The sequence below is a fragment of the Arthrospira sp. PCC 9901 genome, from assembly GCF_059013425.1.
This window is the reverse complement of sequence record NZ_CP102296.1, coordinates 3,422,442-3,480,112: the sequence shown is the minus strand read 5'-3', so window position 1 is coordinate 3,480,112 and position 57,671 is coordinate 3,422,442. Positions and strand designations below refer to the sequence as shown.

Here is a 57,671-nt window from a genome sequence, read left to right as displayed (position 1 = left end):
TAATCAAATCATGAAAAATCAATCATCTAAACGTCACAAGGGCAAGGTAAATGTTCATAACTGTAATGGTGTACTCAGAATTGGACTGCCCCGGCATTTATTTCCAGGACAACGGAAATATATTTACCTGGGGTTGCAAGACACTCCCGATCACAGAAAATTGGCCGAAGCCAAGGCAAAAGACATTGAAAGTGATATCGTTTATGAGCGCTTTGATTACACGCTGAAAAAATACAAACAGCAGCCACCACCAAATCAGGATGAAGTGAAAATTACAACCCTTCAAGACCTGTATTATGAATATATTAATACGCGCAAAAAAACAGTCAGACCGGGGACTTGGAGTAATAACTATATGGTGGCGTTGAGGCACATACAAAGGTCGCCGTTCTGCAATGGGGACATATCAATGATAATTGGTCAGGATGTATTTGATTGGGCTATTCAGAACCTGACAATTGACACCACATCCCGGTTGATGACGCAACTTAATGCTTGTTTTAATTGGGCGATCGAAAAAAGGCTAGTGAGCGAACCCTCACCATTTAAAGATTTAAGCGCTAAGGCTGATCGGTTAAAAAAAGCAAGTGATTCTGACGAGATTAACCCTTTTACGGCTAACGAACGCGATCGCATTATCCAGGGTTTTGATTCGGATCCACTTCACAGCCATTTTAGTTTGTATGTCCGTTTCTGTTTCTTTACTGGGTGTCGCCCATCGGAGGCGATCGCTCTACGATGGTCAGACGTTGCTGCCGATCTAAGTCAAATCACTTTTAGTAGTGTGATTGTTCGCGGGGAAGGGGGACGCAAGCGCTGCGACGGCCTCAAGAGTCAAACGCGCCGCGATTTTCCCTGCAATGAACAAGTCCAAACTATTCTCGGAGAGGCGCGATCGCAAAACCATTCAGAAATAGTTTTCCCCAGCATCACGGGCAAGCCGATCCAAGACGGTGATTTTGGCAAAAAACACTGGCACCCAGTCCTCAAACAATCGGGGATAAAGCAGCGGAAACCCTACCAAATGAGACACACTTTTATCACCCTCTGTCTTGATGCCGGGATTGATGCTAAGGACGTTGCGGCTTGGGTCGGCAACTCACCCCAAGTTATTTACCAAAACTATGCGGGCCGAAACCGGGGGCTTTCTATTCCCAAACTTTAGGACAATTTGGCTATAATTTGGCTATAAATTTTTAGCCTACAGACACAAGAAACCGCCACAATCATTTACGGATAAGGGTAATGGGTATTGATACCGTCCCGACTTGAAATCGAGTGAGCCGAAAGGTTCCGTGGGTTCAAATCCCACCCTCTCCGTTGTTTCAGCCCCCCACAAGACAGGTCAATCCTTTTGTTTAAGGCTTTGTGCTACCTCTTGCAAAAGGGCGATCGCCTGTTGGAGTTTATCCAGAATTTCCGAATCTTTCGGGGTTTCTGTGTTGGGTGGTTTCGGTGTGTTGGGTGGTTTGGGCGGATCAATAACCGGAGCCTGACCGCCGCCCAATTGGGTAACATAGCCCAATAAATCGCGATCGCGTCTTAGCCAACCCTCCAAAAATATCTGTTGGCTAGGGTTAGTCTTAACCCGTTGGTAGCGATAGTCAATGCGACCCTGACAGTATCTTTGGGCAGTTTCCAGGTTATTATTTTGTTCGAGAACCCCTTGGCTTTTCGGTCCAAAGCGACCATCTACAGTCAATCCTCCCAGAGTTTCTTGTAAAAACTCAATACTGCCGCGAACACTGAAATTAACCGCCGTATCAAACTGAACCACCGCCAAAGGTAACACCATTAAATCAGCCTTCGACGGTAGCCAGTACATCGTATAATAAACCTCCTCCACCTCTGGCTGAGTAATTTGCTTAACCGATTTCGACCCCTGACCCTTATTTTTTAAATAGGTGTCGTAGGTCGCCTGGGTGATGCCATAATTAACCACACCTCCCAGGTCTTCCGGGTGTCCAACGCCGCCCTCCCATTTCAGGGTAAATTTGAGGGCAATTTGAAAATTCTCATCAGATGCTGTCATAATTACTCGCCAATGCGTGAAGTTTAACTGCGCTGAACTTCGGCAAAAATTTCCGCCAAAATTTCCTCAGCACCCTGTTGTTTAAGTTGGTGGGCTAATTGAATCCCCAACTGTTCCGCGTCACTAGCCTGTCCGGTCACTGTATCCTTAATTAGGCGTTTTCCGTCCAAACTAGCCACCATTCCGGTTAAAGTTAGGCGATCGCCTTCCACCATAGTATTAACACCAATGGGAACCTGACAACCCCCTTCTAATTCCCGTAAAAATGCCCGTTCACTGTGACATCTTTGGGCTGTGGCGGTATGTTCTAAGGCTTTAACCACCTCTAAAATTTCCGTATCTCCCTCTCGGCATTCAATACCCAGAGCCCCCTGTCCCACCGCGTGCAGAGAGATTTCAGCCGGAATGACTTGGTGAATGCGATCGGCCATTCCCAACCGTTTCAGTCCAGCCACTGCTAAAATTATCGCATCATACTGACCCTCATCCAATTTTTGCAGGCGCGTGTTCAGGTTCCCGCGAATATCCTTAAATTCCAAATGGGGGAAATTGTGGCGTAGTTGTGCCAGACGACGCAGGGAAGACGTACCGACCACCGCACCGGGGAGCAGAGTGTCTAGTTGCTTGTCGCGATGGTTTTCGTGGACTACCAAAGCATCTGCGGGGTCTTCCCGTTCAGTCACACAGCCCAGCATTAGACCTTCTGGGAGGTTTGTTGGTAAATCTTTAAGGGAATGCACCGCCATATCAGTATCATGGTTAAGCATCCCCACTTCTAGTTCCTTGGTGAATAGTCCCTTATCCCCAATTTTGGCTAGGGCTACATCTAGGATTTTATCCCCCTGGGTGGACATGGTATGAACTTCAAACTTGATATCAGGAAAGCGCTTTTGTAGTTCTTCCTGAACCCAGTAAGTTTGAACTAGGGCGAGTTGGCTTTTGCGTGAAGCAATGCGAATGGTGCGGGTTTGGGCAGATACAGATGTTGTCATCGAAACTCCTTGAGTCTGAAACCCCGTCCTGATTAGAACGGTTTAATGTTTAAATTGATGGTCCTCTCCACAGCACCCTTTTGGGGGAATGTTAACTTAGCCAGTCTTGTCCTGGCTGGTTAGACTTAGTGGCTGACATCAATTGTGCGATCGCTCTTTATAAATATTAGTTCGGTTAGTTGCACTCGATCTAGCCTACCCCATCGGGGACACAATCACAATGGATAATCGACAATCAAGGCTCCCCCTACCTCCTACTCCCTCTGGGAGAGGGAGAGGGCTGGGGTAGTCGGAGAGGGCGATAATGTAGGGGCGGGCTGGAGCTAGTTCCTCCCCTGGGGGCCAGAAGATTAATCACCCCGCCCTCTCCCGAGAGATTATTACGCACCCAACGCGCTAAGATTTGGTTAATAACTCTGACAAAAATAGATTTATGTCTTACTATATTTCACCTAGATTTCTTGATAAGGTGTCTGTCCATATCACCAAAAACTTTTTAGATATTCCCCGGATTAAAGTTCCCCTAATTTTAGGAATACACGGACGCAAGGGAGAAGGCAAAACTTTCCAATGTGAACTGATATTTAAGAAAATGGGAATTGAACCCGTGATGATTTCTGGGGGAGAGTTAGAAAGTCCTGATGCCGGAGATCCCTCCCGACTGCTACGGCTACGGTATCGGGAAGCGGCAGAACAGGTGCGAGTCAAAGGTCAAATGTGCGCCATTTTTATTAATGATTTTGATGCCGGGGCTGGCAGGTTTGACTCCGGAACTCAATACACCGTCAATACTCAATTAGTTAATGCTACACTAATGAATATTGCCGATAATCCTACGAATGTGCAATTACCCGGAAGTTATGATGAAACCCCATTACATCGGATTCCGATTATTATAACGGGAAATGATTTCTCCACCCTCTACGCCCCTTTAATTCGTGATGGCCGGATGGATAAGTTTTATTGGGAACCTAGCCGGGACGATCGCATTGCTATTGTGCGAGGAATTTTTGCTGATGATTCACTCTCGGATAGTCAGATTATCAAATTGGTTGATGAGTTTACCGGACAGGCGATTGATTTCTTTAGTGCTATGCGATCGCGTATTTATGACGAACAAATCCGCGAGTTTATCTATCATCAAGGCTTGGATAAAATCTCGCGTCGCCTAGTTAATAGTGTCGAAAAATCCCCCCAAATTCCTAAGCCTGATTTTAGTCTTTATCACCTAGTCGAGTCTGGGCGTGCTATGGTACAAGAACAGCAGCAAATCCCGAAACTCCGATTGGTGGAAGAATATAACCAATTCCGCACGGTTAATCAGCAGATTAACCATAATCCTCAACCCATTAATCAACCACACCTCCCCTATAACCCGGTCATGCCTCCCCATGCTTTTGATGATTTAGGACCATCTAATTGGCAGGGAGATAGTAGCAGTTCAACTACTTTTATTGACGGTCAAACTGTCAGCAGTAAACTGAGTTTAGATGTTTTGGAACAGGTGCAAAAAATCCGGTCAGGGGGTTATCAAATTGGTTTGGAGTACGCTGATCAGCGTCGCTTTAAGACGGGTTCCTGGAAAAGTTGTGCTATCATTGATGGCGGTATCCCCGAGGTGATCGCTTCTGTGGAAAATTGCCTAAGTCAACACCCAAACGACTATGTACGACTGTTAGGTATTGACCCCAAACAGCGGCGGCGTGTGGTGGAAACCATCATTCAGCGTCCCTAAAACTATAAAATAGGGGTGAAATGTCCGCCGGGACACACCCCTAATTAGGGCGTTATAAGTCACAATAACAACTACAACCCCTAGTTAGGGTAGGTTCAATTCGAGCATTTTCTGGGATGCGATCGCTATGGCATCTTCACGGGTGGATATTTGACCCTCAGCCTTAGCAATTTGTATCTCTTGGAGTAGATCCCCTAATAAGGGACTGGGAGAGAGTCCCAATTTTGCCATTAAGAGTTTCCCGCTAATGACGGGTTGGGGGTGAGCGATCGCATCATCGGGATTCAGATAATGGTTAATTAGGGTAGTAAACTCCTGTAGTGATGCTCCGGCGGCTATGGACAGGACTACTAAGGCGGGGAAAAATTCCCCCACATTAGCAAATAGAAAATATTGTTGGCGTATGGATAGATCGGCTATGGGGGTAGGTTGTAGTTGCTGAAAGGTTCCCAGTAAAGCCAGAACTCCCCGGATCTCAACTCGGCTATATTTGAGGGTAATTAACTCGGCTTCGGCTTGGTCCCGATCCTCACTGGTCATGGTGGCTAATTTGGCGATCGCGAGTTGGGACATTTTAATGGTTTCCCGCACCGACTCCCTCAAGGGTTTGGCTAATGGTGGATAGGTTTGTGAGACGACGGCGGCGGCGTGATCAAGATTTTTGAGGCGATCGCATCTATCTCCCAAACTGCTAAACCAGGGGGAGATCAGACCGATTTTCCAGGCTTCAATTAATTTCGGCACTCCCAAGGGGGTATTGAGTAGGTATCCTAACTCAGTGCGGATACGTTCTGCTGCTACCCGTGGTAATAAACTGGCTAAATCGGCGATCGTCTGTTTGGTTTCCGGTTCAATCACAAACCCTAATTGTGCCGCCTGTCGATATCCCCGCAGCAACCGCAGGGGATCATCGGCTAAATTTTCCCGACTGATCATCCGCATCAGTCCCTGTTTTAAGTCTTGTTGTCCTTGATAAGGGTCGAAAAAAGTTTTGGTTATGGGATGATAGGCGATCGCATTAATTGTAAAATCCCGCCGCCCTAGATCTACCTCTAAACTTCCTCCCTCAGCTTGAGCAAAATCTACTGTTACCCCTGGGAATACTACCCTAGCAATTTGTCGCTCCGCATCTAATAACACAAATCCGGCTTTATACTGGGAGGCGATGGTTTTGGCTGTGTTGACTGCTTCCGACAACACCACAAAATCTAAATCCAAATCACCCACGGCGCGACTCAATAAGGCATCCCGCACCGCACCCCCGACTAAATAAGCTGATTCGGGTAGATTTTCTAAACCAAACGGCCAGTTTTCGGGAGATAATGGGGATGTAATAGCAGCAGACATATAGCAAGCAATACCTATCTATAGAGGAATCCGCGATCGCAAATAGTCAATCAAATTACCAAAGTCCACCCAGTTCAAGTGTTCAGATAACGATAACTTTCCCAGGTAACTTTCTTGATGTTGCCGAAAGGGACTATTTTTGACAAAGCTCAGGATTTTGGTTAATACTATACAACACCATGAGACCAAAAATATTTTGAGGGGAAATGAATCACACTATACCGCCAGAATTAGAATTAAGTAATCCTCTTGGTTGTCTCCAATGTCCTGATAGTCCGCTGTCTCTGGATTCTGCTTTTTATGTGGAGCGTCCCCCCATCGAAATTAGAGCCTATCAGCAAATCACCCAACCTGGTAGTGTTATGCGAATTAAAGCACCTCGAAAAATGGGTAAAAGTTCGTTAATGATCAGGTTGATTAACCACGCCAACAGTTTAGGATATAGTACCGTCTTAATTGACTTTCAGCAAGCGGATTTAGGGATTTTTGAAAGTTCGACCAAATTTTGGCGTTGGTTATGTAGTAATGTCACCAGACAGTTAGGACTAGCCTATAATATTAATGATTATTGGCATGAAGACTTCGGCGAAAAAGTGAGCTGCACGATGTATTTTGAAGAATACTTAATTCCCCAAATTAACCGACCTTTATTATTGGTTTTCAATGAGGTTAATTTGCTGTTTGAGTATCCAAAAATCTTCATGAATTTTCTGCCATTATTGCGATTTTGGCATGAGCAATCTGCACAGTCAACAATTTGGCAGAAATTGCGCCTGGTTTTGGTTCATTCCACAGAAGTTTATGTTTCTTTAGGGATTAATCAATCTCCCTTTAATGTAGGTTTATTGATTAATTTACCTGAGTTTACGCCTCAGCAAGTGGGAGAACTAGCCGACAGATACCAACTCACTTTAACCGAAAATCAGTTACACAAATTAACCTGGTTGGTCGGTGGACATCCCTATTTAATTCATCTAGCTTTTCATCATTTATATTATCAGCAACCAAAATTTGATGATTTTTTTCATCGAGCTTCTACCGATGCAGGTATTTATCAAAATTATCTGAAAAAAGTCTGGATATTAATTCAAAAAAAGCCAGAATTAGTGGAGATTATGCAGCAGTTAATCACCGCAAAAGACTCCTTAAAAATTGAGCCAATGCCAGCCTATTATTTAGAGAGTATAGGGCTAATTAAAAGCCTAGGAAATAATTATATTTTGGCTTGTGATTTGTATCGTGTTTACTTTAGATCTAAACCGATATACCCCAAAGTGCCTAGTTCTATTTATATAGAACAATTGGAACGTGATAACCAATATTTATCAAATTTAGTTTATGTTGATGAACTCACTAAGGTGGCTAATCGCTCACAATTCCAGAAGGCTTTTAAAATGGAATGGGAATGTATGGCTATCAAACATAATCCCCTGGCATTAATTGTCTGTGATATAGATTACTTTAAACTATATAACGATACTTTTGGTCATCTAGCCGGAGACGTATGTTTACAAAAAGTAGCCCAAGCTATTCAACAGAATTTACAACGTCCCAATGATTTATTAGCTAGATATGGTGGAGAAGAGTTTGTGGTGCTTCTACCCCAAACTGATGGGAAGGGAGCCATGTTTGTGGCGGCAAAAATTTGCCTCGCGGTCAAAGAATTAGCTATAGCTTCTGGAGTGCCTAAATCCGTAGATTATCAGCATCCGGTAGTAACGATAAGTATAGGAATTGCCAGCATAATTCCTAGCAGTGATTATCATCCAGAGACTCTGTTTATGGCAGCAGATCAAGCACTGTATGAATCCAAAAAAGCTGGACGCGATCGCTATACTATGAGTTCAGAATTTAACTTTAAATACTAACCCCATCCCCATGAAATTCCCAGAAATTGGCATCAGGTTCGAGATCGGGTAAAATTGTACTAAGGGGGGTTAAGCCAGTATCATCCCCCAGTCTGAGTCAGAAACAGCCGTAACAGTCATCTGTGGGCGCAAAAGTGCCTGAGATAGTGCCTAGACCAGGATAACAGTAGGCGAGACTAATAGCACCATCAGCAAGAATCGATTAATATAAGCTAAATTAGCAGAAAGGGAAATCAAGTAGTCAATCCTTTTGAAAATATACAGAGGGTTTTGAATATGTGTATTTGTGTTAACTGTTACTATGTCGATCGCTGTATCACCTACCACGCCGTAGAAACACAGCATCAGGAACGCCATGTTAGCGACAATCCCACCTTTGACCCCGTTGAACCCAGCATCAACGTTAATATCCGCACCACAGAAGATAGCATCGAGATGGAATGGGATGTAGTTGGCTGTGAAAGTTTTAAACAAGAAACCGGAAAATGGTCAAAATTGCGACCAGGAGAGCCAATCCCCACCTAATCACCAGCGGACAGCCATTAACCATCGGGGGTCAATAGTCACCCCCATCTTTAATTTTTTTTAACATCCTCAGATTATGAGTTACTGTTTTAATCCCCACTGTCCAAATCCCCAAAACCCAGGTGAGGGGGAGTCGTGCCAACACTGTGGCGCTTCTGTCAAACTATCGCCACCAATGGCGGGGTCAGCCCATAGCCGTTATGCTGCGCTGGAACTCCTGGGACAAGGGGGATTCGGTCGCACATTTTTAGCGGTTGATCAACTGACACCCAACCATCCACAGGTCGCGATTAAACAGTTTTTTCCCCAGGGAAATAATGCCAAGCGATCGGCGGATTTATTTCGTCAGGAAGCCGAGCAACTGGAGATTTTAGGGGAACATTCCCAAATCCCTAACCGGGTAGCTTATTTTGAGTCGGAACCCTATCAATATTTGGTTCAGGAGTTTATAGAGGGTCATAACCTGGCTCAAGAATTGATGCTCAAGGGTCCGTTTACGGAAAATCAAATTTATCAGGTTCTCCATGAATTATTGCCTGTGTTGCAGTTTATTCACAGCCATAAGGTGATTCATCGAGACATTAAACCGGAAAATATTATCCGTCGCCGCTGTAGCAGTAAAGGCTCGGAAAATAGCTTGGTTTTGGTGGATTTTGGGGCGGCTAAATTGGTGACAGGGGGGCTATTACCTCAAACGGGAACTCTGATTGGTTCGGCTGCTTATACGGCTCCTGAACAGTTGATGGGAAAGGCTGTATTTGCTAGTGATATTTATAGTTTGGGGGTGACTTGTATTCATTTGTTGACGGGTGTTACCCCTTTTGATTTGTTTGATAGTCATGAGGGGAATTGGGGCTGGCGTAGTTATTTAAAAAGTCCTGTTAGTGACGAATTAGGTGATATTTTAGATAGAATGTTAGCTGGGGCGACTAGCAAGCGTTTTCATTCGGCGGCGGCGTTACTGCTGAAATTGCAACCTACTCCTAAATATATTGAGGCTATGCCGGGTTTAAGGCCAGAACCGGAAACTGGTTTTGTGGCGATCGCCACTAATCCAACCACTATTAAACAGCCAATAAAGCCTAGTACACTCCCCCAGGAAGAACCACAAATCACGGACGTTCTGCAAAAGGCTCTACAATCCTATCAAGTCAAGGTGCAAGTTAATCGGATTAGTAAGTCCAAGTTAACTATTGTCATTAATCGTGCCGACAAACAACAGGTGGATTATCCCCAAATAGCTAAGGCGATCGCCACTGAATTAACTCAATTAAACCTCAAGAATATTGTCCGGGTTAAGTTATTAGGCAGAGTCCAAAATCGCGGGGTTCCTGAATGGCAAATGGTACTTAAATTAGACCCAAAAGCCAGACGCAAAAATCAGCGCCTGCGGTTTAAGCAGTATTGCCATAAGTTAATTAGCAGTGAAAATTGGCGCAAAAGAAGCCAAAGCAAACAGTTCTGGATGGACACATTAACTATGGCTATGGTTGCCTATATTTTTAGCAACAACTTTATAGTGTTTACCCCATTTTTATCACTGCTAATTGCTCCAATATTTATCATGTTAAAAAACTGGATAAAACCATATCATGAGGTTGACGAAAAGCAAGTTTTTGCCATGGTTGTCGGGTTATTCTTGGTGCTAGAGTTCCTGCCATTCAGATGGGTTCGTAACGACCTTTTTGGTATCATTATTGCTGGGATGTTTCTATCTATACCACTGTTTTCAAATCGGAATAATTACTAATTTATAATTGATAGTTAATGCTGCCCAAAGGCGTTGATTAACTTCTGGAAAGGCAATGGGCAAGACGATCGCCTCGCCCATCACTTGGACGCGCGCCCCTAATTGGTAGAGGACAAAATAATTAATAATTAATAATTAATAATTAATCCTGCCCCGTTGATTAATTTCTGGAAAGGCAATGGGCAATGGGCGATCGCCTCGCCCATCACTTGGACGCGCGTCCCTAATTGCTAGAGGACAAAATTTGCTGAATTTCCTCTAATGGTAAACCCAAAATTTGGGCGATCGCTTCCGCACTATTTCCTAAATTAGCCAAACGCAGAACAATATTTATCCTTTCCCGTTGCAGACCTTCTTGCAGCCCTTGTTGGAGACCGTCAGCAAATGCTTCTTGATAGAATCGGGTTTGTTTTAAATCGGTGAGTCCTAACATTTGGGCAATCTCCTCGCGACTTATTTGGGGCAGTTTGTAAACAACAATGGTTTCGATGATGTCAATGATATCCCGTTGAATTGATTCTGGGGGAAGGGTTTGTTCGGCTTGTTCGATCAGGTTTATGGCTGATGCGATCGCATCGGATTCTGATTCGAGTACCAGTTTGATTATACCAACTCCCAAACGGTTTTGGGCTTCTAACTCGTCGATATAAACACGAGTTACCCTGCCTGAGTTCAGGAGTTCCCGGAATTGGTGGGGCTGTTCCCGTTCAATGCTCCGGTTGGGATAGATAACCACCACTTGCCACGGGTGGGGCGGTTGGTATTGTCGCAAGTACAGGAACAGTTCCGCGAAAATGCGATAATATAAGTCCTCGTCCGGTTGGAATTGCACCTCGGCTAGGTAGAAGGGCCGATCGCCTTCTGGGGTCGTTGGCAGAAATACTCCGTCGAGGCGGAAGGCTAGTTGTTTCACTTCCACAGAGGTGAATTGATAGCGATCGCTTTCTTCCGGTGGACGGTTCAGCAGCTCAAAAAAACTGCGGGGGTACTGTTGGAAAATTCGGTAGAATATACTATCTGTTTTCACAGGGGATAATCCCTCGATAATTGGCGTTCCACTGCCTTGATTTGCCCTAGTCTCCTTGGCAGTTGGGCTTTGATTATAGCCTACTCCTTAACCTGGCAGCACCTCTCATAAATGCCTATTTCAGTGCGATCGCTCTATCACCCGTGGCGACCTTCAGGACAGCTACCCATAAGACAATCATCATGTTTTCTCTGTGATTGTATGTATAAGGTGTCAGGCTCCGACTGCTAACACCTTGCCCCTTTCCCCTCAGCATCAGCAGCCGATATCTACCTTAAAAAGAACCGCCATCACCTATCAGAATTAATGGCGACCAATAAAAGGGATGTATGCCTTCTTGGGCGAAGGTTAATTTCGCCTGCCGTAAGGCTTCGGCTTTCGTCATTCCCTGCTTGACATTCTCATAAAATTCTGTCATAATTAAGAGGGTTGTATTATCCTCCGCATTCCAGAGGCTGGCTATCACGGCATCGGCTCCCGCCCGTTCAAATAAGTAGGCGATCGCTGCCAATACGCCGCCCTCTGATTCGGTTTCCATCCCGGTTTGAAAACCACCACTTAAAACTACCAAGTTGATTTGGTTTAATCCTAACAATCCTATATCCGCAATATTGAAGGTTTCTCCATGGGCAAATAATATCTGATTTGCCCCTAAACCTAGCCCCGGACATCCGTTGGCTTGAAAGCAGATTGGGTTGGCTAAATGGAGGATATTAAACCGGGGAGAATCGTTCTGAAAACGGTCGCGGGTCGCTTCTTCCCTCACCCAATATTCCCCTGAGAAAATTTCCGTAACTTGGCGGGCTTCCTGTTCCGCACCGGGGGTATCAAAGGGGCTGGGTTGGGGGTTGCCAAAGGCTAAAACACGGGGGGATGAGGTGGTGTTGCTGCGTAATTGGCGACGGGCGGAAATCCTCGTCAGGTAGTGGATGGGGTACTTTTCAATTAGGTGTTGGTTCCTTTGATTATCATACAGAGTTTCAAAGGGGATATAACGCAGTTTTCCGGGGGCAATAATCGCGAGTTTTTCGGGAGAATGGGCGGCAATATCTGCCTCTATGGGACGAATTAGATAATCATACAGGAGTTCTTGATTTCTATCGAAATTTTCGGAGTTGTGGTTTTCGAGTTGGGCGCGATATTCGGTGAGGATGCCATCAAATTCGCTGGGGTTAATCGGGGTTTTTTTCACGATCGCTTTTTGGTCGCGGCTGACGATAAACAGGGCGATCGCATCGGGAACTTCGCTGATATTTGTTAACAATACCGGTTGAATAACTAGGGTTCCGGGGGCGATATTTTCCCGGAGAGTTTCCAGGTATTGGGGGGTGGTTTCAAAGAGTTCCGCAACTTCGGGATATTGGCGGGCGATATCCTCGGCGATTTGGCTATTTCCGGCTTGTAATTCGTTGATTTTTTGGGATAGTTCCGGTGTCCAGTTGTCGTCAACTTCGGCGTAAAGTAATTTTAGGCGTTCATGGTTTTCATTCCATTGGTCAATCAGTTTCTGGGCGGGTGGATTAATAACTTGGGCATCGATAAGGTGGCTATAGTCGGCGAGGTCGAAGGTGGTGGCGAGGTGATGCCATTTAAAGGCTTGGTCGGGTCGGTTTTCGTCGATGAGAAGATCCACCAGAGCCACCGATATCGCTCGGTTATTTTGTAGGAATTGTTGGCGGTTTTCCTGTGCTAACCCTGCTCGTATTTCTAGGGTGATTTTTAGGGCTTTTTCCAAGTTGTCGATCGCTTTCTGGGGTTCACCAATATCACGGTAAACTAAACCGATATTATACAGGGTAGCCGCTTCCCTGGCGCGATCGCTCACTTCCCGCATAATGGGTAATGCTTGCTGGAAGTATGTTAACGCTTCCTGGGGTTGACCTATTTGGCGGTAAACTGCACCGATACCATTCAAAGTATTTGCTTCCCCACGACGATCGCTCACTTCCCGCATAATGGGTAATGCTTGCTGGAAGTATGTTAACGCTTCCTGGGGTTGACCTATTTGGCGGTAAACTGCACCGATACCATTCAAAGTATTTGCTTCCCCACGACGATCGCTCACTTCCCGCGTGATAGATAATGCTTGCTGGAAGTATATTAACCCTTCCTGGGGTAGACCGATATCGCGGTAAACTTCACCGATATTACTGAGGGTAGCGGCTTCCCTGGCGCGATCGCTTATTTCCCGCGTGATAGATAATGCTTGCTGGAAGTATGTTAACCCTTCCCGGGGTTGACCAATATTGCGGTAAACTGCACCGATATTAGTGAGAGTCGCCGCTTCCCCGGCGCGATCGCTCACTTCCCGCCTCATTGGTAATGCTTGCTGGAAGTATGTTAAGGCTTCCTGGAGTTGACCGATAGCGTGGTAAACTGCACCGATATTAGTGAGAGTCGCCGCTTCCCCACGGAGATCGCTAACTTCCCGCCTAATGGGTAATGCTTGCTGGAAGTATATTAAGGCTTCCTGGGGTTGACCGATAGCGCGGTAAACTGCACCGATATTATTGAGGGTAGTGGCTTGCTGTCTGCGATCGCTTATTTCCCGCGTGATAAATAATGCTTGTTGGAAGTATGTTAAGGCTTCCTGGGGTTGACCGATATCGTGGTAAACTCCACCGATACTATTGAGAGTAGTGGCTTCCCTGGGGCGATCGCTAACTTCCCGCGTGATAAATAATGCTTCCTGTAAGTATGTTAACGCTTCCTGGGGTTGACCGATCCGATTATAGTTTAAACCCAGACCAAAATTGGCTACTGCTTCCCCTTCTCGATTTTGGATACTTTGGGCAATAGCTAGGGCTTGTTTAAGTGTTTCTATGGCTTGTAAATGTTGCCCTTGCTGAGTTTGCTGAAATGCCTGTTGTATCAGTTCTTGCAACTGTTCCGCCTGACTCTGGGAGGTTTGGGCATAACTGCGCTGTGTCAGAATTGGCAATATCGCAGGAGTCGCCGCCAGCATCGCCACCCCCAACAGAGAACCAATCATTAATCTTTTCATTGCACTACCTAATCTAAGTTTATTCAGCTTAACTTAAAAGTTGATGTGGGGTGGAACCTTACCTGCCAATTTTAGAGTAATTGTCAACTGTTGGGTTGACCGGATTTCTCACCCCACCCTCAGCAGGGGATATTCACCTTAAAAAGAACTGCCATCACCAATCAGAATTAAAGGAGACCAATAAAAGGGATGTATGCCTTCTTGGGCGAAGGTTAATTTCGCCTGTCGTAAAGCCTCAACTTTGGTCATTCCCTGGTTGACATTCTCATAAAATTGAGTCATAATTAAGAGAGTTTTATTATCCTCGGCATTCCAGAGGCTGGCAATCACCGCATCCGCCCCCGCCCGTTCAAATAAGTAGGCAACCGCTGCAAATTCCCGGCCGTCTGATTCGGCTTCCATGGCAGTTTGACAAGCACTTAAAACCACCAAATTAGTTTGGTTTAATCCCAACAAGGCGGCATCAGCAATATTGAAGTTTTCACCATTAGCAAATAAGATATTATTTGCCTCTAAACCTAGCCCCGGACATCCATTGAGGGCAAAGCAGCCGTGGGTCGCCAAATGGAGGACATTAAACCGGGCAGAATCGTTGTAAAAACGATCGCGGGTCGCTTGTTCCCTCAGCCAATATTCCCCTGATAAAATTTCCGTAACTTGGCGGGCTTCCTGTTCCGCTCCGGGGAGTTCTTGGGCGGTGGGGGTAGGGTTGCCAAAGGCTAAAACATTGGTGGATAATCGGGGGTTGGTGGGGATGTTACGGGTGGCGGAAATGCGGGTGAGGTAGTGGATGGGGTATTTTTCAAGTAGGTATTGGTCCCTTTGATTATCATAGAGGGTTTCAAAGGGAATATAACGGAGTTTTCCAGTGGCAATAATGGCGATTTGTTCGGGAGAATAGGCAGCAATATCCGCCTCTACCGGACGAATGAGATAATCATACAGTAGTTCTTGATTGCGCTCGAAGTCGTCGCGGTTGTGGTTTTGGATTTGGGTGCGATATTCGGTGAGGATGGCATCAAATTCGCTGGGGTTAATGGCAATGGTGCGGACGAGGGTGGCTTGGTCGCGGCTGACTAAAAAAATGCCGATTTTATTCTCGATGTTAGTAATATTAGTTAACAAAACTGGTTGAATAACTAGGGTTCCGGGGGCGATGTTGGCTTTGAGAGTTTCGATGTCTTGGGGGGTGGTTTCAAAGAGTTCGGAAACTTCTGGATATTGGCGGGAGATATCCTCAGCTAGTTGGCTGTTTTCGGTTTGTAATTGGTTGATTTGTTGGGAGAGTTGGGGTGTCCAGTTGTCGTCAATTTGGGCGTAAAGGAATTGTAGGCGTTGATGGTTTTGATTCCACTGGTCAATCATTTTTTGGGCTTGTGGATTACTAACTTTTGCCTCGATAAGGCGGGTATAGTCGGCGAGGTCGAAGGTGGTGGCGAGGTTATACCATTTAAAGGCTTGGTCGGGTTGGTTTTGGTCAATGAGGAGATCGACGAGGCCGACGGGAGTTCCTCGGTTACTTTCTAGGAATGATTCGCGGTTTTCCTGTTGCAAACCTGCACGGATTTCTAGGGTAATTTGTACGGATTTTTCCAAGTTTTCGATGGCGGTCTGAGGTTGACCGATTTCGCGGTAAACTGCACCGATATTAGTGAGGGTAGCTGCTTCCCCACTGCGATCGCTCACTTCCCGCGTGATAGATAATGCTTGCAGGTAGTATGTTAAGGCTTCCTGGGGTTGACCGATATCGCTGTAAACTCCACCGATATTATTGAGAGTAGCTGCTTCCCCACGGCGATCGCTGACTTCCCGCCTAATGGGTAATGCTTGCTGGTAGTATGTTAAGGCTTCCTGGGGTTGACCGATAGCGCTGTAAACTCCACCGATATTATGGAGGGTAGTGGCTTCCCCACGGCGATCGCTGACTTCCTGCCTAATGGGTAATGCTTGCTGCAAGTATTTTAAGGCTTGCTGGGGTTGACCTATTTCGCGGTAAACTGCACCGATACTATTGAGGGTATTGGCTTCCCCGGCGCGATCGCTGACTTCCTGCCTAATGGGTAATGCTTGCTGCAAGTATTTTAAGGCTTGCTGGGGTTGACCTATTTCGCGGTAAACTGCACCAATACTATTGAGGGTATTGGCTTCCCCGGCGCGATCGCTGACTTCCTGCCTAATGGGTAATGCTTGCTGCAAGTATTTTAAGGCTTGCTGGGGTTGACCTATTTCGCGGTAAACTGCACCAATACTATTGAGGGTATTGGCTTCCCCACGACGATCGCTGACTTCCCGGCTAATGGGTAATGCTTGCTGGTAGTATGTTAAGGCTTCCTGGGGTTGACCGATAGCGCTGTAAACTGCACCGATATTATGGAGGGTAGTGGCTTCACCACTGCGATCGCTGACTTCCCGCCTAATGGGTAATGCTTGCTGTAAGTATGTTAAGGCTTGCTGAGGTTGACCTATTTCGCCGTAAACTCCACCGATATTAGTGAGAGTAGTGGCTTCACCACTGCGATCGCGCATTTCCCGCCTAATGGGTAATGCTTGCTGGTAGTATGTTAAGGCTTCCTGGGGTTGACCGATAGCGCTGTAAACTGCACCGATATTATGGAGGGTAGTGGCTTCACCACTGCGATCGCGCATTTCCCGCCTAATGGGTAATGCTTGCTGGTAGTATGTTAAGGCTTCCTGGGGTTGACCGATAGCGCTGTAAACTGCACCGATATTATGGAGGGTAGTGGCTTCACCACTGCGATCGCGCATTTCCCGCCTAATGGGTAATGCTTGCTGGAAGTATGTTAACGCTTCCTGAGGTTGACCGATATCGCCGTAAACTGCACCGATACTATTGAGGGTATTGGCTTCACCACTGCGATCGCTAACTTCCCGCGTGATAGATAATGCTTGCTGTAAGTATGTTAACGCTTCCTGGGGTTGACCGATATCGCCGTAAACTGCACCGATACTATTGAGGGTATTGGCTTCACCACTGCGATCGCTCACTTCCTGCGTGATAGATAATGCTTGCAGGTAGTATGTTAAGGCTTCCTGGGGTTTACCGATATGGCTGTAAACTAAACCGATACTATTGAGGGTATTGGCTTCCCCGGCGCGATCGCTAACTTCCCGCCTAATGGGTAATGCTTGCAGGTAGTATGTTAAGGCTTCCTGGGGTTGACCAATTTTGCTGTAAACTGCACCGATATTACTGAGAGTAGTGGCTTCACCGCTGCGATCGCTGACTTCCCGCCTAATGGGTAATGCTTGCAGGTAGTATGTTAAGGCTTCCTGGGGTTGACCTATATCGCTGTAAACTGCACCGATATTATTGAGGGTTGCTGCTTCACCACCGCGATCCCTCACTTCCCGCGTGATAGATAATGCTTGCAGGTAGTATGTTAAGGCTTCCTGGGGTTGACCTATATCGCTGTAAACTAAACCCATATTATTGAGAGTAGCTGCTTCCCCACGGCGATCTCTGACTTCCCGGCTAATGGGTAATGCTTGCTGGTAGTATGTTAAGGCTTCCCGGGGTTGACCGATCCGATTATAGTTTAAACCTAGACCAAAATTGGCTACTGCTTCCCCTTCTCGATTTTGGATACTTTGGGCAATAGCTAGGGCTTGTTTAAGTGTTTCTATGGCTTGTAAAGGTTGCCCTTGCTGAGTTTGCTGAAATGCCTGTTGCATCAGTTCTTGCAACTGTTCCGCCTGAGAACTGGAGGTTTGGGCATAACTGCGCTGTGCCAGAATTGGCAATATCGCGGGAGTCGCCACTAGCATTGTTACTCCCAATAGAGAACCAATGATTAATCTTTTCATAGCACCACCTAATATTAATTGGAAATGGATGTTGGGTTGCACTGCGTTACACCCAACCTACCTACGGAAAGCTAATTCCCGCAACGCATTCTTGTACTTATCAGCGATCGCCTGATAAGCAGCGATCGCCTGACCCGATTCCGCCTGATGAGTTTCCGAAGCATCATCTTTAAGTTCGGCTACCATTTTCTTGAATTCGTCAAACACTTTATTCAAATCTTCTAGCTTTTCTTCAACTTTATTCAACTGTGAAGATGCAACCAACTCCTGGCTTTCCCACCAGGAATCATCACGGACTTGCACCAGGTTTTGGGAAGTTCCCGGTTGACGGTTTGACAATTTTTCTGGCGGGGAAACGGAAACCAGCTTGACCAGGGGTTGATTATCTTTGGTAATAAAAACCTCTTGTCCGCTTAGGGCTTTTTCCACCAATTCCGATAAATTTAGGTGGGCATCGGATAAATCAATGTGATACATATTTGCGCCTCCTATTGATGCAATTAATAAAGCAGCGATCGCCATCAAGTTCAGTTCAAATTATCATCCCAGTTCCCCTAACTATTCGGAAGGGGATAGCAATTTCGCCGTGATAATTAACTCGGCATTCTGGGGGTCAAATTCTATGGCAGTCACCATATAACGACTATAAATTATGTGCCTCATACTCCTGGGAATGCCCGGTTGATCATCTACTGCGATAACGGCTTCTGGTGCGATCGCCAAAAGGCCTTTATCCGCATCTTCCCAAACTAATCCATCCACCCGCACCCGGAAGCGTCGGGGGTTTCCCAGAATGTGATCATCGTTGCCGCCAGCCGTCACTATCGGACTGTCGGAAGTCGGCCACCAAATATCCTCCCCAAATTGTACGCGGGCAACATTGGCGATCGCTTCTTGACGGCGACTCTCACCTCGTGTTACAATGAGATAATCGGCATTAATTTCAACCAGTTAACCGGAGCGTTGACCGCCATCAACCAGAATCACCGTCGCGGAGAATGGCAAGGAAAACGGAATCGGTCGATTTTGTGCTTGGTTTTGGGCTACAATTACCGGGAGGGCGATCGCTGGTTGAATGTCACCGGTGGCGATCGTCAGACCAGCTAGGGATAGGCAAATCATCAGTTGAGGAGTTCTCATCGTAGGTGTCCGTTCAAATCTAATCTCATATTAATATCTTCAAGCTGACTCCGCTATTTTTCGGAAACTTCCCGACCCTCAGCGGCAGATATCCACCTTAAAAAGAACTGCCATCACCAATCAGAATTAAAGGAGACCAATAAAAGGGATGTATGCCTTCTTGGGCGAAGGTTAATTTCGCCTGTCGTAAAGCCTCAACTTTGGTCATTCCCTGGTTGACATTCTCATAAAATTGAGTCATAATTAAGAGAGTTTTATTATCCTCGGCATTCCAGAGGCTGGCAATCACCGCATCCGCCCCCGCCCGTTCAAATAAGTAGGCAACCGCTGCAAATTCGCGGCCGTCTGATTCGGCTTCCATGGCGGTTTGACAAGCACTTAAAACCACCAAATTAGTTTGGTTTAATCCCAACAATGCCGCCTGGGCAATATTGAAGTTTTCACCATTAGCAAATAAGATATTATTTGCCTCTAAACCTAGCCCCGGACATCCATTGAGGGCAAAGCAGCCGTGGGTCGCCAAATGGAGGACATTAAACCGGGCAGAATCGTTATAAAAACGATCGCGGGTCGCTTGTTCCCTCAGCCAATATTCCCCTGATAAAATTTCCGTAACTTGGCGGGCTTCCTGTTCGGCTCCGGGGAGTTCTTGGGCGGTGGGGGTGGGGTTGCCAAAGGCTAAAACATTGGTGGATAATCGGGGATTGTTGGGGATGTTACGGGTGGCGGAAATGCGGGTGAGGTAGTGGATGGGGTATTTTTCAAGTAGGTATTGGTCCCTTTGATTATCATAGAGGGTTTCAAAGGGGATATAACGGAGTTTTCCGGTGGCAATAATGGCGATTTGTTCGGGAGAATAGGCAGCAATATCCGCCTCTACCGGACGAATGAGATAATCATACAGTAGTTCTTGATTGCGCTCGAAGTCCTCGCGGTTTTGGTTTTGGATTTGGGTACGATATTCGGTGAGGATGGCATCAAATTCGGTGGGGTTAATGGGAATGGTGCGGACGAGGGTGGCTTGGTCGCGGCTGACTAAAAAAATGCCGATTTTATTCTCGACGTTACGAATATTAGTTAACAAAACTGGTTGAATAACCAGGGTTCCGGGGGCGATGTTGGCTTTGAGAGTTTCGATGTCTTGGGGGGTGGTTTCAAAGAGTTCGGAAACTTCTGGATATTTGCGGGAGATATCCTCAGCTAGTTGGCTGTTTTCGGTTTGTAATTGGTTGATTTGTTGGGAGAGTTGGGGTGTCCAGTCTTGGTCAACTTGGGAGTAAAGGAATTGTAGGCGTTGATGGTTTTGATTCCATTGGTCAATCAGTTTTTGGGCTTGTGGATTACTAACTTTTGCCTCGATAAGGCGGGTATAGTCGGCGAGGTCGAAGGTGGTGGCGAGGTTATACCATTTAAAGGCTTGGTCGGGTTGGTTTTGGTCAATGAGAAGATCCACAAGGGCGACGGGAGTTCCTCGGTTACTTTCTAGGAATGATTCGCGGTTTTCCTGTTGCAAACCTGCACGGATTTCTAGGGTAAATTGTACGGATTTTTCCCAATTTTCTATGGCGGTCTGGGGTTGACCGATATCGCGGTAAACTGCGCCGATATTACTGAGAGTCGCCGCTTCCCCACGGAGATCGCTGACTTCCCGCAATATGGGTAATGCTTGCTGGTAGTATGTTAAGGCTTCCTGATGTTGACCGATAGCGCTGTAAACTGCACCGATATTAGTGAGAGTAGCTGCTTCCCCACGGCGATCGCTCACTTCCCGGCTAATGGGTAATGCTTGCAGGTAGTATGTTAAGGCTTCCTGGGGTTGACCGATAGCGTCGTAAACTGCACCGATATTATTGAGAGTAGTAGCTTCCCCGGCGCGATCGCTAACTTCCCGCCTAATGGGTAATGCTTGCTGCAAGTATTTTAAGGCTTGCTGGGGTTGACCGATAGCGCTGTAAACTGCACCGATACTATTGAGGGTAGTAGCTTCCCCACGGCGATCGCTCACTTCCCGCCTAATGGGTAATGCTTGCTGGTAGTATGTTAAGGCTTCCTGGGGTTGACCTATTTGGCGGTAAACTGCACCGATATTATGGAGGGTAGTGGCTTCACCGCTGCGATCGCTGACTTCCCGCAATATGGGTAATGCTTGCAGGTAGTATGTTAAGGCTTCCTGGGGTTGACCGATAGCGCTGTAAAATCCACCGATATTATTGAGAGTAGTGGCTTCTCCCCTATGCTCGCTTATTTCCCGGAAAATTGGCAATGCTTGCTGGTAGTATTCTAATGCTTCCTGGGGTTGACCGATATCGCGGTAAACTACACCGATATTAGTGAGAGTAGCCGCTTCTCCACGGCGATCGCTAACTTCCCGCGTGATAGATAATGCTTGCAGGTAGTATGTTAAGGCTTCCTGAGGTTGACCTATTTGGCGGTAAACTGCACCGATATTATTGAGAGTAGCCGCTTCTCCACGGCGATCGCTAACTTCCCGCGTGATAGATAATGCTTGCTGTAAGTATGTTAAGGCTTCCTGGGGTTGACCGATATCGCCGTAAACTGCACCGATACCATTGAGGGTATTGGCTTCCCCGGCGCGATCGCTAACTTCCCGCGTAATAGATAATGCTTGCTGTAAGTATATTAACGCTTCCTGGGGTTGACTTATTTGGCGGTAAACTGCACCGATATTATGGAGAGTATTTGCTTCCCCAACGCGATCGCGCACTTCCCGCCTAATGGGTAATGCTTGCTGGTAGTATGTTAAGGCTTCCTGGGGTTGACCGATATCGCTGTAAATTCCACCGATACTATTGAGAGTAGCCGCTTCCCAACTGCGATCATTAACTTCTTGAAAAAGTCTCACAGCTTGATGATAGAAGTTTAAGGCTGCCTGGGGTTGACCGCTCCGATCATAGTTTAAACCCAGAAGAAGATTTGCGAATGCTTCCCCTTCCCGATGTTGAAGGCTTTGGGCAATAGCTAGGGCTTGTTTAAGTGTTTCTATTGCTTCCACATTTTGCCCTAGATTCATCTGTTGCGATCCCAGATCAATCAGTTTTCGAAACTGTTCCGCCTGAGAACTGGAGGTTTGGGCATAACTGCGCTCTGTCAGAATTGGGAATATGGCGGGAGTCGCCACTAGCATTGTTACTCCCAATAGAGAACCAATCATTAATTTTTTCATTGCACCACCTACTATTAATGGGAAATCGATGTTGGGTTTCGCGGCGTTACACCCCACCGACGAGAAGTTAGTTGGGTTTCACTGCGTTACACCCAACCTACGGGAAGCGGCTACGGGAAGCGGCGTTACACCCCACCGACGGGAAGCTAAATTTTTTCCGAACATCTTCAACGGCAGTTACTTTACCATTTTCGCTGTCAGCCATTCCCGCTTCCACCACCTGCCTGACATAAATCGAATACATCAGGTCATCCCAAGTCGAATTATCCGGAAGTTCATCAATCAGGCGTTTTGCTTCTTCCTTAATATTGGTCTTTTCCATAATTCATTCCTCAATGAGGTTCAGTTCAAATTATCATCCCAGTTCCCCTAACTATTCGGAAGGGGATAGCAATTTCGCCGTGATAATTAACTCGGAATTCTGGGGGTCAAATTCTATGGCAGTCACCACATAACGACTATGAATTATGTTCCTCATTCCCCTGGGAACACCGGGTTCATCATCTACTGCGATAACGGCTTCTGGTGCGATCGCCAAAATGCCTTTATCCGCATCTTCCCAAACTAATCCATCCACCCGCACCCGGAAGCGTCGGGGGTTTCCGCCTGTGTTCTCATGGTCGCCGCGAATCACGATCCGACCGTCGGAAGTCGGCCACCAAATATCCCCGCTAAATTGCACGCGGGAAACATTGGCGATCGCTTCTTGACCGCGACTCTCACCTCGTGTTACAACGAGATATTGAGAGTTCATTTCAACCAGTTGACCGGAGCGTTGACCGCCATTAACCAGAGTCACCGCCGCCCGGGTCGGCAAGGAAACCGGAATCGGTTTATTTTGTGCTTGGTTTTGGGCTACAATTACCGGGAGGGCGATCGCTGGTTGAATGTCACCGGTGGCGATCGTCAGACCAGCTAGGGATAGGCAAATCATCAGTTGAGGAGTTCTCATGGCAGGAGTGAGAGACGATATGATTTAATACTAACATCTTCAAGCTGACTCGACCCTTTTTCGGAAACTTCCCCCTTGACATTGGCTAAGTAGTCATTCCCCTACCCCCCATGGTTCTGGGTTCAATTGGCGATAAACGGAGGTTTAATGTTTAGTAAATTAGCCAGTTTATTAACTATATTAGGAGTCGGCTTGTATTTTACCGGCTGGATTTACCGCTGGGCATATTTCGCCTTTTTTCAACTAGAAGTGACCACGTTAGATTTGCCGATAGAATCGTTTTTTATTGCCCCGATTCAGGTCTTTTTTGGGCATTTGTCGGGGGGCGATTGGTCTACTTTCTGGCGCACTTTTCGGGTGGCGATCGCTACCTTTCTGCTAATTTTTCTGAGTCTCAAATTCATGGAATGGAGTAGCGGCAAATTCGCGAATTTCATGAACACCAGCCGTGATTATCTGTTAAAAAGAAGCCTCAAACAGCACCACTCTCGCGCGACTCGCACTTTGAATGCTTTGCCGGATTTCCAACCCATTAACTATGATAAAAACTTTGTCAATGAATTGGTGATTGCGGGTTGGTGTTTGGCGGGTCTATTTTATCTAGGTCAAACCCAGGGAAACCTAGACGCGATTCGAGATGCCCATAACCATACATCAATGTTGCCTGTGGTAACTATAATTACCCCAGAAAATCGGCTTCCCCTAGGTCGCAAAATCTACGACTTGACTGATGACCCAGTAGTGGGAAATTTTCGATTTATCGGGGATTTAGAACTTTATCAGATGTTACTACAGCGAGATTATAACGACAAAACCCAGGCGGATAACTCCAGCATCTGGCGACTGTTAATTGACCGAGACAGTCAATATTATATTTTCCCATCATTACCAGAAAATGCCCCCCCTAATGTGCGCCCTCCCCTGGTGATTATTCAGCAAAGCACAGCGGGAGAATATGTGATTATTCTGAGTCCAGAACCGGGTCCCAAATAACTTTAATGATGGGCGGTTATAGCCTTTTTCCTTGACCTGGGTTTGGTTAACGGGATTTCCATGGGTTGTATGGGGAAACTGACACCTATTAGGATAGCATAATATCAGTGAGTTACACAAGGTAGACTAATGGCAAAAAACTATGGTTTCGCTATCCATACCAGTAGCCCCGAATTGGGTTTAGCTATGGGGAAGTTTGGGGAACCTGTGCGCTGCCAAACTTGGCATTTGGGGAGGGATTTATCAACCCAACTCCATCAACATATATCGGAATTTATGCCCCCTCAAACTTGGGCGGATTTACAACTAATAGCGGTGGCGCGGGGTCCGGGAAGTTTTACGGGGACTCGCTTGGGAGTGGTGACGGCGAGAACCCTCGCACAACAGTTAGATATTCCCCTGTTTGCCATTTCTACTTTGGCGGCGGCTGCCTATAATTTAGCGGGGGATTATTCGGGGAATATTGCCCTAGAAATGCCGGCACAACGGGGAGAATTATTTGTGGCTATTTATCAGGTTTCTGCCCAGGGTTTGGTGACCAAATTGCCTGATAGTGTCATGTCTGCCTCACAGTGGGAAATGCGGTTATCTCAAGAAGAAAAACCATTAGAAAAAATCTCGCTGACGGGTGGACTCGGACAGACAAGTTGTGCTATATTGGGATTGGCTACTCTGTTATGGCAACAGGGAAATTGCCCCCACTGGTCGGATGCTTTACCATTTTATGGACAGCATCCGGTTCAGAATTTTAAAGGGGATTAATCCGACCATTTGCGGTTAAGTGGAGATGGTGGAAAGGGTGACAAATAGGGTGGCTAAAATTAAACTGATTCCCAGGGCGATCGCACTAGGCAAGTCTGTCAAAAACTCCCACGGTTTATGGGTTTTTTCGGGGATGCCATAACCTCGCAATTGCATGGCTTTATAGACCTGTTCCGACTGTTGATAACTACGAATTAATAAACTCCCGGCTAAGGCTGCGTAAATCTGCAAATTGCGACGACTGAATTGGTGGGGTTGAAATCCTCTTAATATGGTGGCGCGTTTCATCATTTGCAACTGATGGCTGAGTTCAAATATATATCGGTAGGATATTAATAACATATCGGCTAAAATGGGGGATAAACCAAGCGATCGCATGGCTTTAATTAGGGTGATAAATGAACAGGTCCCTAGCAAGACAACTCCGGTGGTGAAAATGGCTAAAAATCTACTAGCAATTAGCAAGACGGCTAGACTTCCCTCCTGGCGAATAATCAGGGGACCCCAAGACCATAAGACGGTCTGACCGGAAATAAATGGCAATAAGCCAACTACCCCCAAGATAAACAGTCCGGGATATTGTAGGCGATCGCCTAAAAAGGATAGCGGCAGTTTGGATATGGTGTATAATGTTAATGTGACTAGCAACATGGGGGGGACTAGCCAGAGTTGTTTAACATTAGCAAAAGCAAACATTAAGATTCCCAATCCAATTAGTTTTGATTGGGGGTTCCATCTATGAATAAATGAATCGAGATTAGCATACTCATCTATCCTAAATTTCATGGTTAATCTCTCCGGTTTAGGAAGGGTGAGTTAAGGGGGATTATTCAGACTCCCCCATCAATACAGTCTCTTCAGAAATCATCTGATCACATCTCAAAGTCCCTCTCCTCTCTGGGATCCAGATTTAGGGTGAGGGAAATGTATTAAGCGACTGGGGGATTTAGGGTGAGGGAAATGTATTAAGCGACTGGGGGATTTAGGGTGAGGGAAATGTATTAAGCGACTGGTAAACAAGTTGTAATAGGGGTTATTGGGTTAATAATTCTGGCTTGACTCGATTCAGAAAATTAACCACCATGGCGGTAAATACTCCCTCAATAAACATTAGAGGAATATGGGCGATAATTAGGGCGATAATGGCAGCTTTTTCGGCTTCACTTTCCAGGCTATAGGGAAGATTGGTAATCAGGATGGTCAAAAATAAGATGGTGGAGAAACCTACACTAGACGCACCTGCTAAAAACCCGAATAAATTTAGGCTGATGGTAGGTTTCAGGCGCTGACTAAATCGATGTCTACTTTGAAAAATTACGGCGGCTATTATAGCTGGAATCCCCATAATTATCGCATTAATTCCCAGGGTGGTTAATCCCCCATGTCCGAAGATAATCGCCTGGAATATTAAGCCGATTAAAATAGCCGGAAAAGCATAATCTCCTAAAATCGCTCCCAGTAGACCATTTAAGACTAGATGAACACTGGCGGGAGGGATGGGGATATGTATGGAGGAAGCGACGAAAAAGGCGGCGGTTAAAAGGGAGGCTTTGGGAATGTTGGCGGTGGGGTTGGCTTGTCGGTTGATTTGACGCAGAGAATACCAGGTTAATAAACCGGTGATTCCATAACCAGCCAGACAAATTTGCGCGGGAATAATACCCTCGGAAATGTGCATAAGTTAATGATATTTGTGAGGTTTGATGCTGGGTTAGTTTTGGGATTCTTGAGAGGTTATATGGGGGCTGTTGTCTCCCGTCTCATCAGAGGGTTTGAATCGGGTAAAAAATAGGGCGGTGCCGATAAATCCCCAAATTACGGCGGCGGCGGCTACCCATTTCTGTACAGGGTTTGATGCGGAATTGGAGGCGATCGCATTTTCGGCGCTGTCGGATACCTCTTCCCCTGGGGGACTCACGGGAATCGCAATTAACGCCCCATGTCCGGCTTGACGGACGGTGGCTTCCCACAAACCACTATTATCGTGGTCGGGAATGAAGACAAAGTGACCCTTTTCGTCCGTGTTTCCGGTCAGCCAAGGGGTGGTTGGGTCTTGGGGGGTGTAAATTCTCACCTCGGCGTTAACCATGGGTGTCCCTGAGTCATAGGTGGCGTTAATTTTGATGGCTGAGGTAGTTTGAGATTGGACTGTTACTCCATGGGCGATCGCTGATTCCGGTATGGCGATCGTCCAAAATAGTAGGGATATACAAAGTTTCCAGTTCATTAAATCCTCCTGATTATTCAACAATAAGTAATTGATAATTTGCCCTAATTCCGTGGGAGTTTATCAATCTCTTTGCATCTGCTTTTCGGCGCAGTGACCCTCACCCACATGGGCTAAATTCGGTAAAATTTCCATGATTCTTTGATAGTCCTCCTCCGCTAGTTGTTCTCTGAGTGTATCTAAATTGGCATCTACACCCTCTGAAGTGGCGATCGCTGCTAGGGGTTCAAAGCCTAATGCACCAGTGTTAATCTCGTCCTCCGCTTGGGCTTCTCCGTCTCCAAATAAGTGATCAAAATGAAACGTTGCTTCTAGGTTGGCGCGACTCCCTGGCTGCAAAATACCTTTACGTTCTTCTCCTACATAATCACCACAACTAAACGCCATTTCTTGATTAAATCTCAGGTTAAATGGTACAGTTAGACCATCTTTTGAGGCTGTCCCCACTAGCATCAATGAATAACCGGCAGCCATACCATCTACCGCCGGAACCATTTGCCACGAAATCGCATTATAGCGCCCTGGTGGTGCGGGTACTTCATTAACTAAAATCGTTTCTGCGCTCTCATCTTTTGCTGCTAAATCTACGGTTTTAAATTCTACTAAACTAATGATTTGTTGGGCTTTAATTTCTACTCCCGCATCAGGATTATAGGGGATTAAAGTTTGATATGCTTGGGCATTCGCCAAGGTTACATAAACATGATTAAATGCTAGTTCCCAACCATCTTTACTCACGAAACCTTCCCGGATAAAATCTTCTCCATTGGCGCGAAATTCCATAGTCCCAATTTCCGCAGACCCTGGCTGTATAGCAGTGGTTTCCGAGGGAGGGGTTTCTGATGTTTGACTCTGTAGGTTATCGGTGTCAGCACAAGCACATAATGCGATCGTACTCAACAATAATATATTGCCTAATCTGCCTAACTGTTTGTTCATATTACACCAATGGTCGGGTTTGCCACCAACATTATACCTAAAACCACTCAGATTTTCCATAACCATAAATTGTCTGATTTGACAATGCCCATGGGGGGCATATTTATCAATTATGTGATTATTAATTATTGCTGCCACTATAGAATTATCTGCCTAGGGGGCAAATAAGTTCCTGGGTGGGTTCAGGTTATCTTGAAAGATGTTTAAGGGTCAATAATTGTCGATTAACGCACCTATATTTATTTCCGGCATTTAGGAAAGTTTTACAGGTTCCCTAAATGGGACTGCTTAACCACTCAGACCTTGATTAATTTTTTCCATTTACCCCTTGACAAATTTCGTTTTTCATGGTATAAATTAAGCTGAATATCCCTAATGCCATCTCAACCTACTAGCAGCAAATGTTAACTCGTGCCATAATGTCCTATAATCGTTATGGTAATGATGGGGGTTGGGGAAGTTATCAAACCCAGTCCCTTTCACGGCGGAAGGATGTCAAGCGGGATTCACAGACTAATAGAAAATTATGAGAGACCTTGACCAGGACAAAACCATTGAGCTACTTAACTCCATCATGGAATTTGAGTTAGCTGGGGTGGTTCGATACACTCACTATTCCTTAATGGTGACCGGACCCAATCGTTTACCCATTGTGCAGTTTTTTCAAGCTCAAGCTACTGAGTCCCTCACCCATGCTCAACAAGCCGGGGAAATTCTCACAGGATTAGAAGGACATCCCAGCCAAAGAATTGCTCCCATTGAGGAAACTTATCAGCATTCGGTACAGGATTTATTGGCGGAAAGTCTCAACCATGAGAAAAAAGCTCTATCCCTGTATAAAGAACTACTGGAAACCGTAGAAAATGCCAGTATTTACCTAGAAGAGTATGCTCGCACTATGATTGGTCAGGAAGAACTACACAGCATCGAAATTCGCAAGATGTTGCGCGATTATAGCTGAGGTTATGTCGGCCCGGTGAAACTATAGCAATTAATAGCCTAGGTGGTCTAGTTCCTCTCAACCACCTAGGCTGAACTATTATCAAGACTCTGGGTTTGATGTTATGATTAATTTGATCTAGACCCCAAAGATGGCCATAACCCTACTATCCCATTTGAGATAAACACCCACGATGAAACTCCAGGATATCGTCAATACAGATAAACGTTACGATGTGAAAGATATCACCGAAGATGAAGAACTCACCCGTCAGATTCAAAATATTTTGGTGAGTTTTAATTTACTTGATCCCCCTGTCGATGGCATTTATGGCCCCAAGTCCAATGCGGCTATGCACCGTTTTCAAACGTTGTTAGAATGTCGGGAAAGCGGTTTTTTGGGAACTATCACAGCCCAAAAATTACTGACCACGAAACCAGAGGATATTCGCACAGATATACCCATCCTGAAAATCACTAGGGATACAATTCTGAAGCTGAGACCCGTTGATTCTGCCCAATTAAATGAATCGGAAAAACAAGGTGCGAAAGCCGGGCAAGAATTTCAGTTATTAGCCTTTGAACCCCACAGAAATCACGTCAGAGTTGCTCTCAGAAGTGAAACTTTTAAACAGCAATCAGTCTGGTATGTTTTTGAGAAACACGCGGAAATATATCAGGAAAAAAAGTTAGTTTATCCTAAGTCATTACCCACGGAAGTTAGACTGCGGAACTTTCCCTATTTTTCTCAACTCGATAACTGGTTTAATCCTACGGGATCATGTAATGTTACCTCGATCGCTATGTGTCTCAGCTATTATCAGGCTCGTCGTCGGGTTAGTTATGGTCAATTTGAAGATGAGTTATATGAATATGCTCTCAATAAGGGCTATAGCCGCCACAGTCCCCAAGATTTAGCCAAAATTGTCCGAGAGTATGGCTGTAAGGACTACTTCACCACTAACGCGACTATTGATGATGTGAAAGAATGGTTGGCGGAAGGAAAACCCACGGTAATTCATGGTTATTTTACATCCTTTGGTCACATCATGCCAGTAGTAGGTTATAATAGCTCTGGGTTCATAGTTCACGACCCCTATGGCGAATGGTTCTCTAGTGGATATCGTACTGATTTAAGTGGCGCATATCTCACCTATTCTTACTCTTTAATCCGGCGGCTGTGCCTCCCAGATGGCAATTTTTGGGTTCACTTTATTGCCCCATAATTTTAGGGATACAGCTTGTTCACCAGTCGCTTAATACATTGCCCTCACCCTAAATCCCTCTCCCAGAGAGGGAGAGGGACTTTGAGAGGTGATCAGATGATTTCTGAACAGGCTGTAATTTAAGCACAAAATATCACTAGAAATTTCGGTTTTCTGTGCCTCGGTCTTCACGACTACCAAATTTGTCCATCAGAAGGGGGATTATTTCCTGGGGTGACGGGAGTAGACGGGGTGACGGGAGTAGATGTGCCTTCTACTGGGGTGGCTTCCAGAAAATTGTTAAAGTCAATATACACGCCGCTGTCGTCTTCGCTTTCAAATAGGGGACTACTGGCTCCGGCACGAACATTAAAAAGCTGTTGTACAGTAGTCACAGGGTCTGAGCCGGGTTTGAGAGTGAATAAAACGCGATCGCCTGCACAGGGAATGCCATTATCACTAGCCACACATACGACATTTTGGCGATTAACTATGCCGTGGGTAATGTAATTTAACCAACCCAAACTGTAAAAGTTTTGGAAGCGCGCGGAAACTTCCCGACAGCGTTGTTCAGAGGTATAGCCAGAACCACTGAAATAGTCCGAATACCATTTAATCACAGGGACCCTTCCTCTGGGTGTGACTGCATAGGTGGTAGGTAAACCGTCTGGCCCTTGTTCACAGATAAACTGAGTTCGGGAAACTGGGGGAGGGTTGACCATAGCCTGGTTAGAGGAATTATCATTAGTTGATATCGGGTTAGTTGGTATCTGAGGGGGGTCTGTGTTTTGGACTCCTAGGGGAACGAGTCCGGGGGGTAACAAAACTCGATCAATCACTACAATTACACTATCATTAGGACCGGGAATTGGTAACTGATCAGCGTTAGCCTCGTTAAGCATTAGTTTTTGGTCTCTGGGGTTGCCACTAATGCGAATAGTGTTCCCTTGCAGAGTCATGATTTCCCCGGATTCTACCTGCTGCTGGGTGATGCGACCAGCTACAACGTGATAGTTTAAAATCTCTCGCAGGATTTCCCGATTTTCTGGCATTAAAAGGCGATCGCCAATTTCAGGCGGCAGACTGGCAAAAGCTGCGTCTGTTGGTGCTAAAATCGTGTAAGTTTGCCCCTTGAGTTTTTGGCTAAAACCACTTTCCTGTAAGGCTTTTCCCAGTGTCCTCAAGCGGTCCTGTTTACCTATAACCTCTGCTAACCCTAAATCGTCTTCTGACTCGTAGTAGGAAGACATGGGGTTAAAAAAGCTATAGTAGGGGTAATACTGAGCTAGACTGGGTGCGACACTATGCAGAGCGAGAATGCCTAACGCTGCTGTGCCTACAGACCAATATTTAAGATTGGTAATATTCATAGTTTTTCTCCCAATATTGCTGAAATAGAAAGGAAAGAACGAGGCTATCACTACTGACGACCTCACCAGGGGGATATCATTTAATCTAGCAGTGATTATCTATTTCCTAATGGCTGTACTACCCCTGACCCATGATCGCCGCCCCTCTGTTCCATTGTGGCACATTCCCATCACTCCCATTCTACCCAACTAAATCACTAAATAGGTAATCCCACTCATATTGACCCTGAATCAGTGGGGGATGTAGCAGTTTACCAGTGGCGATCGCTTCTCCGCACTTGACAAAACTGCCACAATGTGCATGATTTATCCATAATGTCGAATTGCTGAGTTTTGTTGATTTTTGTCTGGGGTCAGCATCAAACTTCTAAAAAGACAGTATACAATGGTAAGTGTACAGTCAATAGCCGATTCAGAGTGAGAGGATAACAAAAATGCCGACAATTAATTTGGCATGGGAAGAGTTAATGATCCAGGCAGATGGGCGTTATCTAAGCGACGCAGAACTAAAACCTTTTCATCAATATATTCAAACCCTCCCGGCGCGGACAAAAACCTATGAAATTATGCGGGCGAAATCACCGGAACTTATCAAGATTGCCTTGAAAAAGTTTATGCTAATTCACCCGGAAGTAATGCAGCAACACTCCAAGCGCTGTATTTACGATATGAACATGGCGATTTGCTTAATGTCGGTGGCTATGTTACGGGATGACCCCCGCTATTTTCGGGAATCTTTGATGCTGTGGTTAGCTAATATTCTGTCTGCCTATCAGAGGAACGTCGCCTGTCTCAAAGCCTATCACTGCTTGGAAGAAACCATGCAGGAGAAACTTCCCAGCACTTGCAATCAACTACTGAAACCTTACATGGATATCATTATGGAAGTCTTGGACATTCCACCCAAGTTGATGGCAACAGTACAACGGGGCGCGGCGAGTGCTAAAAGTTAATTAGTGTTTTTTTGATGTGATTTTTGGATGCTATTCAAGCATAATAGGAGCGGAAACTATGCCCTTACATGAAACCATCACTACTACCCATGATGCGTCCGTTGAAGAACGCACATTTGTTCTCAGTAAAATCTATCAGCAAGTCTTAGAACGTCAGCCCTACGAATCGGAACGCAAGCAATTATGGGATTTAGAAAGAGACTTCAAAAAAGGTAAACTAGGAATCCGCCACTTCCTGAAAAGTTTAGTAGTGCGACCTGTTTATTTAGAACATTTCTACGAAAATAGTTCTAACCTGAAGTTTATCGAAAATGCCTGTAAGCATTTTTTAGGGCGCACACCCCACGGAGATGAGGAAATCCACCATTGGGATAATATTCTGCTGCGACATGGTGTAGGCGCACTGGTTTCGGATATGGTGGACTCAGAGGAATATCGTAAATGCTTCGGCTATTTTACTGTTCCCTACTGGCGTGAACAGGCTTTGTATCAGTCGGCGACTGAATACTTAGAAAATGAGCGCCTCGGACATGAACACCCCGGACAGCGCGGCTGGGGTATTCCGAATCACTATCAACAAAAGCTACATATTAACTCTGATAGTGAGAGTGAGGTAGCGAAAACTGAACCAACGCCGCCACAGGAAGACCCGCAACCATCTCCAACGGTGCTGGGAATGATGAACGAAACGGAGGCGGAAAAAATTATGGAGTGTATTCAGACAATTTCTAAAATTCTGTTTGACAACCGCATTCCCGAACAGCGAATATCTCGCAAACGTATGGAAAATGCGATTCGACAACAGGTGTTAGAGTTTATGACTCCAGAAGATGCCGTTTTACTCGGTGAATAGTAGGGTAGTGGGGTGCGTCACCTGACGCACCTAGTGGAACCCCTCCCCTGTTAACTGATTTCGGCATTAGCGGCGCTCAAATTAGCGCCTTCAGGGTTGGTATCGAGGATGGGATTACGCGCTTTAATTAAAGCGATCGCCCGATTAACACTCTCAGGTAAAATTACCACCAGAGCCTCCTTGGGAGCCTGTTCTAGGGCGAGATTAATAGCCTCTGTCTCATTAAGGATAGTCTCATACTTAACCCTAGGATCGGGAACGGGTGAGAGGACTTCTTCAATACCCTGAGTAATCAGAACGGCTGCATCTCCGCGAGGTCGTCCTCGGGTATCATCATCTTCCTTAACAATAATCCGGTCAAACATCTTAGCGGACAATTTACCCAGAGTCACAAAATCTTCATCACGGCGATCGCCTGGACCTCCTACCACCCCAATCCGAGGCCCCGGCCAGTTATTGACAAACCCAGACAAGGCTTCATAACTAGCGGGATTATGGGCATAATCGATCAAAGCATGATAACTGCCCATATTAAAGAGATTCATGCGTCCAGGAGTCTGGTCAGCCGACGCAATGAAAGTAGCCAAGGCGGTGCGAATATGCTCAATTTTCACCCCTTGAGCAAAAGCGGCGGCGCAAGCAGCCAAAGCATTAGCAATCATAAACGGAGCCATACCGCCCATAGTTAGGGGAACATTTACCGCCTGTTCAATCCGCAGAGTCCAATCACCCTTGAGAATTGACAGATAGCCATTTTCATAGACGGCGGCCAATCCTCCGGCTTCGGTATGGCGCAGAATAATCTCATTATCGGGATTCATGGAGAAATAAGCCACTTGAGCCTTCACCCGTTCCGACATGGCAGCCACTAGGGGATCATCAGCATTAAGGATAGCATAACCGCGATCGCTAACCGCCTCAGCGACGACACTTTTGACCTTAGCCATTTGTTCAATGGTATCAATGTCTCCCAAACCCAGGTGATCAGCAGCGACATTGAGGACGACACCAATATCACAGGTATCAAAACCCAGACCCGATCGCAAAATTCCCCCCCGCGCACATTCAAGGACGGCGACTTCTACGGTGGGGTCACAGAGGATCAGGTGAGCGCTTTGGGGTCCCGTATTATCCCCCGGTTCAGCCATATAATCGCCGATATAAGTGCCATCGGTGGTGGTATAACCAACCACTTTACCCGTCTGCTTCATAATGTGGGCTAACAGACGAGTGGTGGTAGTTTTGCCATTAGTCCCAGTCAGGGAAAGAATGGGAATCCGACTAGGGGAAGACCCAGGGAATAGCATATCCATCACCGCCCCGGCCACATTACGCGGTAGGCCTTCACTGGGGGCGACGTGCATTCTAAATCCTGGGGCGGCGTTGACTTCCACAATCACCCCATCCACCTCCCGCAGGGGTTTAGAAATATCTGGGGTAACTACATCAATTCCGGCCACATCTAGGCCAATAATTTTGGCTACGCGAGCAAATAGCCAGATATTTTCTGGGTGGACTTCATCAGTGCGATCGATAGCACTGCCCCCCGTACTGAGGTTAGCCGTAGCGCGCAAAAAGCAAACTTCCCCCTTTGGTAGGACTGAATCGATAGTATATCCGGCTTCCTCAATCATAGAAAGCACAGTTTGATCAACCACAATTCTGGTGAGGACGTTATCATGTCCATCTCCCCGGCGAGGGTCTTTGTTAGTTTCCTCGATTAATTCCTCAATGGTGGATTTACCATTACCAACCACATGGGCGGGGACCCTTTCCGAAACTGCTACCACCCGACCATTGACGACTAAAACCCGATGATCTCGACCTTTGTAGAATCGCTCAATAATCACACTACGGGTTTTTGAGGCTTCACTGGCTGCATCATAGGCTGTCTGAGCCGTTTCCCAACGAGTCACATCTAGGGTAATACCTCTGCCGTGGTTGCCATCTAGGGGTTTAATAGCAATGGGATAGCCCCCCACATCCTCGATCGCATCACTGAGGTCTTCAAAGTAACGAATTACCGTCCCCCGTGGTACAGGAATCCCCGCATCCCGCAGCACTTGTTTAGTGCCTTCCTTATCGCAGGCCAGTTCCACCCCCAAAATACCAGTGCTACTGGTGAGGGTAGCTTGGATACGCTTTTGATTGACACCATAACCAAACTGGATCATAAAGCGGGCGTTTAGTTGCATCCAGGGGATATGGCGAAATTCCGCTTCTTTGATGATCGCTTCCGTACTCGGACCGAGGGCAGCTTGGGCTTTTAATTCCTTGAGATCTTCGAGGTCTTGAGTGAGTTCTTCAGCCGGATAAGTGCTAGTTTCGGCAATACTCTGACACAGACGCACCGCCGCCCGCCCTGCATATCGGCCCGCCTGTTCATTTTCGTATTCATAGACCACTTGAAACACTCCCGCAGTGGAGGTTTCCCGCGTCCGACCAAACCCCACAGGCATTCCGGCTAGTTGTTGCAGTTCCAGCGCCACGTGTTCGATAATATGACCCATTAATGTTCCCCGTTCCACCCGACTGAGAAAGCCACCCCGCACTCCCGGAGAACAACAATGCTCTACTAAACTAGGCAAAACGGAGGTTAAACCTTGATAAAATCCGGGAATATCTGAGGAGTAGCGTTCTGATAATTCTTCTAGGTCAAGACGCATTACGATCAGCTTGTGTCGTCTGATACTCCAGTAGTTAGGACCTCTGAGAGTTTGGATTCTAAGAATTTTCATATCTGTCTCGGTGGGTGATCCAGGAATTATTTTGGTGACAAGTCTCTGTGTTATTCAATGTCAAACTTCAAAGACCTCAAAACTGTTCGCATTGAACAGTTTTGCGACCTGAATATGATACAGCAATCCGAACTATAAGCTGGCTGCTGCTGGGAAGGCGGTGTGGGTTCGCATATTATAACTGTCACCGTGGGAGAGAATATTTACCCGCAGGTTAAATAAGCTCAGTGGGTCAGTAGCCCCCGCCTGGGCTACATTGGTATAGGATAGATCTTTCGCATCTATTATGGTCACGGTTCCTTTACCAATTACCCGCACTCGCCCTTCTCCTTCAAACATGGCACAGGTGTCCTCATCAATGCCAATCCCCATTTTATCTGGATGGGCGGCGATCGCACTAATTAGACGAGAGAAGCGGTTGCGATTCTGAAAATGTTGGTCTACGATCAAATCCGGTAGAATGTCCAGTCCGGTAGCCATATCCACTAGCGATCGATTAGGAGATTCCCCACTACCCCCCCCAGCGATCATGTGATGGCTCATCACCGCTGCCCCGGCACTGGTTCCCGCCAGGGCTATTTTACCCGCCCTAGCTGCTACCCGAATTTTCTCCATTAGCGGCGTATCTGCCAACAAACTGTACAGCCTTAACTGATCTCCTCCCGTCATAAACACCCCTGTACAATCCTCTAAATAATCGTGCCATTGTGGATCTTCACAGTGATGACGTTCCCGAATATCAAATACTTTCAGGGTCTTCGCTCCCATATTCTCAAAAATTTTCTGGTAGCGTTCCCCTTGAATACTCGGTTCTCTGGAGGCTGATGGAATAATTGCCAGTTGGGCATTTTCCCCCCCAGCACGACTGAAAAAGGTTTGCAGAATCTCACGTCCATGAACCTTGTCTTCTGCTCCTCCAATGACTAAAATTGAGGTTTGAGTTTCTTGATTAATCATTTGTTCAAGGGCTTGAGATGTCAACTGCTGCATATTGTTCTCCTCATGATAGGCATGAATTCAACTTAGTGGGCTTCTTTGGCGGACTCCAGATTCTGCACCACCACCCTTTTCCGGGTCTGGTTTTACTTCACTGCCTTCTGACATAAATTTGGCATAAAAGGGGACAGCAAAACTTTGTGTCTTGTGAAGTTGCCCTCCTCGGTTGTAGGTGAGTGACACTAACCATCGCCCTAACCAGAGGATATTTACCCAATTTGACCAAGAATCTGGCTAGTTTCCCAATGGGTTATGGTTCTTTCTCGATTCACCCCATCACCTGCCCGGATTCCCCAATCTCTTGAGTTAGAGATGCTCGAACTTAACATTTGCTTAATAGCCAATTTAACTTAAATCCTGCCAGGGAATCGGGATAAATTTGGGCTTGAAGGTGATCACACCAGATTCTATTTGCTTGGCAGACCCTCGGTTAATCTCCTTTTGCCGGAAATGCACACAGATGCTGCCAGGAAAAATTACCAAATTAGCGCAAATATTAGCATTTTAGTATATTTTGATACGGATTTAAACAATTCTTTAGACCCACCAGACCCACCGGACTTTCCCAGATTTTCGGGATCGAGGGTGTTACACCAAGCCCCGCTGCCCGATTTTATAACAAGGAGCATGATTTAATCTCAAATTAGGTTAATATTTTAGGGCAATATGGTATAAGAAGCGAGAAGGGTTGAGGATAAACCTATTGCCAGATATGTCCAACCCAAGGAAGCCGCCCAAATCCTTGGAGTCCATGAAAGAACACTCCGCAGATGGGACGACAATGGCTCAATCGACACCATCAGAACCCCCGCTGGGCAACGACGATACAACGTTGAGTCATATTCTGATTCCATATCAGGCAGTGACAAACGCAAAGTCGTTATCTATGCCAGAGTTAGTAGCCGCGCCCAGCAGTCCGACCTCAACCGACAGGTGGCCGCACTGTCCAACCTCTACCCCGAAGCAGAAGTCGTCTCAGAAATCCGAGGCGGGCTCAACTTCAAGGGAAAGGGAAAGAAAATGCTGGCCTTACTGGGACAAGTCTTGTCAGGAGATGTCCGCATGGTTGTCGTTGCCCACCCAGACCGATTGGCAATATGGGGATTTGACTTGTTTCGATGGCTCTGTGAGCAAAACAGTTGCTCACTCATGGTTCTCAACCAGACAAGTCTCAGTCCAGAACCAGAAATGGTTGAGGACATCCTCGCCATCCTCCACTGCTTCAGTTCCCGATTATACCGACGGAGTAAATACAAAACTCAGGTCAAAGAAGATCCGGATTTACCCCAGCCCGGAGCTAAATCAAGTCTGGCGTAAATGGCTGGCTGCTTGTCGGTATTGCTACAACCAAGCAATTGCATTATCTAGGAGTGGTAAACGACTAAGCAAGTTAAAGTTACGCAATAAAGTGATGCAGAGTGACTTACCCGAATGGGTCAAAGAAACACCCTGCCACATTCGGCAAAATGCCATCTTTGATGCCTATCAGGCTTTGAGCGCCAGTCCTGATGCCAGGTTTAGAAGTTGTCGTGACAGCTCTCAAGGGATGAAGTTCAATAATACTAATTTCTCTTCAGGGAGTTGGTATCCAAGACTAACGAAAGGATTAACTTTCATGGTTTCCGAAGCTATCCCTAAAACTTGCGGGCAAGGGACTCAGTTGGTGTTTACCAAAGGTCGATGGTTTGCGATTTTCCCTGAACCAGTTGCCGTTACCCCAACTGACGCTACTGGCGTGATTGCATTAGACCCGGGCGTCCGAACTTTTATGACCGGGTTTGATGGCTCTCGGTTTCTGGAATTGGGCTCCGGAGATATAGGACGCATCACTCGGTTATGTCAACATTTGGATGATTTGATGAGCCGAATCGCCAAGGAACCCTGTCGTTCAAGAAGGCGACGGATGAGGCAAGCGGCTCAACGAATGAGAACTAAAATCCGGAATTTAGTGGATGAAGCCCACAAACAAATTGCTCACTACTTGACTCACAACTACAGCCTAATTTTTTTGCCCACCTTCGAGACTTCCGATATGGTTGCCAAGGTGAAGCGTCTAATCAGGTCTAAGACTGCCCGCGCCATGCTGACATGGGCGCATTATCGATTCAAACTAACCCTGAGACATCAAGCCGAGATAACTGGAACCACAGTTGTAGATGTGACGGAAGAATACACCAGCAAAACCTGTACTCACTGTGGTCATGTGCATTCCCAGCTAGGTGGCTCAAAAGTGTTCCGATGTCCTGAGTGTGGGTTCACTCTACCCAGGGACTGGAACGGTGCTTTGGGAATCTTTCTAAAAGCTTTGCGGGATACCGCCTCTGTTACCTTAACGGGTAATAGTGCTATCGTCGCATTGTCAGGCAATAGCCGGATAAATGTCGCGTAAATGTATCAGTTCACGGATCACATCTGTTTTTATCTTTTTGGTTGGTTGCCAGTAAGGCTCAAGTTGTCTAATGGCTGTGGCTAAAAGTATGACGCGCCCATCTTTTTCAGCCATAGTCGGTACCAATTTGCTACAATGCTTCTATCAGCTCCCAGCAAGCGACCGATTGAGAGTAAAAGTCAGGCATTGCCCGAGCCTGCTAACTCTGGGAACGGTTGGCATCAGTCAGTCGTCAGATCTACTGGTTTTGCTGCCTGTCGAGGTATCTCTCAGGAGCAATTCTGGGAAACAAGCACCTACCCTAGCAGGTACGGTGGCTGGAGGGTTAATCATACAGTTACTGGCTTGGTTTGAGGTTCCGTGCGATTTGACATTATTACTCTATTCCCTGAATTTTTCTCTAGCCCTCTACAGTCAGGACTTCTAGCTAAAGCAATAGCTCGCCAGATCGCGGCGGTCTACTGCACTAATCCTAGGGATTTTGCCCTGGACAAGCACCGAAGAGTCGATGATGAACCATACGGCGGCGGGGTGGGAATGGTATTGAAACCTGAGCCGATTTTTGCGGCGGTTGAGTCCCTTCCCTCTCTTCCCCGACGAGAGGTGATTATGTTGACCCCCCAGGGGGAAACTATGCAACAGGGACTATTTCGCGATTTGGCTACTGGTTATGACCAACTTGTGTTGATTTGTGGACACTACGAAGGCATCGATGAGCGGGTTATGCACCTGGTGACTCGGGAGGTGTCTTTGGGTGATTTCGTCCTAACTGGGGGCGAAATTCCAGCCCTGGCTTTGATTAATGGTGTGGTGCGACTGCGACCGGGTACTGTGGGTAAGGTTGAATCCCTCAAGGCGGAGAGTTTTGAGGATGGACTACTAGACTATCCCCACTATACCCGCCCGGCTCAGTTTCGGGGAATGCGTGTCCCTGATGTTTTGCTCTCTGGTAATCATGCTGATATTCAACAATGGCGACGAGAACAACAACTTCAACGCACACAACAGCGCCGCCCTGACCTGTTATCGGGTCTGGAACTTCCTAAGCCGGAAAATTGAACTGACAAAACCCCTAACCCCCTCTTAACGGCGATCGCAACTATCTGTGAAATCCCATGAATCACTCACCTGAGCAATATATTACCGCCATCGATCGCGCTTTGAGTCAGGATAATTTCCATCAAGCCGCAGATTTAGCTGGCGAAGCGTTTAAGTCTTATCCTAACTCTGACAAAATTAAACGATATATGCAGGTTTTTGGACCGAAAACCTTGGAGTTTCACCGCTTACCACCTAACCCTGAGATGTCTTTGAATTTTAACTGGGTTGTCCAAAACCGCCAGGACTACCGAGGTAGATGGGTAGCCCTAAAAGGCGGGAATTTGGTGAGTGATGCAGCCTCCCTAGATGAGTTAAAACAACAACTGGGCGATCGCGTTAAGTTTTTGTTCTGTACGGTGGTATATTGACGAGTGGCTCTATCCTAAGACCAGTAATTCGGGTTTAGCAATCATCACTAATCCAAAGAATACCATAAAGGCTCCCGCAAATAGTTTCAGTAATCGCCCTTTTTCTTCCGTTAGACGATAGGATGAAAAAGAGTAAATAAAACTGATCAGAATCCCCAATAGCGGCAGAATATAGACTACACCATAAAAAGCCGTCCAGACACTATAACACAGTAAAACATTGGTCTGACAATAGTTGACTAGGGTGGCCATATATACAGTGGGTAAAATGGCTGTACATCCTAACTCTACTAGGTTGACGAAAATTGCTAATAAAACTGTAGCCAATAAGGCGGCGGCAAATTTTCGGCGATCGCTTTTAGCTGATTGTAATTGGTTGACGATGTTTCGGGCTTTTTTGGTAATCTCAATTTGCTGGTCTTGGGATAAAGACAGAGACACAGATTTTTTGAACCAAAAGAAGTCTTTAATGTTAATTAAACCAGCAATGGTGATCACAGTGCCCAATATAATCATCACTATTTGACCATATCTATCGATGAAAATTGAGCCCACTAATACCATAGCCATTATAAACACAAAATACATGACTCCTGATGTCACCACAAAGGTGGAACCTACTATCGCCATATCTCGCCTACTTTTGGTATAGGTCAGCAGGGATAATAGGATAATTAACACTGTAAAAGCACAGGGGTTAAAGCCGTCTGCTAAGGCGATGATAAATACAAATAGGGGGAAGGGTAAAGCCGCCGCAAATCCTCTAATTACTGCATCTGGGGTAAATGCGATCGCTAAAAATAGACTAACCATAATTACACCGGTTAGCCCCCCCAACCATAATCGCTTCGTTTCGACGGGTTTATCTTTAATGCTGAAAATTGGGTAGGTGACTAGATAAGCTAGGGGTAAAAATGATAAAACCCAGACAGGTATACCTTCTGTGGGAGTGGGTTTCTGCTGTACATTAACCGTTTGACCGGGAATGATAACAGCAGTTCCTAACTCGGCTTGAATAGCATTAATAATTTGGTTCTGATAGCCTATATAAGCCTGATAGGATGGGATAAATTCCAACTCTCCTGGGTCTGGAGAAAAACCGATAAAGGATTTATCACCAATTATGGTTCGGGGAACCGCGCGACTACTGATGTTATTCTCATCAAGAAATTCTTGGAATTTTTCCGGCTGTTTGTCAACATCAACCATGGTTAGGGTGATATTGTCATTAGCTTCCACTACCGGGAGTAAAAAGGCTTTTTCTTGACGACAATAGGGACAGTTTTCGCTGGTAAAAAATAACACATCTACGGAAGTCACATCATTGGCGGATAAGGCTCCAGCTGTTACGGTTAGTATTCCCAGTAATAGGGAGAAACAGAAGATGAGAGTTTGACGCAACCAGTTTTTCTTCAACATAAGACTTAGCCTGTTAATTGATCAATGCTTCAAATGGCGATCGCTCCTCAAGTAGTGGACACTTCCACCAAAATTATGGCTCCCCCTAGACGATTATGGAAAAATAGGTTATGCTTACCAGTTGGGGATAGTTAGCCTACTACAATCGGTAGCATTACCAGGCCAAAGCATCTACTAAGAACTTGACGAAAATTTGCACTGACTGTTCTCTGCATTTACTATAACTTAATTTACTGTTAAGATGTTAAATTTTAACCTTTCTTAACTTTGTCACCATTCTCAATCTCATCAGACCCGGGAGAATTCAGTTAATAGTGATAATAATCTACTGTTAACACCGTGGCTAACCGAGAAGGGAATTAATCTACCAAATCCAATCCACAACAGAGGAAACAAGATGAAAACCACGCGATCAAATTATAGTGATTATCAATATTTTTGTATGCGCCTCCAGCCTTTACTAGAAATAGCTTACGAACCCGCCACAATTCGGAGTATTTTAGACCGTCTATTTGCGGTAATTGGCGAAAATTTATATATTCCCACTGGCTATGAAAACCCCAACAAATGGACAGAAAACAACGTGACATTAATCACCTATGGGGATAGTATTTACAGCCGATATACTGACAAAAAACCCCTAGAAGTTTTGGCAAAATTTTTAGGAAAAAACCTGAAAGATACTATCACAGGGGTGCATATTTTACCTTTTTTCCCCTATACCTCCGATGATGGATTTGCGGTCAGTGACTATTTAAGCGTGAATCATCAACTAGGAGACTGGGAGGATATCAAAACCATTGCTAATCAATTTAACTTAATGGTAGATGTAGTGCTTAATCATGTTTCCAGTAAGCACGAGTGGTTCCAGCAATTCCAAGCTGGTAAAAAACCAGGCTGTGATTATTTTATAGTGGTTGAACCGGAAACAGACCTATCAGAAGTTGTCAGACCCCGCAACAGTCCGGTATTAGTCAAAGTAGAGACTGTCCATGGAGAAAAGCACGTTTGGGCGACTTTTAGCGAAGATCAGATTGATGTTAATTTTGCCAATCCTGATGTCTTAATTGAGTTTTTAAAAATCATCAGATTTTATATAGTCAGCGCCAAAGCCAGATATATTCGCCTAGATGCAGTTGGTTTTCTGTGGAAAGAAATCGGCACATCTTGCATTCATTTACCCCAAACCCATGCGATTATTAAACTACTGCGGGAACTGGTAAATATGATAGATCCAGAAGTGGCTTTAATTACGGAAACCAATGTACCAAACCGGGAAAATCTCAGCTATTTTGGCAATAGAAATGAGGCACACATGATTTATAACTTCAGCTTGCCGCCACTGTTGTTAAATGGGATGCTTCAGGGCAAATCAGACCATCTCAGAACCTGGATGATGAGTATGCCACCGGCACCCCTAGGCTGTGCTTATTTTAATTTTACGGCTTCCCATGATGGCATTGGTTTACGTCCCGCCGAGGGTTTACTTTCCGATGAGGAATATCAAAGCCTGTTGACGACTATGGAGAAATTTGGCGGAAAAATTAGCATGAGGAAAAAGCCAGATGGTAGCGAGAGTCCCTATGAAATTAATATTTCCTTATTTGATGCGATGAAAGGCACAGTTAAGGGAGAGGATACATGGCAAATTCAGCGATTCCTGTGTTCCCAAACTCTGATGATGTCTTTAGAGGGGATTCCGGCATTTTATATTCATAGTTTATTGGCTACTCCCAATGATTATGAAAGGTTACAACAGACGGGAATGAATCGGTCAATCAATCGCTATAAGTGGCAGATTGAGGATTTACAAAAGGATTTAGAGGACCCCCATTCTCCTCGATCGCTTGTATTCCGTGAAATGTGTCGGCGCATTAAAATCCGTCGCCAACAGGGTGCTTTTCATCCTAACGCTACTCAATACACCCTACAATTAAAGCGATCGCTATTTGGGTTTTGGCGACAAAGTATGACCAGAGACCAAAGCATTTTCTGTATCTTTAATTTGACCGATAAACCCCAACAACTGAATTTAAGAGATGTCAACCTGATCTGTATCGATCCTTGGTTAGATTTAATCAGTGGGGAGATGATTACCGACATTTACTCTAAATACATATTACAACCCTATCAAGCGGTGTGGATTACTAACAAATTCTAGCAGAGGTTGATGATAGTTGGCGATCGCTCACAATTTTGAGAGTTAATGGTGCAATCTGTGATAACCTAACAAAACCCGCCTAAAACCCGCCTAACTTACTTAACAGTTGATATGGAACAATTTCTAAACCTGATTCCAGAGAGTCCCATAGTCCCATTTACAATTCTGATCCTAGTCAGTTTAACCATTCCTCCCATTTTCGAGCGTCTTCGACTCCCCGGTTTGGTAGGTTTATTATTTGCGGGAGTAGTATTAGGACCCAACGGAATGCAAGTTTTGTCTCCTGACTCCGAAATCATGAAATTGCTTTCGGATATCGGCAAAATTTACCTGATGTTTGTCGCGGGTTTAGAAATTGACCTAGAAGAGTTTAGACGCAAACGAAATAGATCCCTATCTTTTGGTTTGATGACCTTTGCTTTTCCATTAACAGTAGGAACTGTAATTGGTTTATCAGTTGGCTATAGTCTAAACACATCAATTTTGATGGGGTCTTTACTAGCTTCTCATACCTTATTAGGTTATCCTATTGTAGCACGATTAGGAGTGGTTGCCAATGAAGCGGTAGTCGTCACTATTGGAGCCACAATTTTTACTGATATTGCCGCTTTATTGGTTCTGGCTATTTGTATTTCCATTCATGGGGGAGATTTTTCGGCGACTTCCATAATTGTACAATTAGCAGCTTTAGGGATTTATGCTGCTATAGTTCTGTTTGGTTTAGATTGGGCTGGAAAAGAATATTTTAAACGTACAGGGAATGAAGAAAGTAATCAGTTTTTGTTTGTAATGCTGGCAGTTTTTTTGGTCTCCGTCGGCTCACAAATTATCAATGTTGATCAAATTGTCGGTGCATTTTTAGCAGGTTTGGCGGTTAATGATGTTATCGGTCATAGTCCGGTAGAGGAAAAAGTGGAGTTTGTAGGTAGTACCCTATTTATTCCGTTTTTCTTTGTGGGGATGGGATTACTCATTGATGTTCCGGCTTTTATTGAAAGTTTAACAACTGGTATTGGCTTAACTTTAGCTATTGTTTTGGGCTTACTAGGTAGTAAGTTAATGGCGGCTACTGGGATGAAATTACTGTTTCGTTATAACTGGAACGAAACGATGACTATGTGGGCTTTATCTGTTCCCCAGGTGGCTGCTACCCTCGCCGCCGCCTTAGCCGCTGAACGGGTAGGATTGATATCTGAGCAAGTATTTAATACGGTGATTGTGCTAATGTTGGTAACTTCAGTTTTCGGGCCAATATTAACTGCTCGTTTTGGGAGTCGATTATCTATCCCTAAACCTGATTTACAAGCACCAAAAGAGGCTTGGATACCTGAGAAACATTCGGAAATAGGCTTAGAAAATCCCTGGAATAAATTTACAGTTATTGTGGCTGTATCTAACCCTATGTCGGTGCGGTATTTAGTGGAAATGGCGGGTTTATTGGCGCGTCACGAGTCGGGTTTAGTGGTTCCCATCACAATTACCCAAGCTCATGTACAAATGGATGAACCTCAGTTAGATGTTACGTTGCGTCAGAGCGATCGCCTTTTGGAAAAAGCCGCAGAAGTGGCTCAGGAGTTTGGTGTAAAAACTGAAACGAGACTCCGCATTGATGATGATATTGCTGAAGGAATTAGCCGCACCGCTAGGGAATTTGACGCTAGTTTAATTGTGATTGGTTGGAATTCTAACACTAGCTTACGAGCCAGACTTTTGGGGAACTTAATTGATAATGTATTTTGGTCTTCCCATTGTCCGGTGGCTGTATTAAAGCTATTGGAAGCACCTATTGACATTCATCGGATTTTGGTTCCGGTTAAAAATATTACCCCCCAGGCGATTAGAACTATTCGGTTTGCTCAACTGTTTGCTGATAGTAACCAAGCTGAGGTAATGTTATTGCAAGTTTGCGATCGCCGCACTTCTAGGGAACAGGTGAATGAGTTGGAGTCGGAATTATCCACAATTCTAGCATCAGGACCCCAGGTAAAATCTGATATTCAGGTCTTAGTCCATGACAATGTATCTGATGCGCTTCTGAAAGCCTCTCAGTCCTTCGATTTGGTGGTATTGCGATCGATGCGTCGTCGCACCGCTGGGGGTCTGGCTGTAAGTGATGTCACCACGGAAATGATTAAGAGTTTGACCTGTTCCTTTATCCTATTTGGTGAACCACACTCTTGATTTTTGGCGAGGAACCTGCTATAATGACTCTCAGGTTAGAGATTAATAGCTAACCATTGCGGACGTAATTCAGTGGTAGAATGTTAGCTTCCCAAGCTAAACGTCGTGGGTTCGAGTCCCATCGTCCGCTTATTTTTGAGCAACGATTCGCCCTTGATGAGTAGAGACGATTAAGGTATTGGTATTTACCAGCCTCAACTCTCTACCAACATCAAAAACTGACTGATTAATCTAATTCGCTTTCGAGAATTGTAGAAATCGCTTTTTTAGTGCTATCCTGAAACTCTCGAACATTGACACGGCTTAATAAACTAATGGCGCAAATCATCCCTACAGCCTGAGTTGCAAATACAGTCCCATAAGCCAAAACGGGAACCTCAAATATGAACCGACCTAAGTCTAGGAATGCTCCCCCCAATACGGTGGCTAAACCCCGCGCCATAGCCTGAGCCAGTCCCCAAGCGCCGATAAAAGTTCCAGCAGTTTCTGCGGCCGTCAGGTCTAGCATTAAACTAATAGCGCCAGCAGTTAAGATACCAGAAAACAAGCCAAAAAACAACAGTGAACCCTTGAGCATTTCGGGGTTAGTGGTAAATCCCGCCATAATAAACAATACTAAGGCGATCGCTACCCCCACACAACCTAAACGGACGGTATTTTTCTTACCAATACGCGGGACAACTAAAAATCCGGTAGAGCCAATTCCCACCAAAGTTCCGACCCCAAAAAAAGCATTTAATCGCGCGGTTTCAGAAATTGACATCCCAAAGACTTCACCCCCATAAGGTTCTAGTACAGCATCCTGCATAAATAGGCTAATGCTCATAATTAACAGGAAAGTAAAAAACAAACCTGTTTGGCGGTTAGCGGTGAGGATATGTAAAGCACGACCTAGGGTAATTTGGTCTTCTCTGTCTGCTACAGTAGAGCGATCGCTATATCGAGAAAAGCGCTTTTCTACCCCCCAGGTCGCCACCATACACAGAATAAATACCATCGTCGGCACCATGATAAATAGGGGGTTAATGGCTGCTTGTAGGGTGGATATATCAACCATACTCCCAGGGGTGGGTAGGTTAGCAGAAACCGGGTCAATCTCGCCAACTTCCGGCTGATTGAGAATTTTAGAACTAATAATAGCTCCGACTACAATTCCCACCATCAACATAGACCAGACAATGCTGATCAGTTTAGATCGGTCATCTTCATCAGATACATCAAATAACAAAGCAGCAAAGGGGGTAGAACTGGCGCTGAGAGCTAAACCATACAAAGCAAACACTACCGCTAATAATGCCGCCCAAACATAGCTTATCCCTGTCATACCATAATTTTGAATACTGGTTCCCAATTGCCATGTCACCTGCATAGCCAGGAAAGAAGTAGTGGTAAACAGAGCCGCACCTATCCACACATAAACGCTGCGATGTAGACCCCAGATCGGTTTTCCGTCGGAGAGTTGACCAAACCACACTCGGCTAGGGGAGACGAACTGGTGCATAGCGATCGCACCCGCCGCCATGAGAGCTGGAACCCTTAGTTCATCAATCATTACTCGATTAATGACTCCCAGGGTCAGCAAGGACATAATCCCCAGTCCCATTTGAAATAGACCCAATCGAAACATCGTCACCATACCCACTTTCGGTTTTGGTGGCTTATTTGTTGCTGTCGAGGGTGTTGACTCAGGTAAACTGTCGATTGCCATAGCACCTATAGGAAATTGATACCAAATTAACTCTTCATTCCTAGCCTAGCAAAATGTTGTGATTTAGACTGAATAGTTTTCTACCCTTACTTGGGGACTAACTAGATTCACCTAGGGGAGACTGTTCAGGAGTCTATGGGATATGATAAGACTATGATCAGACTGGAGAAACTGTCAAGAGTAAATTCTGTGAAATTATGAAATCCCCTATTATATCTCAATCAATTCAGATTAAAAATAAAAATATTCACTATTTAGAAGCAGGTCAGCCTGATGCTCCTTCGGTCTTATTATTACATGGGGCTAGTTTTCGCGCTAAAACCTGGGAAGAAATCGGCACCATCAAACAATTGACTAATCAAAATTATCGAGTGGTGGCTGTGGATCTTCCCGGCTATGGAACCTCGGAAACTATCTCTGATGAACCTGTACAATTTTTGGTCAAGCTAACTGACAATTTACAATTACATAACACGGTCATTGTTTCTCCTTCTATGAGTGGTCGATATAGTTTACCCTTTCTAATTCAACATCATGAGTCAGTACGAGGCTTTGTGGCTGTGGCTCCGGTGGGGATTTTAAAAATGGCTGAAAAACTTGAGGGTATTCAAATACCGACTTTGGCTATTTGGGGAAGTAATGACCAAATTGTGCCGCCTAGTCAGGCTGATATCTTAATTCAAACTATGCCGAATTGTCACAAAGCGATCCTAAAAAATGCTGGTCATGCTTGTTATATGAAAGCGCCGAATAAGTTTCATGAAAATTTAATTCAATTTCTGAAGTCTCTCAAATAGCTGTCCAATCTAGCTGTTCAATATCTGATGCTTGCTAATTTTTGCCATCAATCATTATCCTTTGATTATATTGTTCTCACAACCTCTAATCCACCAGTTGTTAAAGTAAGATGGATGAAAAATCTAAAAAGGCGCTATTTCTCCTGGGTGGACTAGATGAAGATGACCTGCGGTGGGTAGCTTACCAAGGTAGGTTACAGACTTTGGAACAAGGAGAAATACTGATTCATGAAGGAACACCTATCAACGCACTCTATATTATTTTAAGCGGAACACTTAGGGTATATATTCATTCTAATAATAACCATGATCGTGACCTGGCTTATCTATCACAAGGGGAATTAGTAGGCGAAATTTCTTTTTTGGATAACCGCGCTCCGGTCGCTACTGTTGAAGCTGTGGAAACTACGGAATTATTGGCAATTCCTCGCTATCAACTAAATAGCAAACTCCGCAGTAGTTCTAAATTCTCAGCTAGATTTTATCAGGGGATTTGTTTGTGTTTAGCTAACCGTATGCGCGGGACGGTTCGACAATTGGGTTATCAGTCTTCTGAACCTGAACAAGATATCCTATTTGGTTGCGAATTTACCCAAAATATGCAAGATTTTATGATAGTAGCAGAGGCTAAACTAAACTGGTTAATTCACAAGATACACCAGATGCGTTGATGGCTTAATCTTCCCGAAAAATTGGCGGTTATTTGATATCTGTAGATGGTGGAAGATCACCCCATCTACAGATTATCTGCTGATTTACTTAGTGCTACTCACACCACTAGACCACTGCTAAAACTGGTCTTTCATTCCCCTGATCCGAGCAAAGGTCTGGATATCATCTTTACCTTTGACGGCTAACTGTAATGCGGGTTCATCCCAACGTAGAAAGGGATTAGTTGCCTTTTCTACACCTATTAATGAGGGGATAGTGGGTTGGTTTTGACTGCGAGCTATGGTGACTTTTTCCAAGCGATCGCGTAAGTTGATATTATCACCATCTACTGTTAGCGCAAATTTCAGGTTGTTTAAGGTGTATTCATGAGCGCACCAGATCCGTGTATCATCGGGTAGCGATCGCAATTTAGACAGAGAACTAACCATCTGGCTAGGGGTTCCTTCAAATAAGCGACCACACCCCCCCGCAAATAAAGTATCACCGCAGAATAATTCCCCCCCTTCCTTATCGGTAGCCGGAAAATAGTACGCAATATGACCGCGAGTATGACCGGGAACAAAGAATACATCGGCTTGACGACCGCCAAATTCTACGCGATCGCCTTCTTTTAAAAATACTTGCTGTCCGGGAATGCGATCGCGATCTTCTGCGCCTCCATATACTGTTAAATTGGGAAAATGCTTCCTCAATTCACGATTTCCTCCCACATGATCCGCGTGGTGGTGAGTATTAAAAATTGCTATCAGTTCCGCACCCAGTTCCGACAATTTTGCTAGTACCGGGTCCGCTTCTGCTGGATCAACTACCGCCGCCTGATTCTGTTCGGGGTCATGCAGCAGAAATATGTAGTTATCTGATAAAGCTGGTAGTCTATAAACGTCCATTAATTTTGCTCTCACAACTCAGGGAACACTTTGATCTCAAATATATTCTGACACTATCAAAACCCTTAGAACAACACCAACTATAATTAAGCTATCCTAATCGTTTCGCCAAAATAGTTTTGTTTTTTAAAAGTATGTTAAGATTTAATACAATTTAATTGCTAATTACTCTCAAATACTTGACGAGATCATGGGGGTTTTGCTATCCTCAAAGAAATGGCACCCAAGCGGTTACTGTGTCAACACGCAAAAAAAGAGGCTACAACCCCCATTATATCGCCCAATTTTAAATTCTCCGGCGACAATTTAAAATTCACGATGCACGAGTTTTTGAGGAATTGGGGACGGCCCCCAATCGACCTATTGACAAAATAGCCGTTATATGTATATAGCCATAATTACTCCTGGTCATCCTCAAAAATATTTAACTGTTGAATATTGGTAGTATTAGCAGGGGGTTTTTGAATACCCTTTCGCAAACCCATAGCAATTTTGCTGTGTTTTTCAATTTGTCGCATGACCTGTTTAGCGCGTTTAATGACGACATCAGGCAACCCCGCCAAGCGTCCGGCTTCGATACCGTAGGACTTATCAGCGCCGCCGGGTTGAACTTGATGCAAAAAGATAATTTTATCTGGCAATTCTTTGACAGTGACCTGATAATTGGCGACATTATCAAGAATGGAAGCCAGTTCATTTAACTCATGGTAATGAGTGGCAAAAATAGTCCTAGCCTTAATAGTAGTAGCGAGATATTCGGCGACTGACCAGGCTATAGACAACCCATCAAAAGTGGCAGTTCCCCTACCAATTTCATCTAATAAAACCAATGATTTGGGAGTAGCATGGTTAAGGATATTAGCAGTTTCATTCATTTCTACCATAAAGGTAGATTGACCTGTAGCCAAGTCATCCACCGCGCCTACTCGCGTAAAAATGCGATCGCAAATGCTAAGTTTAGCAGAAGTAGCCGGAACAAAACTGCCGATTTGTGCCATTAATTGAATCAAGCCAATTTGTCGGAGATAACAGCTTTTTCCACTAGCATTAGGACCTGTTAAAATAATCAAATCTGGATGAGAAGGCGGCGAAATGTCCGCCGTCGGTAGGTTCACCTCTGGGCTCCCCAACTGGGAAGTATTTGGCACAAAAAAGCCAGCAGGTAGAGATTTTTCGACTACAGGATGCCTACCTTCTATAATTCTAAGTTCCCGTCCGCCGACTATTTCCGGGCGACAATAACCCTGATAAACAGCAATTTCAGCTAATCCACATAATACATCAATAGCGGCGATCGCCCGCGAAATTTCCCTAATTAAATCCGTGTGTTCTCCCACTTCGTCCCGCAGGCGAGCAAAGATTTCATATTCAAGCTGATTAAGGTCTTCCTTAGCGGTTAAAATTCGCGCCTCTCTTTCTTTCAACTCTGGGGTGATGTAACGTTCCTCATTGGTGAGAGTTTGTTTACGGATATAATCATCAGGAGCCTGATCAGACTTAGAGCGAGTAATGCTAATATAGTAGCCAAAAGTCTTGTTAAAACCCACTTTGAGGGTAGGAATTCCGGTGCGTTCCCGTTCCTGAATTTCCAAATTAGCAATCCATTGTTGGTCTTCAGCCGCCCCAGCCTGCATTTGATCCAATTGCGGATCAACCCCCGGTTTAATTAATCCCCCTTCCTTTAAATAAAGAGGAGGAGACTCGACTAGATAACTATTAATTTTTCGTGCCAGTTCTTCTAACAAAGGAGGCACATTTTGTAAAGCCTTCAAATAGGGAGATTTTGCGGACTTAGCCAAGGCTGCGAGTTGTGGTAATTTCGATAAAGAATCAGCCAAACCGACCAAATCTTTAGCGTTAGCGGTACCATTAGCCGCCCTCCCTGTCAACCTTTCCAAGTCATAAATTTTCCGTAAGAGTTGCTGAAGGTCTTGTCGCAATTCGGCATTATTAATTAATTCTTGAATCGTATCATAACGGGAACATATCCCCTTAATACTCAGCAAAGGTTGCAGCAACCAACGACGTAAAGCACGAGCCCCCATAGCGGTAGAAGTTTTATCTATTGCCCATAATAGAGACCCCGGCAAACTGCCATCACGAATAGTTTTGGTAATTTCCAAATTGCGGCGAGTTTGATAATCTAAAATCAGATAATCACTAAGAGTATAACTATGTAACTGTTGTAAAGGCACGGCATTTTGTTTCTGGGTTTCCTCCAGATATTCCAAAAGTCCCCCGGCGGCTCTGACTCCTAGGGGCAAATTATCGCAACCAATACCTTCAAGCGATCGCAATTTAAACTGTTCTAAAATTCGCGACCTAGCTTCCCCCAAAGTAAAAGGGATTTGGGAGCGCAAAGAATAGCAAAAATCCGCAGGCAAACAATCAGGTAAACTCTCACTTTTATGTCCTGGTCGTAACATTTTACCTAAATCAGGCGCATGAGTAGGGAACAATATTTCCGAAGGTTGTAACCGCATCAATTCCTGAGTCAAATGTTCCAAATTCTGAGATTGAGTAGCCAAAAACTCTCCCGTTGACACATCAGCATAAGCCAGACCCCAGTGGTCTCCAGCTATGACCACCGCCGCCAAAAAATTATTCTGGCGACCTGGCAGCATTTGGTCATCAGTCAAAGTTCCGGGAGTCAAAATGCGGGTAATTTCTCGCTTAACCTGTCGTCGTTCTTTAGCAGCGATCGCCGCATCTTCCACCTGATCACAAATCACCACCGGATAGCCCTTTTCCAGCAACATATTGCTATAGCGGTAAACGTGCTCAAAAGGCACGCCAGTCATGGGGACCCGACCAATTTCCTTTCCTGCCGATTTAGTAGTTTGAACCAACTCCAATTCCTGAGAAATTGTGATGGCATCCTGAAAAAAACACTCAAAGAAATCCCCCACCCGAAAAAACAGTAAAGCATGGGGATATTGGTCTTTAACCTCAATGTATCGCTGCATCATCTCCGACAGTTGAGAGCGATCCAATTGTCGGTAGTCCGCATTATTAGGTAAAGATTCCGATCCACTAGGGGAAAAATTCATAAGCGATTTAAGGAACTCTTAACATCGGAACTAGCAACACACATATTATCATCAATAACAACGTAGTAGGGGCGGCATCTAGCAATCATCTCTATGGAAGTCCAGACTCTTTATAACCCGCCCCTACAAGACTATAGCGGGTCAGCAGCTTAGGCGGAAGGAGAGTCCTCTCTGTTTAGAGCCGGGTGCTGAAAGTATCTATAATCAAGGTTAACTACCGAGACTATAGCCCTAACCAGAGCTAAGGCTACCATCGAGGTAAATATTACCATTGATGATGTTGACCGCCCCCAACTGCCCCCAAATGCCAGCCTAGAGCAACAAATTTTAACCTAACTCCCTGGCTAATTACTGTTAATGGGACTTAAATAATGCTACCATTAGACTAAAGGCTATCAACTCAGGGGCTGCCAATTCAGTTAAAATCTTTTCGTCTCATAGGAGACCGCAAATGACTCAGCAATTTTTAAAACCATTCGTCAGCATTTCCCTGATCCTATCGGTAGGATTAGTTTTACATAATACCTCACCGAGTCAGGCTCAGACAGCCAGACGAAATCAAAATCGCCCGCCAACTCACGTTAGTATGGCGTTTGAGCCACCCCCTGGTCAGGGGATGCCCACCCGTACCGCGGCCGGAGGCTCTCGAGGTAGCTGCCCAGATGTGCAACAGTTAAGCAAAACTCTCACCGCCCTAGTTCCGAATTTAATCCAACCCCAGGAAATCGGACCTGATATGAGAGGATTAACTGTAGAGGCGAAACCGACATTATTCTTTTACCTACCAGCGTTAGTTGGCAGTGAAGTAGCTTTTAGTCTAAAAGACGAAGATGGTTTAGATATTTATCAAACCAGCTTGCCAATTCCCCAAAAGCCTGGTATTGTGAGTATTAGAATCCCAGACGATGCCCCATCTCTCGAGGCGGGTAAAAACTATCGCTGGTCTTTCGGGATTGTCTGTGAAACCTCCAATGCTGGTAACATTCCAGAAGTGGTTTTTGTTTCCGGGGAAATCCAACGCATTCAACCGGATACGGATTTAAGTCAAAAATTGGCGGAAGCAAAACCCTTGGAACAAGCGGCTATCTATGCTCAGTATGGAATTTGGTTCGAGAGTTTGGCAACTTTAGCAACTCTACGACAACAGCAACCTGAAGACTTCACCCTAGCTAGTCACTGGCGAGAACTGTTGAATTCAGTAGGGTTGGAAAATATCGCCGATGAGCCATTTGTGGAGTGGAACTAAAGCTAAATCCTGATGTAAAGGTTCGGGAAATTTGATCCATGAAGTGTGAAGCTATGGTCAAGAAAAGGAGTTTTTTGCGACTTCCGACTTCACACTTCCGTTTTCGTGCTTTAAATTTTCGACAATTTTCCGGCTTGCTAATTCCGCCCATTGTCACAGCCCTGGTAATTGCGATTCAATGGGCTGGAGTCTTGCAGTTGTTTGAATGGGCGGCTTTTGATCAGTTTATGCGCCTGCGTCCCTTAGAACCACTAGACCCGCGCATTGTGGTGGTAACTGTAGATGAACCAGATATTAGGAATGTGGGACAATGGCCGATTCCTGATGCGGTTTTGGCGGACTTAGTGACGATTATTGACCAACAGCAACCTGTAGCCATTGGTTTGGATATTTACCGGGATTTACCTGTACAACCCGGCCATGAACAGTTACTAGAAGTTTATCAAACTGTCCCTAATTTAATTGGGGTGGAAAAGGTGGTGAGTGATGGTAGTACGGCAACTATTGCGCCTCCCCCACAATTGAAAGAGAAAGGTCGGGTCGGTTCGATTGATTTAGTGCTTGATGCTGATGGTCGCGTTAGACGGGGTTTGTTATCGGTACAACCAGAAGAAAATCAAACGGTTTTAAGTTTAGGGGCGAAACTAGCGTTAATGTATTTGTACCAACATGGCATTACCCCCACGGTTACAGAGACGGGAAATGTTCAATTGGGAGAAGGGCTATTTATCCGCTTTTCTGGTAATGATGGGGGCTATGTTAGGGCTGATGATGGGGGGTATCAGGTATTGTTGAATTATCGTGGCCCCCAAGAGAATTTTCAGACGATTTCTATGACGGATGTACTGGAAGGACGATCAAACCCTGATCTGTTTAGCGATCGCATTGTGTTAATTGGCCCTATTGCCCACAGCCTGAATGACCTATTTTTCACCCCCTACAGCGGCACTCTCATGAGTATGGGCGATCGCATGGCGGGAGTAGTGATTCATGCTAATGTTACCAGCCAAATTATCAGCGCCGCCCTGGACGGTCGCCCTCAATTTCAGGTCTGGTCTTATGGTATGGAGTTGTTTTGGATTCTGATTTGGTCTGGTATCGGTACCGCCCTAGGTTGGACTTACCGATTAGGTTGGGGGGCTTTACTTAGTTTAGTGGTTGGCGGCGGGAGTTTGACCCTGATCGCCTATATTGCTTTTCTGGAAGGCTGGTGGATACCCCTAGTCCCACCAATTCTGGCTTTTACTACTTCGGGAATTGCGATCGCTGGTTATATTGCCAATTGGGAACACCAAGAACGTCAGATGGTTATGACTCTGTTTGGTCGCCATGTTACCCCTCAAATTGCCGAGATGATTTGGCAAAGTCGAGATGAATTAATTGCCCGGGGTCAACTGACTGGACAAAAAATGGTTGCTACAGTCTTATTTGCTGATTTAAAAGGGTTTAGTACCATCGCCGAAACTATGGCGGCTGATGCTTTGATGTGTTGGTTAAATGAGTACATGAATGGCATGGCTGATCTGGTTTTAGACCATAAGGGAATTGTGGATAAGTTTATTGGGGATGCGGTGATGGCTGTGTTTGGGGTTCCTATTCCCCGCACTACTTCCGAAGAAATTTCCCAAGATGCGATCGCTGCAGTTTCCTGTGCCGTAGCTATGGGCGAAAAACTCAAACTATTAAACAGTCAATGGCAATTAGAAGGTAAGCCTACGGTTTCTATGCGCGTAGGAATTGCCACCGGAGAGGTAGTTACAGGGAGTTTAGGTAGTTCCCAAAGAATGGACTATACAACTCTCGGAGATAGTGTCAATATTGCCGCCCGCCTAGAAAGTTATGATAAGTCTTTTGGCGATGGAGTTTGCCGGATTTTAATTAATCAACACACCCATGAGGAAGTTAGCCATCAATTTATAACTGAATATATCGGTAGCATTCACCTTAAAGGTCGCACTCAACCGATTAATGTTTATCAAATTAACAGTCCTTAGTCCATATTAATCTGTCAACTGTCCTAGGTAGTTATGAATAGCCACAGCTTTTGATGAATCTCCTCCCCCCCAGATATAATTTACCGAGGAGACAGCCGCCCACATTATCCCCCCTCCCACAGGGGACAAGATAGGGAGCAAGAATTTAATCCAAGATTTGCTTGACATCTTAGGACAATAAGGTACAATACCCAAAAAGATTCGCAACTCAATAATGAGTATACGGTCAAACCCCAGACCATGCCAAATTTCCCTGACGACATACTCATCAAGTCGGATTCTTCATGGTAAAATCCAATCATGGTGCGAGACGTTTAGGAGTCAAATAAGGCTGCAATGCCT

44 protein-coding genes and 2 tRNA genes are annotated in these 57,671 nt (G+C 45.3%); 23 read left to right on the top strand and 23 right to left on the bottom strand.

The features are described 5' to 3' along the window. Positions 1–10 precede the first annotated feature (10 nt). Both NLZ44_RS15175 and NLZ44_RS15170 read left to right on the top strand, forming a co-directional pair. Entirely contained in the window at positions 11–1,165 is a 1,155-nt protein-coding gene (locus NLZ44_RS15175; RefSeq protein ID WP_493750337.1) for a tyrosine-type recombinase/integrase, read from the top strand. Positions 1,166–1,234: 69 nt separating this feature from the next. Continuing rightward, a tRNA-Ser gene (locus tag NLZ44_RS15170) sits at positions 1,235–1,320 on the top strand. A gap of 25 nt (positions 1,321–1,345) precedes the next feature. Here the strand turns inward: NLZ44_RS15170 and NLZ44_RS15165 are convergent. Then, complete coding sequence (locus NLZ44_RS15165; RefSeq protein ID WP_111894823.1) at positions 1,346–2,032, bottom strand: glycoside hydrolase family 108 protein; 687 nt, start codon at positions 2,030–2,032, stop codon at positions 1,346–1,348. A gap of 23 nt (positions 2,033–2,055) precedes the next feature. Beyond that, on the bottom strand, positions 2,056–3,024 hold the full coding sequence (gene hemC, locus NLZ44_RS15160) for a hydroxymethylbilane synthase (RefSeq protein ID WP_111894825.1): 969 nt from the start codon (positions 3,022–3,024) through the stop codon (positions 2,056–2,058). A gap of 433 nt (positions 3,025–3,457) precedes the next feature. On the opposite strand from hemC, the gene NLZ44_RS15155 reads away from it, so the two are divergent. Next, the gene (locus NLZ44_RS15155; RefSeq protein ID WP_493750336.1) at positions 3,458–4,759 is read left to right on the top strand and encodes a RuBisCO small subunit-like domain-containing protein; all 1,302 of its coding nucleotides are present in this window, start codon (positions 3,458–3,460) and stop codon (positions 4,757–4,759) included. Between the two features lie 84 nt (positions 4,760–4,843). On the opposite strand, the gene NLZ44_RS15150 is transcribed toward NLZ44_RS15155, so the two are convergent. Then, complete coding sequence (locus tag NLZ44_RS15150; protein ID WP_493750335.1) at positions 4,844–6,106, bottom strand: tRNA nucleotidyltransferase/poly(A) polymerase-related protein; 1,263 nt, start codon at positions 6,104–6,106, stop codon at positions 4,844–4,846. Positions 6,107–6,312: 206 nt separating this feature from the next. Here NLZ44_RS15150 and NLZ44_RS15145 point away from each other — a divergent pair, with 206 nt between their 5' ends. The 3 genes from NLZ44_RS15145 (at position 6,313) to NLZ44_RS15135 (ending at position 10,249) form a co-directional block, all read left to right on the top strand. Next, complete coding sequence (locus NLZ44_RS15145; RefSeq protein WP_493750334.1) at positions 6,313–7,974, top strand: AAA-like domain-containing protein; 1,662 nt, start codon at positions 6,313–6,315, stop codon at positions 7,972–7,974. 276 nt (positions 7,975–8,250) lie between these two features. Next, positions 8,251–8,499 carry a Ycf34 family protein gene (locus tag NLZ44_RS15140; protein WP_006621453.1) on the top strand — a complete coding sequence of 83 codons (249 nt, stop codon included), beginning with the start codon at positions 8,251–8,253 and terminating at the stop codon, positions 8,497–8,499. Between the two features lie 76 nt (positions 8,500–8,575). Then, positions 8,576–10,249 carry a protein kinase domain-containing protein gene (locus NLZ44_RS15135; RefSeq protein WP_493750333.1) on the top strand — a complete coding sequence of 558 codons (1,674 nt, stop codon included), beginning with the start codon at positions 8,576–8,578 and terminating at the stop codon, positions 10,247–10,249. A gap of 223 nt (positions 10,250–10,472) precedes the next feature. Here NLZ44_RS15135 and NLZ44_RS15130 read toward each other — a convergent pair whose 3' ends face one another. The 9 genes from NLZ44_RS15130 to NLZ44_RS15090 all read right to left on the bottom strand — a co-directional run bounded on the left by NLZ44_RS15130 (position 10,473) and on the right by NLZ44_RS15090 (position 23,381). Further along, entirely contained in the window at positions 10,473–11,276 is an 804-nt protein-coding gene (locus tag NLZ44_RS15130) for an Rpn family recombination-promoting nuclease/putative transposase (RefSeq protein WP_315640789.1), read from the bottom strand. 274 nt (positions 11,277–11,550) lie between these two features. Beyond that, positions 11,551–14,280, bottom strand: a complete 2,730-nt coding sequence (locus NLZ44_RS15125) for a CHAT domain-containing protein (RefSeq protein ID WP_493750332.1) — start codon at positions 14,278–14,280, stop codon at positions 11,551–11,553. A 138-nt stretch (positions 14,281–14,418) separates the two neighbouring features. Beyond that, positions 14,419–18,105 carry a CHAT domain-containing protein gene (locus NLZ44_RS15120; RefSeq protein ID WP_493750331.1) on the bottom strand — a complete coding sequence of 1,229 codons (3,687 nt, stop codon included), beginning with the start codon at positions 18,103–18,105 and terminating at the stop codon, positions 14,419–14,421. A gap of 57 nt (positions 18,106–18,162) precedes the next feature. Continuing rightward, positions 18,163–18,582, bottom strand: a complete 420-nt coding sequence (locus NLZ44_RS15115) for a type II toxin-antitoxin system Phd/YefM family antitoxin (RefSeq protein ID WP_493750330.1) — start codon at positions 18,580–18,582, stop codon at positions 18,163–18,165. Positions 18,583–18,663: 81 nt separating this feature from the next. Next, positions 18,664–18,927: a hypothetical protein gene (locus tag NLZ44_RS15110; protein WP_493750329.1), complete on the bottom strand. Its 264-nt coding sequence runs from the start codon at positions 18,925–18,927 to the stop codon at positions 18,664–18,666. A 129-nt stretch (positions 18,928–19,056) separates the two neighbouring features. Continuing rightward, positions 19,057–19,245: a hypothetical protein gene (locus NLZ44_RS15105; protein WP_493750328.1), complete on the bottom strand. Its 189-nt coding sequence runs from the start codon at positions 19,243–19,245 to the stop codon at positions 19,057–19,059. Between the two features lie 97 nt (positions 19,246–19,342). Further along, on the bottom strand, positions 19,343–22,429 hold the full coding sequence (locus tag NLZ44_RS15100) for a CHAT domain-containing protein (RefSeq protein WP_493750327.1): 3,087 nt from the start codon (positions 22,427–22,429) through the stop codon (positions 19,343–19,345). A gap of 97 nt (positions 22,430–22,526) precedes the next feature. Continuing rightward, positions 22,527–22,751 (bottom strand): hypothetical protein, encoded by a 225-nt coding sequence (locus NLZ44_RS15095; RefSeq protein ID WP_493750326.1) that lies wholly within the window; start codon positions 22,749–22,751, stop codon positions 22,527–22,529. A gap of 51 nt (positions 22,752–22,802) precedes the next feature. Then, a complete protein-coding gene (locus NLZ44_RS15090; protein WP_493750325.1) occupies positions 22,803–23,381 on the bottom strand; it encodes a hypothetical protein in 579 nt (192 codons plus the stop codon). 147 nt (positions 23,382–23,528) lie between these two features. Here NLZ44_RS15090 and NLZ44_RS15085 point away from each other — a divergent pair, with 147 nt between their 5' ends. Together NLZ44_RS15085 and tsaB are read left to right on the top strand one after the other, a co-directional pair. After that, a complete protein-coding gene (locus NLZ44_RS15085; RefSeq protein ID WP_493750324.1) occupies positions 23,529–24,374 on the top strand; it encodes a hypothetical protein in 846 nt (281 codons plus the stop codon). Between the two features lie 129 nt (positions 24,375–24,503). Continuing rightward, on the top strand, positions 24,504–25,136 hold the full coding sequence (gene tsaB / locus NLZ44_RS15080) for a tRNA (adenosine(37)-N6)-threonylcarbamoyltransferase complex dimerization subunit type 1 TsaB (protein ID WP_493750323.1): 633 nt from the start codon (positions 24,504–24,506) through the stop codon (positions 25,134–25,136). Positions 25,137–25,151: 15 nt separating this feature from the next. On the opposite strand, the gene cbiQ is transcribed toward tsaB, so the two are convergent. The 4 genes from cbiQ to NLZ44_RS15060 form a co-directional block, all read right to left on the bottom strand. Then, the gene (gene cbiQ / locus NLZ44_RS15075; protein ID WP_493750322.1) at positions 25,152–25,922 is read right to left on the bottom strand and encodes a cobalt ECF transporter T component CbiQ; all 771 of its coding nucleotides are present in this window, start codon (positions 25,920–25,922) and stop codon (positions 25,152–25,154) included. A 247-nt stretch (positions 25,923–26,169) separates the two neighbouring features. Beyond that, complete coding sequence (cbiM, locus tag NLZ44_RS15070) at positions 26,170–26,814, bottom strand: cobalt transporter CbiM (RefSeq protein ID WP_493750321.1); 645 nt, start codon at positions 26,812–26,814, stop codon at positions 26,170–26,172. A 33-nt stretch (positions 26,815–26,847) separates the two neighbouring features. After that, positions 26,848–27,363, bottom strand: coding sequence for a carboxypeptidase regulatory-like domain-containing protein (locus NLZ44_RS15065; RefSeq protein ID WP_493750320.1), 516 nt, complete (start codon positions 27,361–27,363; stop codon positions 26,848–26,850). Positions 27,364–27,426: 63 nt separating this feature from the next. Next, entirely contained in the window at positions 27,427–28,368 is a 942-nt protein-coding gene (locus tag NLZ44_RS15060) for a hypothetical protein (protein ID WP_493750319.1), read from the bottom strand. A 460-nt stretch (positions 28,369–28,828) separates the two neighbouring features. On the opposite strand from NLZ44_RS15060, the gene NLZ44_RS15055 reads away from it, so the two are divergent. Together NLZ44_RS15055 and NLZ44_RS15050 are read left to right on the top strand one after the other, a co-directional pair. After that, complete coding sequence (locus NLZ44_RS15055; protein ID WP_006618925.1) at positions 28,829–29,263, top strand: ferritin-like domain-containing protein; 435 nt, start codon at positions 28,829–28,831, stop codon at positions 29,261–29,263. 172 nt (positions 29,264–29,435) lie between these two features. Beyond that, entirely contained in the window at positions 29,436–30,467 is a 1,032-nt protein-coding gene (locus NLZ44_RS15050; RefSeq protein ID WP_493750318.1) for a C39 family peptidase, read from the top strand. 173 nt (positions 30,468–30,640) lie between these two features. On the opposite strand, the gene NLZ44_RS15045 is transcribed toward NLZ44_RS15050, so the two are convergent. Further along, on the bottom strand, positions 30,641–31,816 hold the full coding sequence (locus NLZ44_RS15045) for a COP23 domain-containing protein (RefSeq protein ID WP_493750317.1): 1,176 nt from the start codon (positions 31,814–31,816) through the stop codon (positions 30,641–30,643). Between the two features lie 434 nt (positions 31,817–32,250). Here NLZ44_RS15045 and NLZ44_RS15040 point away from each other — a divergent pair, with 434 nt between their 5' ends. Both NLZ44_RS15040 and NLZ44_RS15035 read left to right on the top strand, forming a co-directional pair. Beyond that, entirely contained in the window at positions 32,251–32,769 is a 519-nt protein-coding gene (locus NLZ44_RS15040) for a globin family protein (protein ID WP_493750316.1), read from the top strand. A 58-nt stretch (positions 32,770–32,827) separates the two neighbouring features. Further along, entirely contained in the window at positions 32,828–33,622 is a 795-nt protein-coding gene (locus NLZ44_RS15035; protein ID WP_493750315.1) for a phycobilisome rod-core linker polypeptide, read from the top strand. Positions 33,623–33,672: 50 nt separating this feature from the next. Here the strand turns inward: NLZ44_RS15035 and cphA are convergent, their stop codons facing one another. Next, entirely contained in the window at positions 33,673–36,360 is a 2,688-nt protein-coding gene (gene cphA, locus NLZ44_RS15030; protein WP_493750314.1) for a cyanophycin synthetase, read from the bottom strand. A 132-nt stretch (positions 36,361–36,492) separates the two neighbouring features. Beyond that, the gene (locus NLZ44_RS15025; RefSeq protein WP_493750313.1) at positions 36,493–37,350 is read right to left on the bottom strand and encodes a cyanophycinase; all 858 of its coding nucleotides are present in this window, start codon (positions 37,348–37,350) and stop codon (positions 36,493–36,495) included. Positions 37,351–38,058: 708 nt separating this feature from the next. On the opposite strand from NLZ44_RS15025, the gene NLZ44_RS15020 reads away from it, so the two are divergent. The 4 genes from NLZ44_RS15020 to NLZ44_RS15005 all read left to right on the top strand — a co-directional run bounded on the left by NLZ44_RS15020 (position 38,059) and on the right by NLZ44_RS15005 (position 41,214). Continuing rightward, positions 38,059–38,673, top strand: coding sequence for an IS607 family transposase (locus NLZ44_RS15020; RefSeq protein ID WP_493753007.1), 615 nt, complete (start codon positions 38,059–38,061; stop codon positions 38,671–38,673). Beyond that, complete coding sequence (locus NLZ44_RS15015; protein ID WP_493753006.1) at positions 38,630–39,745, top strand: RNA-guided endonuclease InsQ/TnpB family protein; 1,116 nt, start codon at positions 38,630–38,632, stop codon at positions 39,743–39,745. The genes NLZ44_RS15020 and NLZ44_RS15015 overlap by 44 nt, the downstream gene beginning before the upstream one ends. Before the next feature lie 360 nt (positions 39,746–40,105). Next, a complete protein-coding gene (trmD, locus tag NLZ44_RS15010; RefSeq protein WP_493750312.1) occupies positions 40,106–40,804 on the top strand; it encodes a tRNA (guanosine(37)-N1)-methyltransferase TrmD in 699 nt (232 codons plus the stop codon). A 56-nt stretch (positions 40,805–40,860) separates the two neighbouring features. Continuing rightward, entirely contained in the window at positions 40,861–41,214 is a 354-nt protein-coding gene (locus tag NLZ44_RS15005) for a hypothetical protein (protein ID WP_493750311.1), read from the top strand. 9 nt (positions 41,215–41,223) lie between these two features. Here NLZ44_RS15005 and NLZ44_RS15000 read toward each other — a convergent pair whose 3' ends face one another. Further along, positions 41,224–42,633: a glutaredoxin domain-containing protein gene (locus NLZ44_RS15000; RefSeq protein WP_493750310.1), complete on the bottom strand. Its 1,410-nt coding sequence runs from the start codon at positions 42,631–42,633 to the stop codon at positions 41,224–41,226. A gap of 397 nt (positions 42,634–43,030) precedes the next feature. Between NLZ44_RS15000 and NLZ44_RS14995 the strand changes: the two genes are divergently transcribed. From NLZ44_RS14995 to NLZ44_RS14985, 3 genes are all read left to right on the top strand, one after another. Further along, positions 43,031–44,794, top strand: a complete 1,764-nt coding sequence (locus tag NLZ44_RS14995; RefSeq protein WP_493750309.1) for an alpha-amylase family glycosyl hydrolase — start codon at positions 43,031–43,033, stop codon at positions 44,792–44,794. 111 nt (positions 44,795–44,905) lie between these two features. Then, entirely contained in the window at positions 44,906–46,975 is a 2,070-nt protein-coding gene (locus NLZ44_RS14990) for a cation:proton antiporter (protein WP_493750308.1), read from the top strand. A 58-nt stretch (positions 46,976–47,033) separates the two neighbouring features. Further along, positions 47,034–47,105: transfer RNA gene (locus tag NLZ44_RS14985), tRNA-Gly, on the top strand. Positions 47,106–47,201: 96 nt separating this feature from the next. Here NLZ44_RS14985 and NLZ44_RS14980 read toward each other — a convergent pair. After that, entirely contained in the window at positions 47,202–48,683 is a 1,482-nt protein-coding gene (locus NLZ44_RS14980) for a BCD family MFS transporter (protein ID WP_493750307.1), read from the bottom strand. A gap of 197 nt (positions 48,684–48,880) precedes the next feature. On the opposite strand from NLZ44_RS14980, the gene NLZ44_RS14975 reads away from it, so the two are divergent. Both NLZ44_RS14975 and NLZ44_RS14970 read left to right on the top strand, forming a co-directional pair. Continuing rightward, positions 48,881–49,480 (top strand): alpha/beta fold hydrolase, encoded by a 600-nt coding sequence (locus NLZ44_RS14975; protein ID WP_493750306.1) that lies wholly within the window; start codon positions 48,881–48,883, stop codon positions 49,478–49,480. 110 nt (positions 49,481–49,590) lie between these two features. Beyond that, positions 49,591–50,151 carry a cyclic nucleotide-binding domain-containing protein gene (locus tag NLZ44_RS14970; RefSeq protein ID WP_493750305.1) on the top strand — a complete coding sequence of 187 codons (561 nt, stop codon included), beginning with the start codon at positions 49,591–49,593 and terminating at the stop codon, positions 50,149–50,151. Between the two features lie 117 nt (positions 50,152–50,268). Here NLZ44_RS14970 and gloB read toward each other — a convergent pair whose 3' ends face one another. Then, positions 50,269–51,039, bottom strand: coding sequence for a hydroxyacylglutathione hydrolase (gloB, locus tag NLZ44_RS14965; RefSeq protein ID WP_493750304.1), 771 nt, complete (start codon positions 51,037–51,039; stop codon positions 50,269–50,271). Between the two features lie 398 nt (positions 51,040–51,437). After that, on the bottom strand, positions 51,438–54,089 hold the full coding sequence (mutS, locus tag NLZ44_RS14960; protein WP_493750303.1) for a DNA mismatch repair protein MutS: 2,652 nt from the start codon (positions 54,087–54,089) through the stop codon (positions 51,438–51,440). Positions 54,090–54,540: 451 nt separating this feature from the next. Between mutS and NLZ44_RS14955 the strand changes: the two genes are divergently transcribed. Both NLZ44_RS14955 and NLZ44_RS14950 read left to right on the top strand, forming a co-directional pair. Further along, positions 54,541–55,335 (top strand): DUF928 domain-containing protein, encoded by a 795-nt coding sequence (locus NLZ44_RS14955; protein WP_493750302.1) that lies wholly within the window; start codon positions 54,541–54,543, stop codon positions 55,333–55,335. 38 nt (positions 55,336–55,373) lie between these two features. Beyond that, a complete protein-coding gene (locus NLZ44_RS14950; protein WP_493750301.1) occupies positions 55,374–57,329 on the top strand; it encodes a CHASE2 domain-containing protein in 1,956 nt (651 codons plus the stop codon). The last annotated feature ends 342 nt before the right edge of the window (positions 57,330–57,671 follow it).

Coding starts and splice junctions, on each gene's coding strand:
- NLZ44_RS15005 (WP_493750311.1), top strand. CDS start 40,861: ATGAATCACTCACCTGAGCAATATATTACCGCCATCGATCGCGCTTTG.
- cbiQ (WP_493750322.1), bottom strand. CDS start 25,922: ATGAAATTTAGGATAGATGAGTATGCTAATCTCGATTCATTTATTCAT.
- NLZ44_RS15150 (WP_493750335.1), bottom strand. CDS start 6,106: ATGTCTGCTGCTATTACATCCCCATTATCTCCCGAAAACTGGCCGTTT.
- NLZ44_RS15120 (WP_493750331.1), bottom strand. CDS start 18,105: ATGAAAAGATTAATCATTGGTTCTCTATTGGGAGTAACAATGCTAGTG.
- NLZ44_RS15175 (WP_493750337.1), top strand. CDS start 11: ATGAAAAATCAATCATCTAAACGTCACAAGGGCAAGGTAAATGTTCAT.
- NLZ44_RS15125 (WP_493750332.1), bottom strand. CDS start 14,280: ATGAAAAGATTAATGATTGGTTCTCTGTTGGGGGTGGCGATGCTGGCG.
- NLZ44_RS15095 (WP_493750326.1), bottom strand. CDS start 22,751: ATGGAAAAGACCAATATTAAGGAAGAAGCAAAACGCCTGATTGATGAA.
- NLZ44_RS15155 (WP_493750336.1), top strand. CDS start 3,458: ATGTCTTACTATATTTCACCTAGATTTCTTGATAAGGTGTCTGTCCAT.
- NLZ44_RS15025 (WP_493750313.1), bottom strand. CDS start 37,350: ATGCAGCAGTTGACATCTCAAGCCCTTGAACAAATGATTAATCAAGAA.
- hemC (WP_111894825.1), bottom strand. CDS start 3,024: ATGACAACATCTGTATCTGCCCAAACCCGCACCATTCGCATTGCTTCA.
- NLZ44_RS15060 (WP_493750319.1), bottom strand. CDS start 28,368: ATGGTTATGGAAAATCTGAGTGGTTTTAGGTATAATGTTGGTGGCAAA.
- NLZ44_RS15145 (WP_493750334.1), top strand. CDS start 6,313: ATGAATCACACTATACCGCCAGAATTAGAATTAAGTAATCCTCTTGGT.
- NLZ44_RS15050 (WP_493750318.1), top strand. CDS start 29,436: ATGAAACTCCAGGATATCGTCAATACAGATAAACGTTACGATGTGAAA.
- mutS (WP_493750303.1), bottom strand. CDS start 54,089: ATGAATTTTTCCCCTAGTGGATCGGAATCTTTACCTAATAATGCGGAC.
- tsaB (WP_493750323.1), top strand. CDS start 24,504: ATGGCAAAAAACTATGGTTTCGCTATCCATACCAGTAGCCCCGAATTG.
- cbiM (WP_493750321.1), bottom strand. CDS start 26,814: ATGCACATTTCCGAGGGTATTATTCCCGCGCAAATTTGTCTGGCTGGT.
- NLZ44_RS14980 (WP_493750307.1), bottom strand. CDS start 48,683: ATGGCAATCGACAGTTTACCTGAGTCAACACCCTCGACAGCAACAAAT.
- NLZ44_RS15000 (WP_493750310.1), bottom strand. CDS start 42,633: ATGTTGAAGAAAAACTGGTTGCGTCAAACTCTCATCTTCTGTTTCTCC.
- NLZ44_RS15065 (WP_493750320.1), bottom strand. CDS start 27,363: ATGAACTGGAAACTTTGTATATCCCTACTATTTTGGACGATCGCCATA.
- NLZ44_RS15045 (WP_493750317.1), bottom strand. CDS start 31,816: ATGAATATTACCAATCTTAAATATTGGTCTGTAGGCACAGCAGCGTTA.
- NLZ44_RS15055 (WP_006618925.1), top strand. CDS start 28,829: ATGAGAGACCTTGACCAGGACAAAACCATTGAGCTACTTAACTCCATC.
- NLZ44_RS14975 (WP_493750306.1), top strand. CDS start 48,881: ATGAAATCCCCTATTATATCTCAATCAATTCAGATTAAAAATAAAAAT.
- NLZ44_RS14955 (WP_493750302.1), top strand. CDS start 54,541: ATGACTCAGCAATTTTTAAAACCATTCGTCAGCATTTCCCTGATCCTA.
- NLZ44_RS15090 (WP_493750325.1), bottom strand. CDS start 23,381: ATGAGAACTCCTCAACTGATGATTTGCCTATCCCTAGCTGGTCTGACG.
- NLZ44_RS15140 (WP_006621453.1), top strand. CDS start 8,251: ATGTGTATTTGTGTTAACTGTTACTATGTCGATCGCTGTATCACCTAC.
- NLZ44_RS15035 (WP_493750315.1), top strand. CDS start 32,828: ATGCCCTTACATGAAACCATCACTACTACCCATGATGCGTCCGTTGAA.
- NLZ44_RS14990 (WP_493750308.1), top strand. CDS start 44,906: ATGGAACAATTTCTAAACCTGATTCCAGAGAGTCCCATAGTCCCATTT.
- NLZ44_RS14970 (WP_493750305.1), top strand. CDS start 49,591: ATGGATGAAAAATCTAAAAAGGCGCTATTTCTCCTGGGTGGACTAGAT.
- NLZ44_RS15040 (WP_493750316.1), top strand. CDS start 32,251: ATGCCGACAATTAATTTGGCATGGGAAGAGTTAATGATCCAGGCAGAT.
- NLZ44_RS15115 (WP_493750330.1), bottom strand. CDS start 18,582: ATGTATCACATTGATTTATCCGATGCCCACCTAAATTTATCGGAATTG.
- NLZ44_RS15105 (WP_493750328.1), bottom strand. CDS start 19,245: ATGAGAACTCCTCAACTGATGATTTGCCTATCCCTAGCTGGTCTGACG.
- cphA (WP_493750314.1), bottom strand. CDS start 36,360: ATGAAAATTCTTAGAATCCAAACTCTCAGAGGTCCTAACTACTGGAGT.
- NLZ44_RS15135 (WP_493750333.1), top strand. CDS start 8,576: ATGAGTTACTGTTTTAATCCCCACTGTCCAAATCCCCAAAACCCAGGT.
- NLZ44_RS15100 (WP_493750327.1), bottom strand. CDS start 22,429: ATGAAAAAATTAATGATTGGTTCTCTATTGGGAGTAACAATGCTAGTG.
- NLZ44_RS15085 (WP_493750324.1), top strand. CDS start 23,529: ATGTTTAGTAAATTAGCCAGTTTATTAACTATATTAGGAGTCGGCTTG.
- gloB (WP_493750304.1), bottom strand. CDS start 51,039: ATGGACGTTTATAGACTACCAGCTTTATCAGATAACTACATATTTCTG.
- NLZ44_RS14995 (WP_493750309.1), top strand. CDS start 43,031: ATGAAAACCACGCGATCAAATTATAGTGATTATCAATATTTTTGTATG.
- NLZ44_RS15165 (WP_111894823.1), bottom strand. CDS start 2,032: ATGACAGCATCTGATGAGAATTTTCAAATTGCCCTCAAATTTACCCTG.
- NLZ44_RS14950 (WP_493750301.1), top strand. CDS start 55,374: ATGAAGTGTGAAGCTATGGTCAAGAAAAGGAGTTTTTTGCGACTTCCG.